Source organism: Sphingomonas mollis (assembly GCF_016427505.1).
Classification (GTDB): domain Bacteria; phylum Pseudomonadota; class Alphaproteobacteria; order Sphingomonadales; family Sphingomonadaceae; genus Sphingomonas; species Sphingomonas mollis.
In genome coordinates, this window is sequence record NZ_JAELXS010000005.1 from 1 (window position 1) to 56,906 (window position 56,906).

The 56,906-nt window shown below is 67.1% G+C and carries 55 protein-coding genes (1 of these 55 running past the window's edge); 20 read left to right on the forward strand and 35 right to left on the reverse strand.

The features are described 5' to 3' along the window. The 4 genes from JAO74_RS09650 to JAO74_RS09665 all read right to left on the reverse strand — a co-directional run. A partial coding sequence (locus JAO74_RS09650) for a HAMP domain-containing protein (RefSeq protein ID WP_233150864.1) occupies positions 1-841 on the reverse strand: 841 nt, incomplete at its 3' end. A 332-nt stretch (positions 842-1,173) separates the two neighbouring features. Continuing rightward, entirely contained in the window at positions 1,174-1,596 is a 423-nt protein-coding gene (locus JAO74_RS09655; protein WP_199037425.1) for a flagellar protein FlgN, read from the reverse strand. Next, positions 1,586-1,888 carry a rod-binding protein gene (locus tag JAO74_RS09660; protein ID WP_332908775.1) on the reverse strand — a complete coding sequence of 101 codons (303 nt, stop codon included), beginning with the start codon at positions 1,886-1,888 and terminating at the stop codon, positions 1,586-1,588. Before JAO74_RS09660 ends, JAO74_RS09655 begins: the two co-directional genes overlap by 11 nt. Then, positions 1,888-2,922, reverse strand: coding sequence for a flagellar basal body P-ring protein FlgI (locus tag JAO74_RS09665; RefSeq protein ID WP_233150897.1), 1,035 nt, complete (start codon positions 2,920-2,922; stop codon positions 1,888-1,890). Before JAO74_RS09665 ends, JAO74_RS09660 begins: the two co-directional genes overlap by 1 nt. Before the next feature lie 158 nt (positions 2,923-3,080). Between JAO74_RS09665 and JAO74_RS09670 the strand changes: the two genes are divergently transcribed. Continuing rightward, positions 3,081-3,506: a flagellar assembly protein FliX gene (locus JAO74_RS09670; protein WP_199037430.1), complete on the forward strand. Its 426-nt coding sequence runs from the start codon at positions 3,081-3,083 to the stop codon at positions 3,504-3,506. A gap of 113 nt (positions 3,507-3,619) precedes the next feature. Here JAO74_RS09670 and flhB read toward each other — a convergent pair whose 3' ends face one another. Genes flhB through flgC form a run of 5 tightly spaced genes read right to left on the reverse strand, consistent with a single transcriptional unit; the run spans position 3,620 to position 6,461 of the window. After that, positions 3,620-4,681, reverse strand: a complete 1,062-nt coding sequence (gene flhB / locus JAO74_RS09675) for a flagellar biosynthesis protein FlhB (protein ID WP_199037432.1) — start codon at positions 4,679-4,681, stop codon at positions 3,620-3,622. A gap of 4 nt (positions 4,682-4,685) precedes the next feature. Continuing rightward, on the reverse strand, positions 4,686-5,438 hold the full coding sequence (locus JAO74_RS09680; protein WP_199037434.1) for a flagellar biosynthetic protein FliR: 753 nt from the start codon (positions 5,436-5,438) through the stop codon (positions 4,686-4,688). A gap of 16 nt (positions 5,439-5,454) precedes the next feature. After that, on the reverse strand, positions 5,455-5,718 hold the full coding sequence (gene fliQ, locus JAO74_RS09685; protein WP_199037436.1) for a flagellar biosynthesis protein FliQ: 264 nt from the start codon (positions 5,716-5,718) through the stop codon (positions 5,455-5,457). Next, positions 5,718-6,041 (reverse strand): flagellar hook-basal body complex protein FliE, encoded by a 324-nt coding sequence (locus JAO74_RS09690; protein ID WP_199037438.1) that lies wholly within the window; start codon positions 6,039-6,041, stop codon positions 5,718-5,720. Before JAO74_RS09690 ends, fliQ begins: the two co-directional genes overlap by 1 nt. A gap of 12 nt (positions 6,042-6,053) precedes the next feature. Continuing rightward, complete coding sequence (gene flgC, locus JAO74_RS09695; RefSeq protein ID WP_199037440.1) at positions 6,054-6,461, reverse strand: flagellar basal body rod protein FlgC; 408 nt, start codon at positions 6,459-6,461, stop codon at positions 6,054-6,056. A 116-nt stretch (positions 6,462-6,577) separates the two neighbouring features. On the opposite strand from flgC, the gene JAO74_RS09700 reads away from it, so the two are divergent. The 3 genes from JAO74_RS09700 to fliP are packed head-to-tail and all read left to right on the forward strand — an operon-like array spanning position 6,578 to position 7,882. Further along, the gene (locus tag JAO74_RS09700) at positions 6,578-6,814 is read left to right on the forward strand and encodes a FliM/FliN family flagellar motor switch protein (RefSeq protein ID WP_199037442.1); all 237 of its coding nucleotides are present in this window, start codon (positions 6,578-6,580) and stop codon (positions 6,812-6,814) included. Then, positions 6,814-7,158 (forward strand): flagellar biosynthetic protein FliO, encoded by a 345-nt coding sequence (locus tag JAO74_RS09705; RefSeq protein WP_199037444.1) that lies wholly within the window; start codon positions 6,814-6,816, stop codon positions 7,156-7,158. The genes JAO74_RS09700 and JAO74_RS09705 overlap by 1 nt, the downstream gene beginning before the upstream one ends. After that, positions 7,151-7,882, forward strand: coding sequence for a flagellar type III secretion system pore protein FliP (gene fliP / locus JAO74_RS09710; RefSeq protein ID WP_199037446.1), 732 nt, complete (start codon positions 7,151-7,153; stop codon positions 7,880-7,882). Before JAO74_RS09705 ends, fliP begins: the two co-directional genes overlap by 8 nt. Positions 7,883-8,049: 167 nt before the next feature. Here the strand turns inward: fliP and JAO74_RS09715 are convergent, their stop codons facing one another. After that, positions 8,050-8,721 (reverse strand): flagellar hook assembly protein FlgD, encoded by a 672-nt coding sequence (locus JAO74_RS09715; protein WP_199037448.1) that lies wholly within the window; start codon positions 8,719-8,721, stop codon positions 8,050-8,052. A 12-nt stretch (positions 8,722-8,733) separates the two neighbouring features. Further along, positions 8,734-9,345 (reverse strand): flagellar hook-length control protein FliK, encoded by a 612-nt coding sequence (locus JAO74_RS09720; protein ID WP_199037450.1) that lies wholly within the window; start codon positions 9,343-9,345, stop codon positions 8,734-8,736. On the opposite strand from JAO74_RS09720, the gene JAO74_RS09725 reads away from it, so the two are divergent. Then, complete coding sequence (locus JAO74_RS09725; RefSeq protein WP_233150865.1) at positions 9,338-10,615, forward strand: hypothetical protein; 1,278 nt, start codon at positions 9,338-9,340, stop codon at positions 10,613-10,615. The genes JAO74_RS09720 and JAO74_RS09725 overlap by 8 nt on opposite strands. A 273-nt stretch (positions 10,616-10,888) precedes the next feature. Here JAO74_RS09725 and flhA read toward each other — a convergent pair whose 3' ends face one another. The 6 genes from flhA to JAO74_RS09755 form a co-directional block, all read right to left on the reverse strand. Continuing rightward, complete coding sequence (flhA, locus tag JAO74_RS09730) at positions 10,889-12,967, reverse strand: flagellar biosynthesis protein FlhA (protein WP_199037454.1); 2,079 nt, start codon at positions 12,965-12,967, stop codon at positions 10,889-10,891. Between the two features lie 9 nt (positions 12,968-12,976). Further along, positions 12,977-14,284 carry a sigma-54-dependent transcriptional regulator gene (locus JAO74_RS09735; RefSeq protein ID WP_199037456.1) on the reverse strand — a complete coding sequence of 436 codons (1,308 nt, stop codon included), beginning with the start codon at positions 14,282-14,284 and terminating at the stop codon, positions 12,977-12,979. Continuing rightward, positions 14,284-14,631, reverse strand: a complete 348-nt coding sequence (gene fliN / locus JAO74_RS09740; protein ID WP_199037458.1) for a flagellar motor switch protein FliN — start codon at positions 14,629-14,631, stop codon at positions 14,284-14,286. The genes JAO74_RS09735 and fliN overlap by 1 nt, the downstream gene beginning before the upstream one ends. Positions 14,632-14,645: 14 nt before the next feature. Beyond that, entirely contained in the window at positions 14,646-16,235 is a 1,590-nt protein-coding gene (fliF, locus tag JAO74_RS09745; protein WP_233150866.1) for a flagellar basal-body MS-ring/collar protein FliF, read from the reverse strand. A gap of 111 nt (positions 16,236-16,346) precedes the next feature. Continuing rightward, a complete protein-coding gene (locus JAO74_RS09750; RefSeq protein ID WP_199037463.1) occupies positions 16,347-17,039 on the reverse strand; it encodes a FliH/SctL family protein in 693 nt (230 codons plus the stop codon). Between the two features lie 10 nt (positions 17,040-17,049). Then, positions 17,050-18,069, reverse strand: coding sequence for a flagellar motor switch protein FliG (locus tag JAO74_RS09755; protein WP_416194300.1), 1,020 nt, complete (start codon positions 18,067-18,069; stop codon positions 17,050-17,052). 106 nt (positions 18,070-18,175) lie between these two features. Between JAO74_RS09755 and JAO74_RS09760 the strand changes: the two genes are divergently transcribed. Beyond that, the gene (locus tag JAO74_RS09760) at positions 18,176-20,920 is read left to right on the forward strand and encodes an NHL repeat-containing protein (RefSeq protein ID WP_233150867.1); all 2,745 of its coding nucleotides are present in this window, start codon (positions 18,176-18,178) and stop codon (positions 20,918-20,920) included. A 4-nt stretch (positions 20,921-20,924) separates the two neighbouring features. Next, positions 20,925-21,359 (forward strand): flagellar biosynthesis protein FlgB, encoded by a 435-nt coding sequence (locus JAO74_RS09765; RefSeq protein ID WP_199037467.1) that lies wholly within the window; start codon positions 20,925-20,927, stop codon positions 21,357-21,359. 30 nt (positions 21,360-21,389) lie between these two features. Here the strand turns inward: JAO74_RS09765 and JAO74_RS09770 are convergent, their stop codons facing one another. The 7 genes from JAO74_RS09770 to JAO74_RS09800 form a co-directional block, all read right to left on the reverse strand. Next, positions 21,390-22,601 (reverse strand): helix-turn-helix domain-containing protein, encoded by a 1,212-nt coding sequence (locus JAO74_RS09770; RefSeq protein ID WP_233150868.1) that lies wholly within the window; start codon positions 22,599-22,601, stop codon positions 21,390-21,392. Between the two features lie 90 nt (positions 22,602-22,691). Next, complete coding sequence (locus tag JAO74_RS09775) at positions 22,692-23,198, reverse strand: hypothetical protein (RefSeq protein WP_199037470.1); 507 nt, start codon at positions 23,196-23,198, stop codon at positions 22,692-22,694. 113 nt (positions 23,199-23,311) lie between these two features. Then, positions 23,312-24,208: a sigma-70 family RNA polymerase sigma factor gene (locus tag JAO74_RS09780; protein WP_199037472.1), complete on the reverse strand. Its 897-nt coding sequence runs from the start codon at positions 24,206-24,208 to the stop codon at positions 23,312-23,314. 92 nt (positions 24,209-24,300) lie between these two features. After that, positions 24,301-25,266, reverse strand: coding sequence for a peptidoglycan-binding protein (locus JAO74_RS09785; RefSeq protein WP_199037474.1), 966 nt, complete (start codon positions 25,264-25,266; stop codon positions 24,301-24,303). Beyond that, positions 25,263-25,703, reverse strand: a complete 441-nt coding sequence (locus tag JAO74_RS09790) for a hypothetical protein (protein WP_199037476.1) — start codon at positions 25,701-25,703, stop codon at positions 25,263-25,265. Before JAO74_RS09790 ends, JAO74_RS09785 begins: the two co-directional genes overlap by 4 nt. Next, complete coding sequence (gene fliI, locus JAO74_RS09795) at positions 25,700-27,043, reverse strand: flagellar protein export ATPase FliI (RefSeq protein ID WP_199037921.1); 1,344 nt, start codon at positions 27,041-27,043, stop codon at positions 25,700-25,702. Before fliI ends, JAO74_RS09790 begins: the two co-directional genes overlap by 4 nt. Further along, entirely contained in the window at positions 27,043-27,447 is a 405-nt protein-coding gene (locus tag JAO74_RS09800; protein ID WP_199037478.1) for a flagellar biosynthesis repressor FlbT, read from the reverse strand. Before JAO74_RS09800 ends, fliI begins: the two co-directional genes overlap by 1 nt. Positions 27,448-27,633: 186 nt before the next feature. On the opposite strand from JAO74_RS09800, the gene JAO74_RS09805 reads away from it, so the two are divergent. Genes JAO74_RS09805 through JAO74_RS09815 form a run of 3 tightly spaced genes read left to right on the forward strand, consistent with a single transcriptional unit; the run spans position 27,634 to position 31,997 of the window. After that, positions 27,634-28,950, forward strand: a complete 1,317-nt coding sequence (locus tag JAO74_RS09805; protein ID WP_199037480.1) for a flagellar hook protein FlgE — start codon at positions 27,634-27,636, stop codon at positions 28,948-28,950. Positions 28,951-28,973: 23 nt separating this feature from the next. Beyond that, positions 28,974-31,076: a flagellar hook-associated protein FlgK gene (gene flgK, locus JAO74_RS09810; RefSeq protein WP_199037482.1), complete on the forward strand. Its 2,103-nt coding sequence runs from the start codon at positions 28,974-28,976 to the stop codon at positions 31,074-31,076. 12 nt (positions 31,077-31,088) lie between these two features. After that, the gene (locus JAO74_RS09815) at positions 31,089-31,997 is read left to right on the forward strand and encodes a flagellin (protein WP_199037484.1); all 909 of its coding nucleotides are present in this window, start codon (positions 31,089-31,091) and stop codon (positions 31,995-31,997) included. A gap of 4 nt (positions 31,998-32,001) precedes the next feature. On the opposite strand, the gene JAO74_RS09820 is transcribed toward JAO74_RS09815, so the two are convergent. The 7 genes from JAO74_RS09820 to rpmI form a co-directional block, all read right to left on the reverse strand. Beyond that, complete coding sequence (locus JAO74_RS09820; protein WP_199037485.1) at positions 32,002-33,525, reverse strand: peptide chain release factor 3; 1,524 nt, start codon at positions 33,523-33,525, stop codon at positions 32,002-32,004. A 143-nt stretch (positions 33,526-33,668) separates the two neighbouring features. After that, the gene (locus JAO74_RS09825; RefSeq protein WP_199037487.1) at positions 33,669-34,544 is read right to left on the reverse strand and encodes an aldose 1-epimerase family protein; all 876 of its coding nucleotides are present in this window, start codon (positions 34,542-34,544) and stop codon (positions 33,669-33,671) included. Then, positions 34,537-36,987 carry a phenylalanine--tRNA ligase subunit beta gene (gene pheT / locus JAO74_RS09830; protein WP_199037489.1) on the reverse strand — a complete coding sequence of 817 codons (2,451 nt, stop codon included), beginning with the start codon at positions 36,985-36,987 and terminating at the stop codon, positions 34,537-34,539. Before pheT ends, JAO74_RS09825 begins: the two co-directional genes overlap by 8 nt. After that, positions 36,984-38,069: a phenylalanine--tRNA ligase subunit alpha gene (pheS, locus tag JAO74_RS09835; protein WP_199037923.1), complete on the reverse strand. Its 1,086-nt coding sequence runs from the start codon at positions 38,067-38,069 to the stop codon at positions 36,984-36,986. Before pheS ends, pheT begins: the two co-directional genes overlap by 4 nt. Before the next feature lie 22 nt (positions 38,070-38,091). After that, positions 38,092-38,421: a GIY-YIG nuclease family protein gene (locus JAO74_RS09840; protein ID WP_199037491.1), complete on the reverse strand. Its 330-nt coding sequence runs from the start codon at positions 38,419-38,421 to the stop codon at positions 38,092-38,094. A gap of 257 nt (positions 38,422-38,678) precedes the next feature. Then, positions 38,679-39,044 carry a 50S ribosomal protein L20 gene (rplT, locus tag JAO74_RS09845; protein ID WP_056524185.1) on the reverse strand — a complete coding sequence of 122 codons (366 nt, stop codon included), beginning with the start codon at positions 39,042-39,044 and terminating at the stop codon, positions 38,679-38,681. Between the two features lie 18 nt (positions 39,045-39,062). Beyond that, on the reverse strand, positions 39,063-39,266 hold the full coding sequence (gene rpmI / locus JAO74_RS09850) for a 50S ribosomal protein L35 (RefSeq protein WP_056524182.1): 204 nt from the start codon (positions 39,264-39,266) through the stop codon (positions 39,063-39,065). Positions 39,267-39,424: 158 nt separating this feature from the next. Here rpmI and JAO74_RS09855 point away from each other — a divergent pair, with 158 nt between their 5' ends. Together JAO74_RS09855 and JAO74_RS09860 are read left to right on the forward strand one after the other, a co-directional pair. Next, positions 39,425-41,542: an AsmA family protein gene (locus JAO74_RS09855; protein ID WP_199037925.1), complete on the forward strand. Its 2,118-nt coding sequence runs from the start codon at positions 39,425-39,427 to the stop codon at positions 41,540-41,542. A gap of 187 nt (positions 41,543-41,729) precedes the next feature. Continuing rightward, positions 41,730-42,479 carry a hypothetical protein gene (locus JAO74_RS09860; RefSeq protein ID WP_199037493.1) on the forward strand — a complete coding sequence of 250 codons (750 nt, stop codon included), beginning with the start codon at positions 41,730-41,732 and terminating at the stop codon, positions 42,477-42,479. Positions 42,480-42,503: 24 nt separating this feature from the next. On the opposite strand, the gene JAO74_RS09865 is transcribed toward JAO74_RS09860, so the two are convergent. Next, entirely contained in the window at positions 42,504-43,334 is an 831-nt protein-coding gene (locus tag JAO74_RS09865; protein WP_199037495.1) for an inositol monophosphatase family protein, read from the reverse strand. Between the two features lie 69 nt (positions 43,335-43,403). Here JAO74_RS09865 and JAO74_RS09870 point away from each other — a divergent pair, with 69 nt between their 5' ends. Together JAO74_RS09870 and JAO74_RS09875 are read left to right on the forward strand one after the other, a co-directional pair. Continuing rightward, positions 43,404-43,940 (forward strand): peroxiredoxin, encoded by a 537-nt coding sequence (locus JAO74_RS09870; protein ID WP_199037497.1) that lies wholly within the window; start codon positions 43,404-43,406, stop codon positions 43,938-43,940. Between the two features lie 175 nt (positions 43,941-44,115). Continuing rightward, on the forward strand, positions 44,116-45,060 hold the full coding sequence (locus tag JAO74_RS09875; protein WP_233150869.1) for a GGDEF domain-containing protein: 945 nt from the start codon (positions 44,116-44,118) through the stop codon (positions 45,058-45,060). 474 nt (positions 45,061-45,534) lie between these two features. Here the strand turns inward: JAO74_RS09875 and JAO74_RS09880 are convergent, their stop codons facing one another. Continuing rightward, positions 45,535-46,161, reverse strand: a complete 627-nt coding sequence (locus JAO74_RS09880) for a YbhB/YbcL family Raf kinase inhibitor-like protein (RefSeq protein WP_199037501.1) — start codon at positions 46,159-46,161, stop codon at positions 45,535-45,537. A 20-nt stretch (positions 46,162-46,181) separates the two neighbouring features. Continuing rightward, positions 46,182-46,688 (reverse strand): hypothetical protein, encoded by a 507-nt coding sequence (locus JAO74_RS09885; RefSeq protein WP_199037503.1) that lies wholly within the window; start codon positions 46,686-46,688, stop codon positions 46,182-46,184. 66 nt (positions 46,689-46,754) lie between these two features. Here JAO74_RS09885 and JAO74_RS09890 point away from each other — a divergent pair, with 66 nt between their 5' ends. The 6 genes from JAO74_RS09890 to JAO74_RS09915 all read left to right on the forward strand — a co-directional run bounded on the left by JAO74_RS09890 (position 46,755) and on the right by JAO74_RS09915 (position 55,887). Further along, positions 46,755-47,192: a DUF1810 domain-containing protein gene (locus JAO74_RS09890; protein ID WP_199037927.1), complete on the forward strand. Its 438-nt coding sequence runs from the start codon at positions 46,755-46,757 to the stop codon at positions 47,190-47,192. Positions 47,193-47,527: 335 nt separating this feature from the next. Continuing rightward, positions 47,528-48,463 carry a hypothetical protein gene (locus JAO74_RS09895; RefSeq protein WP_199037505.1) on the forward strand — a complete coding sequence of 312 codons (936 nt, stop codon included), beginning with the start codon at positions 47,528-47,530 and terminating at the stop codon, positions 48,461-48,463. 67 nt (positions 48,464-48,530) lie between these two features. Then, positions 48,531-48,989: a DUF11 domain-containing protein gene (locus JAO74_RS09900; protein ID WP_199037507.1), complete on the forward strand. Its 459-nt coding sequence runs from the start codon at positions 48,531-48,533 to the stop codon at positions 48,987-48,989. 41 nt (positions 48,990-49,030) lie between these two features. Further along, complete coding sequence (locus tag JAO74_RS09905) at positions 49,031-50,173, forward strand: hypothetical protein (RefSeq protein WP_233150870.1); 1,143 nt, start codon at positions 49,031-49,033, stop codon at positions 50,171-50,173. Positions 50,174-50,237: 64 nt separating this feature from the next. Then, entirely contained in the window at positions 50,238-55,217 is a 4,980-nt protein-coding gene (locus JAO74_RS09910; RefSeq protein ID WP_199037509.1) for a DUF11 domain-containing protein, read from the forward strand. 1 nt (position 55,218) lies between these two features. Continuing rightward, positions 55,219-55,887 (forward strand): PilZ domain-containing protein, encoded by a 669-nt coding sequence (locus tag JAO74_RS09915; protein WP_199037511.1) that lies wholly within the window; start codon positions 55,219-55,221, stop codon positions 55,885-55,887. Between the two features lie 118 nt (positions 55,888-56,005). Here the strand turns inward: JAO74_RS09915 and ppc are convergent, their stop codons facing one another. Continuing rightward, positions 56,006-56,906: the final stretch of a phosphoenolpyruvate carboxylase gene (gene ppc, locus JAO74_RS09920; RefSeq protein WP_199037513.1), read on the reverse strand. 1,769 nt of this gene lie beyond the right edge of the window; 901 of the gene's 2,670 nt are visible here — the last part of the coding sequence; its start codon lies beyond the right edge, outside the window; it ends in the stop codon at positions 56,006-56,008.

A 56,906-nucleotide genomic window follows, 5' to 3' on the forward strand; every position in this document is an offset into this window, starting at 1 on the left:
ACGCCTGCGCGATCTCGCCCGATCCCGTCCGGATCGTCGTCGCACTCTCCGACACCGCGCCGATCAGGTCGCGCAGCTTGCCCAGCGCCTCGTTGAAGTTCGACTTCAGCCCGGCATATTCGGGCGGGAACTCCTGTGCGATCGTCACCGTCAGATCGCCGTCCGACAGGTCGGACAGATGGCCCGACACCGTATCGACCACCATCTTCTGTTCGGCATCGGCGCGCGCCTTCGCCGCATCGGCCGTCTCCTTGGCGATCCCGTTCTCCCGGAACACCGCCACCGCCTTCGCCATCTGGCCCACCTCGTCGCCGCGGTCCTGGCCGAATACGGCTTCCCGGTAATCGCCGGACGCGAAGCCACCCATCTGGGTTTGCAGGCGAGCAAGGGGGCCGGTGATACTGGCGCGCACAACAAAAATCGCGAGTGCAATACCGCCCAAAAGACCAATAATAGCAACGGTATAGAGGTTTATAACTGTGAATTTTGCTTGATCGGAAAGCTTCGTGGACAGCTTCAGGCCATCCTCCTGACGCTTGATAATCATCGCACGAAGTTTAGGGGAGAAGGATCGATCGATCCTGTCACCTTCCGCCAGTGATTGGCGAGCCTGTTCCACTTTTCCGGATTTGCTGTAACCAATCGCCCGATCTACGATCGAGTTCAAGCGCGCCAGTATCGGTGCAACTTCGGCAGTTTCGGGACCATTCGGTTCGCGATCACGTAATTCTGCCAGTTTTGCCAACGCCTCCTCATAGTCCTTTTTCACCTGCGCTTCTGCAGATTGTCCGATAGAGGAATTTGACCCATAATTAATGGCCATATAACTGTTATACAGCATGCCAGTCATTCGTTGATGGATACGTGACAAAGTCGTCGTATCTGCATCGTTTATACTGGATAATTTGCTGTATATAGAATTTGAGCTACTTATTTGTGCAGAAGCGTTCCACACAACGAAAAGTGTAATCATTCCCAGCATGATAAACAGGGATACGATTTTCGTAGCAATATTGGTTGATGACAGTATTTTCAACGCAATGCCCTTTACAGAATTAGCCGGGATAATTGATCCTGGATGTCACTCGGCTTTTTGAACGTTAATAATTATTTTCTGGAATATGAGGCGTACACCAGACCCGGAACCGAATGCTGTTCCGCGGTGTTCGCCGATCAGAACTGGCCGTTCACCGAGATCGGCGCGGGGTTCTCATTCAGCCGTAACGTGCCGCGCACGCCGTACACGGTGCTGCGTGCACCAGTCAGCCGCTGCGCCTCGGCGGCGATCGCGCCCATCAGGTCGTCGCACAGCCGGATACGGCGATCGAGCAGATTGGCGTTGATCGACAGGCGCCGGAGCAGCGTTTCGATCAGCGCCGTCACCTTGCCCCGGTCATCGGGGTCGAGCGTGGCGAGCCAGTCCGGGTCCTCGCGCGCCAGTCGCGCGGTCTCCGCCTCAACCTGCCCCGCCAGCCGCGACTTGGCGGCGACGATGCCCGGCAGATCGGGATGGTTGATCGGCATCGTCAGCCGGTCGTTCTCCTCGTCCACCAGTTTGGCGAGCGAGGCGATGGCGTCGACCAGATCAATCCACATGCGCCGCACCTCCCTGCAACCGAACGATTTCCTTCATCACGATCGAGGCAAGGCCGATGCCCCGGCCCGATGCGATCGTCGTGCCCAGCTGTTCGGCCAGTACGCCGCGGAACATCTCCTCGCCGTGGCCGCCGCCGAAATTGCCATCGACCTCGGCGGTATCCATCATCAGCTTGGTCATCTGGCCGACGAACACCGCCTCGAACGACTTCGCCGTTTCGGCGGGCGTCTTGCCAGCAGGGCGAGAGGGAACGGGCGGCGCGGTGGACGCGGCCGTCGGAACGATATCCATCATTGCACCTCGATCGCGGCCTGGAGCGCGCCCGCGCTCTTCACTGCCTGAAGGATCGTAATCAGGTCGCGCGGCGACACGCCCAGCGTGTTCAGCCCGCTGACCAAAGACTTCAGCGAAGCCCCGCCGCCGACCAGCGCCAGCGACGCACCGCCGCCATCGTCCACCGCCACACGCGTTCGCGGCAGCACGGCGGTCTGCCCACCCGACAGGGGCGCGGGTTGCGAGGCGACGGGCGTTTCGGACACGCTGATCGTCAGCCCGCCCTGCGCGATCGCGACCGGACTGATCCGCACATCGGCACTCATCACGACGGTGCCCGAAGCCTCGTTGATGACGATCCGCGCGGGCTGATCGACCTCGACCGCCAGATTCTCGACCTCGCCCATCAGATCGACGACATCGCCGCGATAGGCGCCGCCGGGTGCGATCTCTACGGTGCCGGGGTCAAGCACCTTGGCGGAACCGGCGAAGCGGCCGTTGATCGCGCCGGCGATGCTGCGCGCGGTGGCGAAATCGGGATTCTTCAGCGCCAGTTTCAGACTGGTCGAGGATCGCAGCGCAAACGGAACCTCGCGCTCGACGATCGCGCCGCCAGCGATCCGGGCAGAGGTGGACACGCCGCGCGTCACGCTGGCCCCCGCGCCGCGCGCCGCGAAACCCGCGATCGCCACCGGCCCCTGCGCCACCGCATAGATCTCACCGTCCAGCGCACGCAGCGACGAAACCAGCAATGTGCCGCCCTGCAGACTGGTGGAATCGCCCAGCGCCGACACCTGCACGTCGATGGTGGAGCCGCGCCGCGCGAACGCCGGCATCGTCGCCGTGACAGAGACGGCGGCGACGTTGGCCGGCTTCATCTTGGCATCGCGGACATTGACGCCCATCCGCTCCAGCATCGCCTGCAGCGACTCTTCGGTAAAGGGCGAGTTGTTGGTGCGGTCGCCAGTGCCGGGCAAGCCGACGACCAGGCCGTATCCGACCAACTGGTTGGTGCGGACATTCTCAATATCGACGATGTCCTTGACGCGCATCGACGCGGCGGCGGGTACGGCGACCAGCAGCAGGGCGAAAAGGCCGATGCCCGATCGCGCCAGACGTCGGGCGCGCGATCGGCGGGCCGGGGGGGTGAGCCTTTGCATAGTCAGCCTTATAGGATAGACAGGGCTGCACCCGGTCGGAGGACGGCGAATTGCGCATCGACAATGTCGCCTCCGTTCTGCGTCAGACCCTGCTGGCGGCGACCGCGGGCAAGGCGAGCGCCGGGGTGTTCGACGGACCGGCCGCACCAGCGCCGCCCACCGCCGCGGCCGCACCGACCAATCTGGTCACCGCCAACCCCGTTTCCTCCGTCCAGATGCTGATCGCGCTGGCCGCCACAGATCCGGTCGTCGAGCGGCGGCGCAAGCTGGCGGCCGAAACCGATCGCGGCCTGTCGATGCTGGAACGCCTGCACCGCGACCTGGCGACGGGCGAGCCTTCGCCGGAGAGGCTGCGCGAGATGGCGGCGTGGGTGGAGGGCTTCACACCGCCGGACGATCCGGCCCTGGGCGAGGTCGCGCGCGAGATCGAACTGCGCGTGCGGGTGGAACTGGCGAAGCACGACCTGACGGCGTGATGCACAAACCCCTTCGTCATTGCGAGCGCAGCGAAGCAACCCAGTGTTCCGCGTGAAGCCCTGGGTTGCTTCGCTGCGCTCGCAATGACGGATCAGGCCGAAGTCATCTTACTCTACCGCTGCCGCTTCGCCAGCTTCATGACGTAGCTGATGACCTCCGCCACCGCCGCATAATGTTCCGGCGGCACCGGGCGGTCGATCTCGACCGTCGCGTGGAGCGCGCGGGCGAGCGGACGGTTCTCGATGATCGGCACCCCGGCGGCGGTCGCGACCTCGCGGATCTTCAGGGCCATCGTATCGACGCCCTTGGCCACCACCACCGGCGCGCCCATCTTGCCGTGATCGTATTTCAGCGCGACGGCATAATGGGTGGGGTTGGTGATGATGACGCTGGCGGTCGGCACCGCCGCCATCATCCGCCGGCGCGATCGCTGCGCGGCGATCTGGCGGATCTTGGCCTTGATCTTGGGATTGCCGTCGCTTTCCTTATGTTCGTCCTTCACCTCCTGCAGCGTCATGCGCATCTTCGACAGCCAACTGCGCCGCTGATAGATCAGGTCAGCGCCCGCGATCGCCGCGACGGGGATCGCCACCGCCTTCACCAGCGTCACCACCAGCCCGCCGGCCGCCGCGCCGACATCGGCCGGATCGGCGCCGACCAGCGTATCCAGCCCCACCGCATGCGGCCACAACACCCAAGTCGCGACCGCGATGACGACGCCGCATTTGGCCAACGTCTTGCTGAGTTCGACCAGCGCGCGCACCGAAAACAAGCGCTTGAACCCGGCGACGGGCGATACCTTGCTCCATTTCGGCGCGACCCGCGACCAGACGATCGCCGGCCGGCCCTGCACCAGCCCGCTGAACACCGCGAACGCCATCAACATGCCGAACAGCGGCGCGAAGGTCAGGCCGATCTGGGTGAAAAGGCCGGTAGCGAACCCCTGCGCGCCGTCCCCGACGAAGCGGTAATCGTCGGCATTGCTCCACAACAGCACCAGCAGGCGCGCGAGCCGGGCAAAGGCATGCACCCCAATCCCGCCCAGTACCGCCAGCATCGCCACGAACCCGATCGCGTGCCGCATTTCCGGCGACATCGCGATGTCACCCTTCTTGCGGGCATCGTCCAGCCGTTTGCCGGTCGGGTCCTGTGTCTTCTGGTCCTTGTCCGCCACGGCGTCAGCCCCAGCCAGCCTGGACCCAGCTCGCCATCGATCCGGCGAACGCGGTCATCATCGCGCCGGCCAGCGTCGCGAACAGGGCGATACCGAACACCAGGTTCAGCGGCTGCATGACGAAGAATACCTGGATCGCCGGAGCGAGACGCGCCGACAGGCCGAGCGCGGTGTTGAACACGATGCCATAGACGATCATCGGCGCCGCCAGACTGACCGCCAGCGCCAGCGATCGCCCGGCGGTGGCAAAGGCGAGCGTGGCGAAATCCCCCGCCGCCGGCAGCCCGCCGACCGGAAAAGTCGTATAGGACCGCACGATCGCCGCGATCCACAGGTGATGGACCAGCAACGCCATGCACACCACCGATGCCGCGACGCTGACAAACTTGGACAGCGCCATCGCCTGCCCGCCCTGCTGAGAATCCGACAACAGGGCGCTGGTCAGGCCGATCTGGAGGCTGATGATCGACCCCGCCGTCGCCATCGCGAAGAACATGATCCGCACCAGCATGCCGAGGCCAAGGCCCGTCAGCAGTTCGACGACGACGATGCCCGGCAGCATCGCGGTGTCGCGTGCGAACGGCATGACATAGGGCGACAACAGCCCCCACAGCCCCAGCGTCATCGCGAACGCGATCATCATGCGGATGCGACCCGGAATCGCATCCTCCGAAAACACCGGCAGCACCATCAGCACCGCCCCGACCCGCGCGAACAGCAACAGGAAGGCGGTCGCCTCGACCGGTATTCCCGCCATGCCCTCCATGAATCGATCAGCCGTGGATGATGTGGTCGGAGACGACGCGGGTGAAATCGCTGAGCGCATGGCCGATCATCGGCAGCGTCAGCAGCATCACGATGCCCATCGCGACGAGTTTGGGCAGGAAGGTCAACGTCTGTTCCTGCACCTGTGTCAGCGCCTGAAACAGGCTGACCGCCATGCCGACGACCAGTGCCGTCAGCAGCAACGGCCCGCAGATTGTCAGCACGACGACCAGCGTGGCCTTGGCGATGTCGATCGTGTCGCCGGGCGTCATCAGATCTGCATCCGCATGATGTCGGAATAGGCGGCGACCATCCGGTCGCGCACCGCGACGACGGTATCCAGCGCGGTTTCCGCCGCGCCCATCGCGGTCACGACGTCGATCAGGTCGCCCTTGCCGGCCACCTGTTTGGCGCTGGCCGCCTCGGCCGCGCGCATCGAGGTGGCGGCGTTGCCGACCATCGATTCGACCATGCCGCCGAACCCGCCGCCCGTCGTGGACGGTTTCGCCGCGTCACCGGCCGCGCCCGCGACTGACTTGCCGACGCCCAGCGCCCGGCCATAGGCGGAGGTGGCGTCCAATGCTCCGATAGACATGTCGGTTATTCCTTATTTCAACAGATCGATGGTGCGCATCGTCAGCGTCTTGGCCGCTTCGATGGCGTTCAGATTGGCTTCGTAGGATCGTTGCGCCGCCTTCATGTCGGCAGCCTCGACCAGTGAATTGACGTTGGGGCGCAGGACGTATCCGGCGGCGTCGGCCCCCGGATTGCCCGGCTGGTACGTACGCTGGAACGTGGTCTTGTCGCCGTCGATCGACTGCACCTTGACCGTTTCCGCGCCGCTTGCGCGGTCGACATCGGCGCGGAAGCTGGCGACCTTGCGGCGATACGGATCGCCCCCCGCCGTAGCTGCGGTGGAATCCGCATTGGCGAGGTTTTCCGCGATGATCCGCATCCGCAGCGACTGCGCCCGCAGTCCGGACGCCGACACCTTCACCGCCGTATTCAGGTCCATGTCGGTCTCCCGGCGCCACGATCGGCGCTGACACCGGAATGATAGGCAAGTTTTTCCGCCCCCGGTCGGGACCCGGCAATTCTTTCCTACAAAGGCTTCATAAGGAGCCTGCCCGCATGTCCGTTCTGGAAGACATCACCATCGATCTCTCGGTCGTTCTGGGATCGACCCATGTCCCCATCCGCCAGATCCTGCGCATGGGACGCGGCGCGATGATTCCGCTGGATTGCGGACATGACGACCCGACCCTGGTCTATGTGAACGGCAAGCTGGTCGCCAAGGGCCGCGTCCTCGTCAACGAGGATCAGATGTCGATCGAGGTGACCGAAGTCGTGCGCGGGCTGCGCGGCTGATGGAACTCGTGTCGCTGATGCGCACCATGGGATCGCTCGCCACAGTGTTGGGGTTGCTGGCCGGCGCGCTGTGGATCGTGCGTCGTTACGACATCCAGCTGCCCGGCCGCGCCGTGACGAAGCCCGGCCGGTCGGGCCGCCGCGTCGAGCTGATCGAACGCATCCAGCTCGACCAGAAGCGCTCCGTCGTGCTGATCCGCCGCGACGATCGCGAGCATCTGTTCGTGCTCCACCCCGACCGCGCGACCGTGCTGGAAACCCGTATCCTGCGCGCCGAGGAGCGGCAGGCGTTTCAGGACATGGTGCTGTGCCCGTCGCTCGACGGAGACTGGTACAATGCGTAACGCGCTTCGCATCGCGCTGGCCGCGACCCTGTTGTTCGCACCCACCGCCGCAATGGCGCAAAGCGCATCGGTGACGTTCGGAGAGGGCACGCTGTCCGCCCGTGCGATCCAGCTGGTGTTGATGCTGACGGTGCTGAGCCTGGCGCCCGGCATCCTGATGACGATCACCTCGTTCACGCGCATCGTCGTCGCCCTGTCGCTGCTCCGCACGGGGCTGGGCGCGCAGGGCGTGCCGCCCAACCCGGTCATCATCTCGCTCGCGCTGTTCCTGTCGCTGTTCGTGATGGCCCCAACCTTCGAACAGGCATGGAATAGCGGCGTGCAGCCCTATACCAACGGCAAGATCAAAGAGGCTCAGGCGTTCGAACGGACCGCCGAACCCTTTCGTCAGTTCATGCTGGGCCAGGTCCGCGACGACGACCTCGCGCTGTTCACGCGGCTCTCGAACAAGCCGCCGGTGGCGCGCGACCAGATCGGGCTGCCGATCCTGATGCCGGCCTTCATGATCTCCGAACTGCGGCGTTCGTTCGAGATCGGGTTCCTGCTGCTGCTGCCGTTCCTCGTCATAGACCTCGCTGTCGCGGCGGTGCTGATGGCGATGGGCATGATGATGCTGCCGCCACCGACGATCTCGTTGCCGTGCAAGATCATCTTCTTCGTGCTGGTCGACGGATGGGCACTGGTGGCGGGATCGCTCGTGAAGAGTTTCGGCACGGGGGGGTGAGTTTCTCACGCCTTTGCCCCCGCCCCGCCTCCAAAAACTTATTTTTTTCCCGGCGGAGGCCGGGGCCCAGTTGGGTGAAGGGCTTATATATCTCAAGACGGCCTGCCCAACTGGACCCCGGCCTTCGCCGGGGAACTGCGCTGGATCGCTCAGTCCTCCAGGAATAGTTACCCCGCCGTGTCGGCCAGCCTCACCAGCTTGGCCAGCGGCACCTCGATCCCGTTGATTCCCAGCGTCACGGCCCCCGATACCGACTCCACCGTCGCGACCTTGCCCGTGGCCGCGATGGTCAGCGGCACGTTGACCCCCGACGAATCGCTGCCGGTGGCGCTCAGGGTATAAGCACCGGCGGCCGCCTTGCTGCCATCGGCCAACGCACCATCCCATGTCAGCCGCCCCTTGGCGCCGTCACCCGACACGGTCTGCTTCGACACGACCTTGCCCGATGAATTCGTGATCGACATCTCGATCGAGGCGACGTCGCGACTGCCGGTGTACGACCATTGCGCCGGCGTCGCCGCAGTCAGCCCCGACACCGCTGAATCGACCACCGCCTCGCGACCGATCAGCGACGATGCCTGCGCCAGATTCTGCGTCGACAGCTGGCTCAGGATATCGCTCAGCGCGGTTGTCTGCTTGATGGTCTGTTCGACTTGCGAGAACTGCGCGAGCTGCGAGGTGTATTCGGTGGAATCCATCGGCTTCAGCGGGTCCTGATTCTGCATCTGCGTCGTCAGCAGCTTCAGGAACATCGTGTAGTCGGACGTATTCTTGCTCAGCGCCGCGGCGGCGGTCGCCGCCGCCGTGGTAGGCGCGGCAACGGAGGTGGTCGTGGTCATGGCTGCTACTCCTCAGGCCATCAGATCGACCCGGCCCTGCGTGCGCAGCGGCCGGTAAACGGGTTCGGGATTGTCGTCGGTGGCCTGCGCGATGGTGCGGGTGCCGGCGGCCGATTGCTGCCGCCAGCGTTGTCCCCCCTGCCCGCTGCCGTCGGCGCTGCCCTGACGCGTGTCGAAACGGAAACTCTGCGCGTCGGATCGGATGCCCGCCTCCGCCAGCGACCGGCCGAGATCGGCGCTGTCACGGCGCAACAGGTCGAGCGCGGCGGGGCTTTCCGCCGCCACCACCGCCCGGATCGTGCCGCTGTCGTCGAACGAGAGCGTCACCTCGATCCGCCCGAATTCGACCGGATCGAGCCGCACGGTCATCGCCTCTCCCCCGCCGGTGGCGGCATGGCGCGCGATCGCGACGCCCATCTCCTGTCCCATCCGGCCCGGCTGCGCCGCGACGCGCGGCTCCGCCGGTGGCGCTGGCGCGGCAGCTGTGGGAGCAGGTGCGGCGGTCTTTTCCGTATGGGTGACGAGGTTGGCGAACGAAGCGGGTTGCGCATTGACGGGACCGGTTTCGGTCATCCGCCCCTCTTCGCGCATGGCGTTGCCGACGTGCGGCGCAGACGTGGCCATATCCGGTGCCGTCGTCGTGCCGCTATCGACGGCAAGCAAGGATGCGGCGTCCGTCTGCGATGGAGGGACGATATCCGGATGTGCGCTCGGGGCCGCCGCGGCTACCGGTTTCCCGGCTGCCGTAGTTGCCATCTTGATTGGCGCAACGACCATCTCTGCCGGCAGCGGGACGGCACCGGACGACCACCTCTTCACCGGTTTGTGGTCGGCACTGTCGGATCGATCATCGACCGATGGCATAGGGCCGTCTCGTTCCCCGGTGATGACCGGCCTTCCTGAAGGCCCGGATGGCATTGCCGCTGGCACCGTAGCAGGCGAAGGCATCGCCAGCGGATCGACACTGATCGCGACCAGCCTGTCCGGCGCTATTTCCTCGGCCTCAGCACGCCTTGAATTACCCTTCGCGCTAGCTGCCCGCGCCGGCGCTAGCGCCGTTTCGTTCGGCGCGACCGGTGCCGGATCGGCGGGGGAAGCCGTCACGGTATCGAACGTCGGTGCGACGGTCGATCCGGTCAGCCGGTCGGTGGCAACCACCGGCCGCTCCACCTTGCCCACAGACGCGGGCGGCAGAGGCGCCTCGCTTCCATCAGTCGTTGGCGTGGCAGTGGTGGTCTCGGCTTTCGCTGGCGTCGATGCCGGCGGATCGAACGTAGCTATCTCCGGCAACAGTGCTTCGACCACAGGCGCCGTGCGTGCTGGAATGAGAGCCTTAAGCGTATCGCTGGCGATCGGCATGGAGGGCTCATGCATCACCGGCACCGGTCGGCCAGCCGGCTCAAGGGATGGCGGGGCAGCGATGAGCGATCCGTCCGTCACGACAGTGGGAGGTAACGGGGCCGCTTTGATCGGCATGTTCACCATCATGAACGGCACCGTCGTCATTGACGACGGCCGCTCGATCACTGGTATGCGCCGTTCGGTCTTCTCGGTGGCTGGCGGAACATCAGTGAGCGATCGGTCCGTCACGACGGTGGGTAACGGGGCTGATCTGATCGACGTACCGACCATCGTGAACGGCACCGTCGTCATTGATGATTGCGGGTCGATCACCGGCATGCCTTGGCCAGCCGGCTTAATAGTTGACGGGGCAGCGGCAAGCGACGCGTCCTTCATGAGGACGGCGGGCGATGGCACGGATGTAGCCGGGATAATATCTACGGTCGGCGGCGATAGCGCGATCGGTTGGCCGGTGGATGGCATCGTGCCACCGGGCGTCACCGGCACGCTCGTCCCTGACCAGGACAGCGCGGACGGCAGGGTCGATGCCTGAAAGGGCAATGATCCCGTCCCCATCAGCGTACCGATCGGCAGCGTGGCGATGCCCGGCATCGTCCGGGAGATCAGCGGCGTCATCGGTGCGACGGGCATATCGGCGCTCGCCGACAGCACCTGTCCGAATGCGACGCCGGACGTCACGGCATGATCGCCCGTGGCGGGCGCACCGGCGAACAGCCCGGCAAGGGTATCGGCCGCAGCGGTCGTGATCATCGCATTCTCCCTCGCGGCGGCACCTGGCCATTCGTCATTATAGGCGACGCGCGGCTCACCCGATCACGCCCAGCGAACGGATACGGGCGCGGGTGTGGACCTCGTTCTGCGACAGGACGACGGTGGCGGGCCGTACCCGTTCGATGATCGATCGCACGAAAGGGCGGATCGATGGATTGGTCAGCAGGCAGGGGATCTCGCCCTCGTTCGCCAGCCGGTCGAACGTCTCGCGCACCATGCCCAGGAACGCGTGGAGGTGCGACGGCGCCATCGCCAGCTGCCGGTCCTCGCCCTGCCCGACGATGCTGGTCGCGAACGCCTCGTCCCATTCGCCCGACAGCGTCACGATCGGGATCGCGCCGTCGCGCATCTGTTGCGCCGAAATCTGGCGCGCCAGCCGGCCGCGGACATGTTCGGTGATCTGGGTGATGTTCGACGTCACCGGCGCCGCTTCGGCGATTCCCTCAAGGATGGTGGGCACGTCGCGGATCGACACGCCCTCGGCCAGCAGGTTCTGGAGCACGCGCTGCACGCCCGACACGCTAATCTTCGACGGCACGATATCGGCGACCAGCTTCTCGGATTCGGTATGCACTTCGTTCAACAGCTTTTGCGTCTCGGTATAGCTCAGCAGGTCGGCGATGTTGTCCTTCACCAGTTCGGTCAGGTGGGTGGTGATGATGGTGCCGCAATCGACCACGGTCAGCCCGCGCATGCCCGCCTCGTCGCGCAGCGACCGGTCGATCCACAGCGCCGGCAGGCCGAACACCGGTTCGCGCGTGTGTTCGCCGGGCAACGCGGGGGCGTCGCCGCCGGGGTTGATGACCAGCAGCCGGTCGAGCCGGATCTCGCCACGCGCGGCCTCCGTCTCCTTGATGTGGACGACATATTCGTTGGGCTTCAGCCCCATATTGTCGATGATCCTGACCGACGGCAAGACGAAACCGTAATCGACCGCCATCTGCCGGCGCAGCGCGCGGACCTGATCGTCGAGCCGTGGTTCGGCCTCGGAATCGTTGATGATCGGCAGCAGACCGTAACCGATCTCGACCCGGATCGCATCGATCTGGAGCGTGCGCGAAATCGGTTCCTCGGCCACCGGCTCCGCTGCGGCGGCCTGGGCGATGGCGACGCGTTCCTGCACAACGCGGGCATTGGCATCCTTGTTCAGCTTCCACGCCGCCCAGCCGGTGGCGCCCGCGAACAACGCGAACGGCACGAACGGCAGGCCGGGAATGATCGCGAGACCACCCATCAACACCGACACCATGCCGAACGCCTTGGGATAACGGCCCAGCTGTTCGCCCAGCGCCTCGCCCGTCTTGCCCGCCGCGCCGCCCTTGGTCACCAGCAGGCCGGCGGCGATCGACACGATCAGCGCCGGGATCTGGCTGACCAGACCGTCGCCGACCGTCAGCAGCGTATAGGTGTGGAACGCCTCGCCCACCGGCACGCCGTGGACGACGACGCCCATGATGAGGCCGACGAACACGTTGATCGCGGTAATCATCAGCGCGGCGACGGCGTCGCCCTTCACGAACTTGGACGCACCGTCCATCGAACCATAGAAGCCGCTTTCCGCTTCCACTTCCGACCGGCGTTCGCGCGCCTGCTTCTCGTCGATCGTACCGGCGTTCAGGTCGGCGTCGATCGCCATCTGCTTGCCCGGCATCGCATCGAGGCTGAAGCGCGCCGCGACCTCGGCGATGCGGCCCGCGCCCTTGGTGATGACGACGAAGTTGATGACGATCAGGATCGCAAAGATCGTGAGACCGATGACGGTATCGCCACCGATCAGGAACTCGCCGAACGCGCCGATCACCCCGCCGGCCGCGTCCGGCCCCTCATGCCCATGCGCCAGGATCAGCCGCGTGGACGCGAGGTTCAGGCCGAGTCGCAGCATCGTCGAGATCAGCAGGATCGTCGGGAAGGCCGACAGCTGCAACGGCTTCTCGATGAACAGCGCAGTCATCAGGATCATGACCGACAGCGTGATCGACAACGCCAGCCCCAGGTCGAGCAGCCAGCCCGGCATCGGCAGGATCAGCATCGCGATGATCGACACGACGCCGATCGCCAGCGCGATGTCGCGGCTGGCACCGATGCGCTGCAGGGCCGGCAGGAAATTACCCATGATCTACCTTCAGGCGGCCGGCGCGACGGGGATGCCCGCCTCGACGAAGATGCGCAGCTTGTTGCGCATGGTGCGGACCGAAATGCCCAGGATGCCCGAGGCGGAGGTGCGGTTGCCGCGGCACCGTTCCAGCGTCCGCAGGATCAGCGCGCGCTCCACGTCCTCGACCGTGCGGCCGACCAGACCGTCGACACCGGCTTCCTGGGGGCGGGCGATGGCAAGCATGCGGGTGCCGTCGACCAGTACCAGATCCTCCCGCCCGATCGCCGGGCCGCGCGCCAGGATGACGGCGCGGCGCATCACGTCCTCCAGCTCGCGGACGTTGCCGGGCCACGGATAATCACCTAGCAGCGCGACCGCGGCGGCATCGACCGGGCGCACCGCCCCGCCCTCGATCCGCGCGGTCCGTTCGGCCAGATGCGGCGCGAGCAGCGCGATATCGCCGGCCCGGTCGCGCAGCGGTGGCAGGTCGATACGGGCGGTGGACTGGCGCGCGGCCAGATCGGCGCGGAAGTCGCCGGTCGGCACCAGCGTGGCGAGATCACAAGCGCTGGATACGATCAGCCGGAACCCGGCGCGATCGTCCATCAGCGCCAGCATCAGCCGGCCTTGCGTTTCAGGCGCCAGCCGGTCGATGTCGCGGACGAACAGCGTGCCGCCGCGGGCCTCGTCCAGCTTGCCCAGCCGGCCGGTGGGAACACCTGCCAAATCGCCCGGCCGATGGCCGAACAGTTCGGCCTCCACCATCACGCTGGCGGTGCCGTTGCATTCTACCGCAAGAAACGGACCCGACCGCCCGGAGGCCACGTGGATCGCCCGTGCCAGCAGCGCGCGTCCGGTCCCCGTTTCGCCGACGATCGAGACCGGCAACGATCCTGGCGCGATGGCGCCGGCATAATCGATCGCCTTCAGGAAGGCGGGATGGTTTCCCACCACCCGCGTCGCCGGCGGCGTGGCGGCGATCGCGAGGGCGGCGGCGATCATCATGCGGTCGGAAGGCAACGGGACGTAGTCGCGCGCACCGCCCCGGATCGCCGCCACCGCCCGCTCCGCCGGCGCATCGATGCCGCACGCGATCACCGGCACGACGAACCGCTCCCGGCGCAACTGCGCGACGAAGCCAGCGACGTCGGCCATCACGTCGATCATCACCAGCCCGACACTGGCGCCGCGCAGGATATTAAGCGCGGCGTCCGGCTGGTCGGCCATGATCACCTCGGCCCCCGCCTCGCGCGCCATCGTCGCGGCAAGGCGCAGTTCGCCACCGGGCATGCCGATCAACAGCAATCTCGTCTCGGCCGTGATGTCCACGTGCATCAGCGCTCCGGCTGGACGATTTCGGTGAGCGTCACGCCCAGCGAATCGTCGATCATCACCACTTCGCCGCGCGCGATCAGGCGATCGTTGACGAAGATGTCGACCGGCTCGCCCACCCGGCGATCCAGTTCGACGACCATGCCGGCCTTCAGCCGCAGCAGTTCGCCGATCGGCATCCGCGACCGGCCCAGCACCGCCTGCACCTTCACCGGCACGTCGAACACCGCTTCCAACCCGGTCAGGGCATGGGTGTCGGCGCCGATCGCGTCACCGCCGAACTCCTCCAGCAGCGCGCCGACATCGGCGGTCGGGACCGTAGGTTGCAGTGCGGGCGAAAGATCGGTCATGTTCATCGTCTCCATCATGCATTCATCCATTGGCGGATCACGGCGGCCGATTCATTCGGTGCGGTGGTGATCGCGTCGCCGACGCGTTGCAGCGCGCTCAGCCTCACCCGGCCATCGACCTGGGCCAGCGCGATCTCGTCATCCAGGCCGTGCAGGCTCGACAGCTGGCGCACGCCGCCGTCTCCTTCCGGACCGGTCAGCGTCGCGGCACCCGCCTCGCCACCGGCATTGCCCGCCGCGCCGGCCGGTGCCGGCAACGCCTCGCCACCGGGGCCGGTCAGTGCTTCGGTGGCAGAGGCCGGGTTCGGCCGGATCATGCGGATCGCCACCAGCCCGACCGCCGCGATCAGCGCCAGCTTCAGGAAGCCCAGGATCTGGTCGGTCGGCAGCTTCGACAGCATCGACGGCTCGTCACCGGTGTCTGTCGCGGCGAACGCCATGCTTTCGATGACGACGCTGTCGCCGCGCGCAGTATCGATGCCGACCGCATTCTCGACCAGCCGGGTCAGCCGCTGGATCTGCGGCTGGGGCAGCCCCTTGGCACCGCCATCCACCATCACCGCGACGGTCAGCCGCTTGATCCGGCCGGGACCGCGCGTGACGATGCTGTGCGTCTTGCTGTTGTCGTAGGACGTGTCCTCAGACGTTTCCTCGCGTCCTTCGGTCCGGCTGCTGCCGGGCGTCGCGGGCTGGCCCTGCGCCTCGGGCAATTGCTGGGCGACACTGGACCCTTGTGGTCCCGGCTGATTGTCGCTCGACTGGTTCTTGCTGCCGACCGACACCTGATGCGAGATGACCTGCTTGTCGGGATCGAAGACGTCGGATTCCTCGTGAGTCTGGTCGCGGTCGATATCGGCGGACACTTCGGCGCGGACCTTGCCCTCGCCGACGATCGGCTGGAGCAGCGCCTCGACCTCGTCGCGCAACTTGCTCTCGACCTGTGTCTGCCGCTCGTCGGCGCCGCTCGCACCCATCGTCGATGCATCGCCGGCCCGCGCCAGCAGCGCGCCGGTCTGGTCGACGACCGAAATCGATTCAGGCGACAGTTCGGGAACGGAGGAGGCGACGAGATAGCGGATCGACTGGACGGATTCGGCGGGCAAACGACCCTTGGTCTTCACCGTCACCGCCGCGCTCGCCTTGCTCTGCGTCGTCGCGAACAGGGCGCGTTCGGGCATGACGAGATGGACCCGCGCGCTGGAGACGTTCTGGAGGGTGCCGATCGATTTCGACAACTCGCCCTCGATCGCGCGCGTCTCGTTCATCTTGGCGCGACTGGCGGAGACGCCGAACGGCTCCTCGGCATCGAGCACCTCGTACCCGATCTTGCCGCCCAGCTTCTCGCCGGCCATGCTCATGCGCAGTTCGGCCAGCCTGTCCTCGGGCGCCATGATCGACGTGCCGTCGGCCGACAGCTGGAACGGCACGTTCTGCGCCTTCAGCTTTTCGGTGATCGTCTGCGCGGCGGCGGGATCGAGATCGGTGTAGAGGAAGCCCATCGACGCATTGCCGCCGCGCGTCGCCACCAGGGCGAGCACGCCCAGCATCACCGCCGCGACCACCCCCATCACGATCAACCGCTGGCGGCCGATCTGCGCCAACATTGTGCGGACCTGGTCCAAGCCTTGCTCCAAACGACACGGCAACCAGTGCCATGTTCATTATAGAAGGAGCGAAGGGGCGGCAGTTCCTGCCGGGCGGAAAAACTTGCCGGGTCAGTCCGCGACGGCGGCACCGACCGGCGGCAACAGCGCGGCCAGCGCTTCACGCACCGCGACGCCGCGCGCGGCGGCGTCGAGCACGACCCCGCCCTGATCCCAATGGATATGCGCATCGCCCGGCTGCAACACCGGATCGGCGATCACGACGATGGCGAGCCGACGCCGGTCGCCGGCCTGACGCACCGCCACCAGCCGCTCCATCTCCTCGACCAAGGCCGGCGCCACCGAAACCTGGATTTCCTGTCCGCGCGCCACCTGGCGCAGCACGCGGCCGACCGCTTCGTCGATCGCGGCGCCGGGCATCTCCGCCAGCGACCGGGCGGCGAGCAACTCGGCCGCCGCATGCGCCACCGCCGCCGCCTCGCGCGCCAGATCGTCCTCCACGTCGCCCAGCCGTGCGTCCATCCCCTCGACCGCGGCGTGCAGGCCATCGGCGGCGATCAATAACGCGGCCTCCCGCTCGGTCCGCGCATGGCTCAGCCCGGCATCGAAGCCGTCCGCCCGCGCACGCGACAGTTCCTCGTTGAAGCCGTGCCGCGCCAGCGCCAGCTCCGCCTTCAGCGCGGCGACGCGCAGCGGCAGGTCGATATCGTCCACCGCATCGGCGCCGACCGGCGGCGCGGAAGCGGCGATCGCCTCGAACACCTGATCGAACGCGAACGGGCGGATGTGGAAGGAAGTGTCCATCGCGCTATCCTCAGACGATCATCGCATCGTCGCTCTTGGGATCGGCGAGCAGGATTTCGCCGCGGTCGGCCAGCGACTTGGCCAGCCGGACCAGCGAACTCTGCGCCTCCTCGCAATCGCGTGCGCGCACCGGGCCCATGCCGGCCATATCCTCGCGCATCAGCTTGGCGGAGCGTTCGGTCATCGTGCTCATGAACAGCTGGCGGATCATCTCCGGCGCACCCTTCAGCGCCAGCGCCATCTCGCGCTTGTCCGCCTGACGCGCGATCGCCGACACCGCCGACGGCAACAGGCTGCCCAGATCCTCGAATGTGAACATCAGCGCACGGATCTTCTCGGCCGATTCCGGCGCATGTTCATCCAGCGACCCCAGCATCGACTGTTCGGTCGACCGGTCCATCGCGTTGAACACCTCGGCCATCGCCTCGTGCGGATCGCGGCGTTGCGCCCGCGACAGGTTGCTCATGAATTCGTTGCGCAATGTCTGTTCGACCTGCAGCAGCACATCCTTCTGCACCGTCTCCATTCGCAGCATCCGCTGGACGACGTCGATCGCGATATCCTCGGGCAACTGGCCCAGTACGCGGGCGGCATGATCCGCCTTCAGCTTCGACAGGATGACCGCGACGGTCTGCGGATATTCGTTCTTCAGATACCCGGCCAGCACCGCCTCGCTGACGTTGGACAGCTTGTCCCACATCGTCCGGCCGGCGGGGCCACGGATATCCTCCATGATCTCACGCACCCGGTCGTTCGGCAGGATGCCGTCGAGCAGCCGCTCGGTCGTCTCGAACGACCCGTGCAGCGCGCTCATCGCCGACACTTCGCCGGAAAACGCGACCAGCAGATGCTCCGCCACCGGCGACGGCACCCGCCCCAGCAGCGCGATCGCGGCCGACAGTTCCTTGATCTCCTCGACCGACAGATGCTCCCAGATCGGGGCGCCATGCTCCTTGCCCAGTACCAGCATCAGGGCGGCGGCGCGCTCCATGCCGCCATAGCGCTTCAGCTCGGGGGGCTCGGCCAGCATCATCGTCGATATCGCTCCATTCCGGGGGCCGCGAGTGGCCCGGCAGATCGTCGTTCATCCTATTATAGGAATTAGGTGGCATCCCGGACGCCGAAGGACACATTCGATGATGAGTGGAAATTCGAACGGGCTGATCGGCCTGAGCATCCTGAGCGGCACGGACAGCTTCACCGCGTTCGCGACGCCGACGATCGAATCGCGGGCGCAGCGCCAGGCGAAGGCCGCCTTCACCACCAAGGAAACCGTCGCGCCGTGGAAGGCGACACCGTCGACGCTGCCGGTCTCCAGCCAGATTTCGACGATCAAGGGCATGAAGACGATCATCGACAAGGCGACGACCGGCACCGCCACCCCCCTGCCCGACGATATCCAGACCAGTTTCACCACCTACAAGGCGCTCGACCGCCTGCGCCTGCTGGCGGAAAGCGCCTCGAAGGACACCACCAGTTCCGCCGAACGGCCGCTGCTGGAAAAGAGCTTTGCCAAGGGGCTGGCCGACCTCGAAACCTTCCTCGCCTCCGCCCCGTCGGACCAGGTCGACATCGCCTTCGCCAAGACCGCGCGACAGGCGCAGACCGTGGGCATCAAATCCGCCTCGTCGATGTCCGCCGCGACGGTGCCGGGCAAGGGCGTGCGCGATACGCGGACGGGTGCGCTCAGCGGGATGACCGGCAATGAGAAGCTGCGGATCACCCTGTCGCAACCCGGCGCCGCGCCCGACATCATCACCGTCGATCTGTCCACCACCCCGCAGCCGCCGACGCTCGACAGTGTCGCCGATGCGCTCAACACCGCGATCGGCGCGGTTTCCCGTCGCGATGCGAACGGCCAGCCGGTACTGGATGCGGACGGCAAGCAGGTGCCACGCTGGTCGGCGGTCAAGTTCGTGCCGAGCAAATATGGCGACAAATGGGGCATGGGCCTGAACCGCGCAGGCTTCGAGTCCGTCGCGATCGATCAGGTCGGCGGCGCCGATGCGCTGATGGTGGCGGGTGGCGTGACGCCGGCCAAGGGCAAGACCGACACGAGGATCACCCGCTTCGACGATCCCGCCGGAACGATGACGCGGCGGACGCTGGACAGCATCACCGCGATCGATCGTCCCGCCACCGACCGTCAAAAGGTCGCCGCCGATGCCGATCCGAAGGGCAAGGTCAAGGCGACCACCGTCTTTGCCGACACGCGCGCCAACGCCATCGCCACCGATGCGCAGGGGTTCAGCTATGTCGTCGGCACCAGCGCCGGCGATGTCGGCGCCAACCGGTCGGACGGCAATAACGACCTGTTGCTGAGCAAGGTCGACAGCGAGGGCAAGGTCGTGTGGAAACGCACGCTGGGCGCCGCCGGCAGCGCCGATGGCGCATCGGTGACGATCGCGCCCGATGGCGGCATCGTCGTCGCCGGCACGATCACCGGCAGTCTGGATGGCACGAAAAGCGATGGCGACATGCTCGTCGCGCGCTTCGATGCGAATGGCGACGAGACTTTTTCCACGGCAGTCCGATCGGTGGGAGCGGAATCCGCCAGCGCGGTCGCGGTCGGGCCGGATGGTGCGATCTATGTCGGCGGCAGATCGTCGACCGGCGGTGGCGACGCCTATCTCGCCCGGCTTAGTGCGACCGGGAAGCTGGTCGAGCGGCGCACGATCGACAGCGGCGGCACCGATCAGGTGAAGGCGCTGGCGATCGGCGCGGACGGGCAACTGCTCGCGCTGACCAGCGAGAAGGGCAAGGCGACGCTGCGCCGGATCGACAAGGCCGCGCTCGCCACCGATCTCGGTTCGATCGATCTCGGCCGCGCCGATGCCCGTGCGCTGGCGGTAGCGGCGGACGGCAGCATCGCGGTGGCCGGGGCGACCGACGCGGCGCTGTCCGGCAACCAGACCAATAATATGAGCGGTGGCCGCGACGGTTTCGTCACGCGCATCGACGCCGGCCTGTCGGGATCGCGGACCACCTATCTGGGATCGTCGGGCGAGGATCAGGCGGACAGCGTCGCCTTTCTGGATAACCAGATTTATGTCGGCGGTCGCACCACCGGCACGATGGGCGCGGCAAAGACCGGCACCGTCGACGCCTTCGTCGCACGCATCGATGCCGGCACCGGCGCGGTAGGATCGACCAGCCAGTACGGGACGGTCGATACCGTGGCGGAGGGGGTTCGCCTGTCCGCGGTCGATGGCGGCGGCAGCATGCTGGGTGCGCTCGGCCTTCACCGCGGCACGCTGACACCGACTGATTCAGTGAAGCTGGAGGCGCAGACCAGTCTGCGCGCCGGTGACGAATTCTCGATCCGGATCAACGGCGGCGCGCTGCGCAAGGTGACGATCGGTGAGAAGGATACGCTGTCGACGCTGACCGACCGTGTCCGCCAGCTGGTTGGATCGCGCGTCGCCACCGTCACGTCGCCGCTCAAGGACGACGGTCGCAGCCTGCGCATCGACGTGAAGGCGGGCAACGAAATCCAGCTGATCGCCGGCAGCGGCGATCGCGACGCGCTGGCCAAACTCGGTCTCGGCGCGCGCCGCATCTCCGCCCCCGCCACTCGCGCCGATGATGCCCCGACGGTCAGACCCGGCGGCACTTTCCAGCTCGACCTGACATCGGCGCTGCGCATCGACACCAAGGCGGAGGCAGCCAATTCGCTCGCGCGTGTAAATCAGGCGATCTCCTTCACCCAATCGGCGTATCGCTCGCTATATTGGGACGATACCAAGGCCGCGCTGGCCGACACGCCCGCCAAAGCGGGCAAGAAGGGTGGATCGACCGTGATCGAGAAAGCGCAACTGGCCAATTATCAGGCCGCGCTCACCCGTTTGTCGGGCGGCAGCGGCTCCTATACGGGATTCTGACGACATGGCGGACGGCGTTCCCTCGATCCTGGCCGGCATCACGCGCGAGATGAAGCATCTGGCCGAACGCCAGCGCGTCATCGCCCAGAACATCGCCCAGTCGGAAACCCCCGGTTACAAGGCGCGCGAGGTCGAGGCGCTAGACTTCGCACAGTTGCTGGCGCAACAGGGCGCCGGCGGCGGCACCACCCGCATCGCCCGCCCACAGGTGCAGATCACCGGTGCGATGGCGGCGCTCGGCGCCCGGCCGACCAGCGGCGGTTCGATCGTCCTCGACCACGACGTCGCCGAAACCAAGCCCGACGGCAACAACGTGACGCTGGAAGACCAGTTGCTGAAGATGGGTCAGGTGCAGGCCGATTTCACCGCGATGACCAACCTCTATCGCAAGCAGCAATCCCTGTTGAAGACCGCGCTCGGTCGCGGTGGCGGTGGCTGACCTTCACCACCGCAGGCGTGACCGGTCCGGCTAGAGGAACACCGCCGCGACCACCGCGGCGACATCCGCCGGCGGCAATGCATCGAGCGCGATCTCGCGCGGTGGATGGACGCTGTGTCCGGTCAACAGGCCGTCGCGACCGACGCTGACCGCCAGCAATCGATGCCCCTCGCCGTCGCGCACCAGCGCCAGTCCGCCCGCCTGCGGAAAACGATCGGGATCGACGACCACCGTCGCCTGCCCCGGCATGCCCGGACCCAATGTCGCGCGGCCGATGCGGACACCGTAAGCGCGCGATCCGGCTTGAGCCGGCGCTTCGACCCGCGCACCGGTCGGCGTCAACGCGATCAGGCCATCGGCCATCGGTATACCCAGCACGGGGACGAAGCGGCGTGCCTGTCCCGGTGGCAGCGGTAGCGATGCCGGCGGCGCCCCCGGCACGCGCGGTTCGATCGGTGCGAAGGTACGCGGCCCCTGCCCCGTCGGAGTGGCGATCGTCAGTTGCGACAGTTCGCGGCGCAGTGCCGTCACCCGCTGTCGCGTGCGCGTTTCGCGCGCGGCGGCGCCGGGGATGGCGGTCAGGAACCGGGCAAGCTCGCCATTCTGGAAACGGTCTGTCACCAGCGCCCGCAGCGCCGCTTCGTCGGACACGCCGAATAAACGGCACAGCGCCATGATGGTCGGCCCGTTCCACCGCCCAAGACCCTTTTGCGCATTCTCGATCCGCGAAAGGATGACCGGTGCGATACCGAATTCGGCGTCGATCACCGGCGCCGTCAGCCGCGCATCGGCGTCGCGCCGCGCCCGCACCGCCGCCGCCAGCAGCAGCGCGAACCGCGCCTCGGCCTCATCGTCGAGCGCCGCGCCCTCGGCAAAGGGCGCGAACCATGCCGCGATGTCGAACCCGTCCGCCTCGACATCGACCAGCAGATCGCCGGCATCGACGCCCAACCGGGCGGCGATCGCGGCGAGTTCGTCGGCGCGGGCGAACACCTCGCCCCGCTCGATCTTCGATAACCGGATATAGGGGATGCCGGGCATGCCGCCGGCAAAGGCCAGCAACTTGGGATGGCCCGCGCGCAATCGCTGTTCGCGAACCGCATTGGGGAACACGATGTTGCGATACGGATCGACGGCGATCCCGCCGTCACGCCGTTCGATCAAGGCGACGGACGCGGGTCTCCGGCCACGGCCGCGCGCCCGTTCGGGCACCAGCCCGCCACTATCTTCCCGTCGCGTCATGACCCTCCGTCGCCCGACTTATGCCTAGCCGGACTCCTCAAGTCATCCCATATGAACGATAGCATTAACAAAGGTTGAGGTTTGGCGCGATCAGTGAACCGTAGGGTTTACCTCCGCCGTCAGCAGGCTCCACACCCCGTCCGATGCAAAGGGGACGACGATGGTCGCCAGCAGCGGCATCCGCACCAGCCAGTCGATGCCGGGCGTCGGTGCCTCGCCGATCAGCGCCACGCCGGTGCCATCGGTGATGGCGCACAGCCCCCGCGCAGCCACCTCGCTCCAGCGCCAGGCGATCAAACGGTCGTGCATCGCATCCGCCGCCAGACACAGCGCATCGAGCGCGGGCGACATCATCGGTGATTCGCAAGCGGTGCGGATACGGCGCGCGCAGGGTTGCAGGCGATCGTCCCACATCACGATCGGATAGGCACCCGCCCACCCGTCACTGGGCAGCGACAGCGCCAACAGCGGCGACTCACGGGTCGCCAACAGGCCATCGGCCAGCAGCGCGATGTCGCGGGCGGCGCGCAGGAACGGCCGGTCCGCCATCGGCAGCAACGCACAGGCCGGGATATCCGCGATGGTGGTCGTCATCATGTCAGCGCGCCTCTTGCCGTTCTCCTGTATCTTAGGACGACGAGGCAGGGCGCGGTTCGGGTTCGTCAAGTATTTATCAACACCTTCGTATTCGTCGATTCGGCTGATCCCGATCAGCCGGCGACGGTCGCTTCCTCGGCGGTGGCGGCACGGCGCCAGCGCGAGGTCGCCGGATTCGCCAGCGCTTCGGAAAAGCGCGGCGTGCGGCTGGCGAGATCGGCCATCGCTGCCGTCGCCCGCTTGGCCACCTGGCGCAGGCGCTCGCGCGCCGCCTCGTCCACCTGACCGCTGTCGACGTCGCCATCATCGGTCAGGCGGCGCATGATCGCCTCGCGGTGCAGCGCCACCTTCTCCTCGATCGCGGCGGCTTCGGCCGGATCGACTGGGTAAAGCGAGGCCTTCAGGCGCGGTACCGACGGATCGGCGGGACGCTCGGTCGCCCTGGTGCGGGCGCGGCGCTTCATCTGCTCGGTGCCGACGACGCGCAAGTGATCGACATATTCCTCGACCAGCTTCGACCGCGTGACCGCCGCCATATAGGCCGATGCCCCCGACTCGGTCAGTTCCAGCGCGCCCTCGTCGACGATCATCGATTCCAGGGATGTCTCCTCACCGTCCACGCCGATCCCGCCGGCGTGCAGCGAAACGGTGGTGGCGGCGACCTTCTTGGCCGACTGACGCTGGTCGGTCATCAACCGGAAACGCAGCGCCTGCAATTCGCCGCGCAGCTGCCAGTTCACGAAGGTCGTGAACTGCGCCTTGGCCGGGTCATAGGCCTGGATCGCGCGGTGGACGCCGATCGCGCAGCACTGCTCGGCATCGTCCCAATGGGCGACCAGACCATACTGACGGATGAAGTGACGGATGCGGGGAGCGATCAGCTTCAGGATCGCGGCAAAGGCCCGGTCCGATTCCACACGCTGGCGATTGGTCTGGCTGGCGCCCTCGGCAGGCGCAGCGGCGATCACGACGGCGACGGCGGCTTCCAGCGCGGCGGTGGTCTTGGACATCGAACTTTTCCCCACTCGGCGGACCGTTCCGCCTGACAAGGACAATTTGGGCTCGAATGGTTAATATCCCGTATATATCCTTTACTATCCTATCATCCGGCAGCTGCGGCGAAGCGCTCCGGACGGACCTTGTGGTCGAGATAACCGAGCAGCCAGCTGCGATGCGCGGCGCTCGCGCCACCCGCCGCCTCGATCCGCCGCTCGCTGCCCGCTGCGCCGATCTGCGCGCCCAGCAGAACGCGGGCGCGTGATTCGCCCAGCCCCCCGCGCAGGAAGCGGACGGCATCGCCCAGCCCCAGATGATGTCCCAGATAGGCGAGTTTCGCCGTGCCATTCGCGCCATCGCTACCGGCGACACTGCCGCCGACACCGGCGCGGCGCAGGCCATCGAGATTGCGGCGCGCATAATCGGCGATCCCATTGATCGCCGTCGCCGGATCGTATCGCAGCGCCAGCAACGCGGTGCGCGCACCCGGCAACACCGCGCCGTTGTTGCCCAGCCACCCCCTGGCCCGCGCCATCTGATTAAGCGATGTGCCTTCGGTTTCGGCCATGCCCTGCCATGTGCCGCCCAGAAACTGTCCCAGTCCCGCCGCACTCGATCGCGGGTTGCGCGAGAATGCCTGCCAGCTGCCGTCCGCGCCCTTCCCCGCCTCCGCATCGACGATCGCCGCCAGTGCCGCCGCCGGAATTCCGGTACGCGTTGCCGCCGCATCAATCAGTGGGGCATAGCGCGCGTTGGGACCAAGCCCCGCGACCTGCCCGGCGGCAGCCTCTTCGACCGGCTCGGCGGTAGCAGTGGCGGGTGGCGTCGCCACCGGTATCGGCGCGGCGTCGCCCGCCTCTTCGGTCTTCAGCAATGCCAGCAACGTATCGAGCGTGGATCGATCCGCCGACCCGCCACCCAAGATACCGGACGAAGGCGTGGCGGCGTCATCGCCGCCATTGCCCAACGCCGCCTGCCACAACCGGCGCGACATCGCCGATTGCGCTTCGCCATAGATCACCCGCGCCCGCTCGGCCGGCGGCAGCGCGCGCAGCGACATCCGGTCGATCATGACAGGGGCTGGACGATCGTCATCGCCGGTCGACGGCGGATGCGGCGCGCGGCCACCATGTCGTCGAGCGCCGACTGCTCGGCCGCCACGGCGGCGTGCTCCGCCTCGATACGATAACGCGTGGCGGCGGATTCGATCGCCTTGCGCGATCCATAACATTCCACCGCCTTGGCGCGCAGAGCCTCCAGCCGCCCCTGCGCCGTCACCCGTGCCGTGCCCAGTTGCGACCGCTGGTCACGGGCGCGGGCGAAATAGCGCTCCGCCACCATCCGCGTGTCGGCGGCGGCAACCACCGCCTCCCGCGCCAATGCCGCATCGATCGCGACCAACGCCTGTTCGACGCGCTGCAACTCGTCCAGCGCCTTGCCGATGTCGGTGCGTACCGCATCCAGCTCGCGCTCGGCGACGCGCAGCGGCGCATCGTACGGGGTCTTCACGCCGCGACGCCGATCGGGTCGACGGGTTGCAGCATTTCGGTCAGCGTCTCGAACGTCGCCGCCGCATAGCCGCGATCGCCCTTGCCCTGCGTCAGCATCGTCTCGATCGCCGGTGCCAGCCGGATCGCCTCATCCACCTCGGCGCTGGAACCGGGCTTGTAAGCGCCCAGCCGTACCATCTCCTCCATGTCGCCATGCGTCGACAGGATGCGCCGCGCGGCCAGGCGGATCGCGTTCTCGTCCGCCGAATGACAATGCGGCAGCGTGCGCGACACCGATTTCAGGATATCGATCGCCGGATAACGGCCGCGCTCGGCGATCTTGCGGGTGATGACGACATGGCCGTCCAGGATGCCACGCACCGCATCCGCCACCGGCTCGTTATGATCGTCGCCATCGACCAGCACGGTGAACAGCCCGGTGATCGATCCCTGCCCGACCTTGCCCGGTCCTGCCCGCTCCAGCAGGCGGGGCAGCTCGGCGAAGACGGTCGGGGTATAGCCCTTGGTCGCAGGCGGTTCGCCCGACGCCAGACCGATCTCGCGCTGCGCCATCGCGAAGCGGGTGACCGAATCCATCAGGCACAGCACGTTCAGGCCCTGATCGCGGAAATGCTCGGCGATCGCCATCGTCGTCCATGCCGCCTGCCGCCGCATCAGCGCCGGCTCGTCCGACGTCGCGACCACGACGACGCTGCGCGCCAGCCCCTCCGGCCCCAGATCGTCCTCGACGAATTCCTGTACTTCGCGCCCGCGCTCGCCGATCAGGCCGATCACCGCGACATCGCATTTGGTCCAGCGCGCCAGCATCGACAGCAGCACCGACTTGCCGACGCCCGAACCCGCGAACAGGCCCAGCCGCTGGCCACGACACAGCGGCGCGAACACGTCGAGCGCGCGCACCCCCGTCTCGACCCGCTCGCCGACTCGCGCCCGCGTGGCGGCCAGCGGCGGATTGGCACGGATGGGTCGCGCCACCCGGCCCGACGCCATCGGCCCGCGACCATCGACCGCCCGGCCCAGCCCATCGATCATTCGCCCCAGCCACGCCTCGCACGGACGCAGCGTGAACTGCCCCGCCGCCAGCACGGCACGGTCGCCCGCGGCCAGCCCCTGCGGCTCGCTGAACGGCAGGCACTGCGCCAGTCCGGCATCGAGACCGGTCACTTCAGCCTCCAGCACGCCTTTTCCGGCGGCGATGCGGATGCGCGATCCGATCTGCGCGGCGCCCGCCAGACCATCGACCTCGATCAGCGCACCGCGGGCGGCGACGACGGTGCCATAGCGTTCCTCGACCGGCGTATCGCGCAGCGTGGCGGTGGCGGCGCGGAAGATCTCCATCATGCGGCCTCTCCCGTCAGGCGGGCAAAGACAGCGCTTTCGTGCGCCATCAGCGTGCGGCACAAACCCAGTCCGCGATAATAATCGCCCCGCGCCACGAACTGCGCGAAATCCAGACAGGCGGTACGCGCCTCGGCCGTTTCGAACGCGCCGAGCAGATCGCCCAGCAGCGCCACGATCCGGTCCTGATGCTCCGCGCGGGCGCCCTCGTCGACATACGCCATCATGCACGCCAGATAGAGCCGGCGGGCGGGTGTGGTGGCATCGGCGGGCGACATCACCTCACGGCCGCGCAGGATCGCGACCTGGTTCTCGATCACGAACTCGGTCCGGCCACGGGCCTGCAACACCGCACCGTTGATAATCATCTTCTCGCCATCGCGAAGGGAAATGCGCAAGCTCATCGGACCCCAATCCTTAACGTGTCTGCACCGATTATAGGATATGGGTGCCTCCACAGGTCGCGAACCCCGGCAAGTTTTGCCGCCCGTCAGCTTTCGCGCGCATCCCGACCGAAGCCCGGTGCCGCGCCCTATAATGAGGCCAAACCGGCATGTGTGTCCGGTCCCGCTTGTCGAGGGAGATGTTCGTTGAGCCTTTATTCCGCCCTGTTCTCCGGCGTGTCCGGCCTGTCCGCCGAATCAGCGGCCATGGCCGCGGTCGGCGACAACATCGCCAACATCAACACCGTCGGGTACAAGAATGTCGACGCGCAGTTCAGCACGATGGTGGCCGATGGCCGCGCCGGGGCGACCTATGTCGCCGGTGGCGTCAATTCGGTGGCCCGCTCGCTGATCTCGAAATCCGGCCAGTTGCAGGCGGCGACCAACGCCACCGATCTGGGCATCGACGGCGCCGGCTTCTTCGTGACCCGCACCGGCAAGGGTGAGAATTCAGCGATGTCGCTGACCCGCGCCGGATCGTTCGCCACCGACAAGGAAGGCTTCCTGCGCAACTCCGCCGGGCTCTATCTGCAGGGATGGCGGCTCGACGCGCAGGGCGAATACAACAATACCGGCTCGATCGACGCGCTGGAACCGATCCGGATGAGTGACCTGACCGGCACCGCGGCGGCGACCGCCAAGATGTCGATGCGCGCCAACCTGAAATCGACCACCACCGCCTATGCCCCCGCCACGCCGGCCGATGCCTATGCGGTCGGTAAGCTGGCATCGGGCACGATCACGCCCAGCTTCTCGCGCTCGTTCGACGTGTATGACACGCAGGGTGGCGCCCACAGCGTCAAGATGAGCTTCCTGAAATCCGGATCGAACACCTGGGAAGCGGAAATCTATGCGCAGCCCGCGACGGACGTGGCCGCCGCCGGTGGCCTGCTGAAATCCGGCACCGTCAAGTTCAATCCCGATGGCAGCTTGGACAAGGCGGGCAGCACCGCCGCCTTCTTCACGCCCATGACCCCCGGCTGGACCAACGGCGCCGGATCGCAGCCGATCACGCTCGGTCTGGGCAGCGACGACGGCCTCGACGGCCTGACCCAGTTCGCGACGGACTCGTCGGTCATCAACTCATCCGTCGATGGCGGCAAGCTGGGCAACGTGTCGTCGATCCAGGTATCGAACACGGGCAAGGTCAGCGCCGTATTCGACGACGGCACCACCCGCGCCGTCTTCCAGCTGCCGATCGCCACCGTCCCCAATCCGGACGGGCTGACGCGCGTGTCGGGCAACGCCTTCACCGTATCCGACCAGTCGGGTGCCTATGCGATCAACGCCCCCGGTTCGCTGGGCGCGGGCAATGTCCAGGCGTTCAAGCTGGAGGCATCGACCGCCGATCTGGCGCAGGAATTCACCAACATGATCCGGTTCCAGCGCGCCTACAGCGCCGCGTCCAAGATCATCACGACGGTGGATGACATGCTCCAGGAAGTCAGCAACCTGAAGCGCTGACGGACCGATAGGAAGCATCTGCGATGTCGCTCAGCGAAATTCTATCGTCGGCCCTGTCCGGCCTGGGCGCGGCCCAGGCCAGTATGCGCACGGTGTCGAACAACATCGCCAACGTCTCGACGCCCGGTTACGCGCGCGAAAAGACGACCCTGCAGACCGATGTCGCCGGCGGCCGAATCACCGGCGTCACCGTCGGCGAACCGAACCGCATCGCCGACCAGTTTCTGGAAGCCACCGTCTATGCCCGCGCCGGCGAGGCGGGCCGGGCGGAGGTGGCATCGACCTATCTCGACCGGTTGCAGGCGATGCTGGGCACCACCGGCTCCGATTCGGGCCTGCCCACGCGGCTCGACGCGATCTCGTCCGCCGCGATCAAGATGACGGGCTCGGCCGGCGGCGCGCAGACGAACGCGGCCTTCATCGGCAACGTGCAGGACGCGATCGGATCGGTGCAACAGCTCAGCCGCGATGTCTCCGGCTTGCGCAGCGATGTCGAGGGCGAGGTCGGCGAGACCGTCACCCGCGTCAATTCGCTGCTCAGCCAGATCTACGACCTGAACGACACCGTCGCCCGTGCCGAAGGGCTGGGCCGCAGTTCCGCCGGTGCCGCCGACCAGCGCAATGCCGCGATCGAGGAACTTGGCGGCCTGATGGGCATCGTCGCCCGGCAACAGGCCGATGGCCGGATGACCGTCGACACCACGTCGGGCGTCCAGTTGATCGACCGGCGGTTGCGCCAGCTATCCTATCCGTCGAACGGCGCGGGCGCGGCGCAGGCGCTGTATCCGCCGATCGAGGTGCGCTTCGCCGAAAGCGACCGAACGCTGGGCGCGGCTACCGGCGAGCGGATCGACGCCGCCGCCAGCGGCAAGCTGGGCGGCCTGATCGCGCTGCGCGATGCCGAACTGCCGGCCTTCTCCACCAGACTCGACACGCTCTACAGTGGTCTCGCCCGTTCGCTCAACGCCGCGTCGAACCAGGGAACGGCGGTGCCCGCGCCCAACAGCCTGCAGGGCAGCACGACGCCGCTGGCGACTACCGACCGGCTGGGCTTCACCGGCGCCGCCACCTTTGCCGTCACCGCCGCCGACGGTACGCTGATCGCCAAAACGAAGGTCGATTTCACCGCGCTCGGCACCGGGGCCACCGTCGCCGACGCCCTGACCGCGATCAACACCGGGCTGGGCGGTGCCGCGACCGCCAGCTTCACGGGCGGCAAGCTGTCGATCACCGCCGCCGCCAGCGCCAATGGCGTCGTCGTCGCGCAGGACCCGACCACGCCCAGCAGCCGGGCCGGCACCGGCTTTTCGCAATTCTTCGGCCTGAACGACGTCGTCCGCAGCGAGGGCGCGATGCTCACGCCAACCGGCTTCACCGCCGCCGATCCGCATGGCCTGTCGGTCGGCCAGACCACCGATTTCGCCCTGCGCGACACGTCGGGGCGCGTGGTAGCCAGCTATCCGCTGACCATCACCGGATCGACCGGGTCCAGCTTCGGCGCGCTGGTCACCGAACTGAACGCCAGCCCGCTGGCCGCGTTCGGTAATTTCTCGCTCGATTCGCAAGGACGGATCGGCTTCGCGACGACGACGGCCGCCGCCGGCAACACGCTGTCGGTGCTGTCCGACACCACCAGCCGCGGCGCCACCGGGCTGAGCCTCGGTACGATCACCGGCCTCAGCGGCGGTACGGATGCGCTGAAGGCGGGTGAGGTGCGGCGCGACATCGCCGCCGACGTCACCCGCCTGCCCCTCGCCCGGTTGCAGAACGTGGCGGTCGGGCAAAAGGCGCTGGGCGTCGGCGACCGCACCGGCGCGACCAGCTTCGTCGATGCGTTTTCCACCAACATCGATCTGGGGCGGACCTCCGGCGTCACTACCATGTCGCGCTATGCCAACAGCGTGCTGGGCGACACCGGCACCACCGCCGCCCGCGCCGCCGACAAGATGACCGAGACCGCCGCCCGCCGCGACGATGCGGTCGCCCGCCGCGATAACTTCTCCGGCGTCAGCATCGATGAGGAACTGTCGCAGATGGTCGTGTTGCAGAACAGCTATTCGGCCGCCGCTCGCGTGATGAGCGCCGCGACGTCGATGTACGACACCCTCCTCCAGCTTGCGCGATAAGGAACCGTCCCGATGATCCGCGTCGCCACCATTCCCCTTCAGCGCACCTTGTCAGGCGCGATCCAGCAGGCGCAGCAGAGACTGGCCGCCACCCAGTTACAGCTGACGTCTGGCAAGAAGGCCAACGATCTCGCCGCTCTGGGGACCGAGGCCGGTCGCACCCTGTCCGCCCGCACGCTACGTTCGACGCAGGAGGCGCAATCCTCTTCCGCCAGGGCGCTCGGCACCACGCTGTCGCTCTACGACGCCAACATCACCACGATCGACGAATCGTCGGCGACGCTGCGGCAAAAGATCATGACCGCGATCGGCACCGGCCAGACGCAGGGATTGCAGGGATCGATCGCCGGCGCCTTCGACCAGTTCCGCGCCGCGCTCAACGCCGGCGACGGCAGCGGGCCGCTATTCGCCGGCGCCCAGACCGACAAGATCCCGTTCAAGCCGCAGACGCTGGCCGACACCGTCGGTGCCACCGCCGCCACCGCCTTCACCAACGACGGCGTTCGCGCCACCGCCCGGCTGTCCGACGGCGTCGACGTGACGTACGGCGTCGGCGCGAGCGAACTGGGCACCGGCATGCTCGCTGCCTTCCGCACGCTGGCAGAGGCTGGAACGATCGGAGAAACACCCACCGCCGCCCAGCTGGACGCGCTGAAGACCGCGATGGGCCAGATCGATGCCGCCCTGCCCACCGTCCGCGCGCTCAACGCCGAGAACGGCCGCAAACAGGCAGAGACCGAATCGCTGGGCACCCGCGCCGACGAACGCGCGAACCTGCTCAGCGAGTTGATCTCGACTAACGAGGATGCCGATTACGGCCAGATCGCCAGTGACCTTTCGCAACAACAGACCGTATTGCGTGCCAGCTATTCGGTCTTCACTCAGCTATCGAGCCTCAGCCTGACACAATATCTGAAGTGACCGGTCAGCGCTCGCGCGTGGCGGCGAATTTCACCTTGGGATAACGGTCGGCGACATAGCCGACCTCCCACGACGATTTGGCGAGGAAGACGGGATTGCCGTCTCGGTCCTTCGCCATCGCCGACCGGTTCAGATCGGTGAAGTTCTTCAGGTCGCCCGCCTCTTCCGCACTAACCCAGCGGGCGGTGTCGAACGGTGCCGGCTCCAACCCGGCCGCGACCTTGTATTCCGCATCCAGCCGGCTGAGCAGCACTTCCAGCTGCAACTGGCCGACCACGCCGATGATCCAGTTCGACCCGATCTCCGGATAGAACACCTGCGTCACGCCCTCTTCGGCCATGTCGTCCAGCGCCTTGCGCAGCTGTTTCGTCTTGGTCGGGTCCTTCAGCACGACGCGGCGCAGGATTTCCGGCGCGAAGTTCGGCAGGCCGGTGAAGCGCACGTCCGCCTTCTCGCTCAGCGTATCGCCGACACGCAGCGTGCCGTGGTTGGGAATGCCGATGATGTCGCCGGGATACGCCTCGTCCGCGACTTCACGGGCCTGCGCGAAGAACAGGATCGGCGAATGCACCGCGATGGCCTTGCCGCTGCCCGACGGGGTCAGCTTCATGCCGCGTTTGAAGACGCCCGAGCACAGCCGCATGAACGCGATCCGGTCGCGATGGTTGGGGTCCATGTTCGCCTGAACCTTGAACACGAAGCCGGTGACTTCCGGGTTCTCCGGCGCGACGGGGGCGGGATCGGCCGGCTGCGGGCGCGGCGGCGGGGCGTGTTCGGCCAGCGCACCGATCAGGTCGGCGACGCCGAAGTCCTTCAATGCCGATCCGAAATAGACCGGCGTCAGGTCGCCTGCGCGATACCGGTCGCCGTCGAATTCGGCATAGCCCGCCTGCGCCAGTTCCACCTCGTCGGCGAAGCGTTCGGGCAGCGCGCGGTCGTCGGTCGTCCCCTGAAAGGTGCGGCTGTCGCCTTCGGGGCGGCTGATCCGGCCGGTGGCGAGGTTCTTCACGCCCTCGAACTCGCCGCCCATGCCGATCGGCCAACTCATCGGACACACGTCCAGCTGGAGCATGTCGGCGATCTCGTCGAGCAGCTCGAACACCGGCCGGCCCTCGCGATCGACCTTGTTGACGAAAGTGATGATCGGCACGTTGCGCAGGCGACAGACCTCGAACAGCTTGCGCGTCTGCGGCTCGATGCCCTTGGCCGCGTCGATCACCATGACCGCCGAATCGACCGCGGTCAGCGTGCGATAGGTGTCCTCCGAAAAGTCCTCATGCCCCGGCGTGTCGAGCAGGTTGAAGGTGATGCCGTCCTTCTCGAACGTCATGACCGACGACGTGACCGAGATGCCGCGCTGCTGTTCGATCTTCATCCAGTCCGACCGCGCGCGCCGGTTCTGCCCACGTGCCTTCACCTCGCCGGCCAGATGGATGGCGCCGCCGACATAGAGCAGCTTTTCCGTCAGCGTGGTCTTGCCGGCGTCGGGGTGGGAGATGATCGCGAAGGTGCGGCGGGGGGAGATCATGGTCGAAAACTACCGTTCGTCCTGAGTAGCCATTGAGCTTGTCGAAATGGCGCATCGAAGGATTGGAGAGAGCGCGCAGGTGCTTCGATACGGGCCTTCGACAAGCTCAGGCCCTACTCAGCACGAACGGGGACTGGGCGATGCTATGCCACCAGCGTCACACTCATACCAATCCGCTTCGTCGCGCCCGCCGCGACCGAAAACACCCCCGGCTTGTCACGATATTCGCCGGTAAACCCTTCGGGATCGGCGATGCCGTGCCATGGTTCGACACAGACGAACGCCGCCCCCGGTTTCGTCCAGATACCAAGCGCCGGGGTGTCCGGAAACGCGATCCGCAACCGGGGTCCACTGGCCGCACCATAGGTGACGGCGTCGGACGCCACCGGGTCCCACACCAGCGCATCGTTGATGAACAGATCGTCGCCCAGTTGCAGCGTGCGGCCATCGAGCGGCGACGGGTTGGTCTGCACGGCGATCAGGCCATCGGGCGAGATCGCGCGCAGGCGGCCGGGCTCGTCGGCGTCGAACACGATGCGATGATCGGCGCGCGCCTGCCCGTACGGCAGCGGCCACGCGAAGGCGGGGTGGAAACCGAATTGCGCCAGCATCGGCGTGTCGGCGGGATTGATGACCCGCGCCTCGACCGACAAGGTCGCCCCGTCGATACGGAACGCGATCTCCAGCCGGAACGCATAGGGGTAAGCCACCCGCGTTTCGGTCGTGTCGGTCAGCGCGAAGGTCGCATGATCCGCCCCCTGATCGACCACCGCGAACGCCATGTCGCGCGCGAAGCCGTGCTTGGCCGCCGGGTATTCGGTGCCATCGACGCGGATGACGCTGCCGTTCGTGATGCCGATCACCGGGAACAGGATCGGCGCGTGCTTCGGCCAGAACGCCGGATCGGCGTTGGTCATCAGCTCGGCGCCATCGGCGTCGTGCAGATGCGTCAGTTCCGCCCCGAACGGATTGATCGCCGCCGACAGGCCCTGCCCGCGAATCCAGATCAGATCAGCCACGCAAACTCGCTCCCAGCTTGGCCGCCGCCGCGACGACCTTGTCGGCGATCGCCTTCAGATCGGCCTCGGCGAAGCTCTTGTCGCCCGGTTGCAGGACGATCTCGACCGCGACCGACTTCTCGACTCCATTGTCCGTGGCACGCTCGAACACGTCGAACACGCGGGCGGCGACGATCGCCACCTTGTCCGCGCCCCGGATCGCGCGGATCAGCGCATCGCCGGTCAACGCCGCCGGCACGAGGAACGCGAAATCGCGCCGCACCGCCTGCAACACCGGCGGCGCATAGGCGGCGCGCATAAAGCCTGCCTGCCGCTTGCCCGGCACCGCATCCAGATACACCTCCGCCGCCGCGACCGCGCCGTCGAGGTCGAACGCCTTGACCAGGCTGGGGTGCAGCATCCCGAACCGCGCCAGGATCGTCTTCGGCCCCAGCCGCAGCGTGCCGGATTGACCGGGATGCCATGCCTCGCCGGCCTCCCCCATCACCTGCAGGTTGTCGACCGGCGCACCGGCGGCAGCGAGCAGCGCCAGCGCCTCCGCCTTGGCGTCATAGGCGTCGAACGACACCGCCTTGCCCTCTCGCCAGCCCCGCGCCCGGCGGTCGCCGGCCAGCACCAGACCCAGCGTCGCGCGCTCGCCCTCGGCCAGATAGCGCCGCCCGATCTCGAACAGCCGGACGCTGCCGGCACCCCGACGCAAATTGCGCTCGGCGGCGGACAGGATGCCGGGCAGCAACGAGGGGCGCATCACCTTCAGCTCCTCGCTGATCGGATTGGCGAGCGTGAAGGCACCGCCGCCGAACGACGCCGCCTGCGCCTCCGGCAGGAAGCTCCACGTCACCGCCTCGTCCAGTCCGCGCGCCGCCGCGGCGCGACGGACACGGCGTTCCAGCTTCTGCTCGGGCGTCGCGGTCGGCCGGGCGACGCCGGGGATACGCGGCAGCGGCACGGGGGCGACCTTGTCGATCCCCTCGATCCGGATGACTTCCTCGACCAGATCGGCAGGGCCATCGATATCGCGCCGCCACGTCGGCACCCGCACCGGCCACGCACCCTCGATCGTCGAGAACAGCAGGTCGCTATAGTCGTCCGGCTGGCATATCGCCCCGACCGAAAAGCCCAGCGACAACAGAATGCGCGCCTGCCGCTCCGGCGCGACCGACAGGCCGCCCAGCGTGCGGCACAGGTCGGGATCATACGTCACGATCCGTGGTTCCAGCGGCGGCTCGCCCGCCCGCGTGATCGCGCCCGGCGTGCCGCCGCAATGCGCGACCACCAGATGCGTCGCGATCGCCAGCCCGTCGTCGAGGAACGCCGGATCGACGCCCCGTTCGAACCGCTGGCGCGCATCGCTGGTCAGCGTCAGCTTCTGGCCGGTGCGGGCGATGTGATCGGGATCGAAGAACGCGCATTCGATCAGCACGTCGGTCGTCGTGTCCGACACGCCCGAATGCTCGCCACCCATGATGCCGCCGATGTCGTGCACGGCCGCATCGTCGGCGATCACCGTCATCGTGGCGTCCAGCGCATAGGTCTTGCCGTTCAGCGCCAGCACCTGCTCCCCGTCCCGCGCCTTGCGCGCGACGAGGGCGCCGGACAGCTTGGCGCGATCATAGACGTGCAGCGGCCGGCCGAGATCGACCGAAACGAAATTGGTGATATCGACCAGTACCGAAATCGGCTTCTGTCCGATCGCGGTCAGCCGCCGCCGCATCCATTCCGGCGCGGCACCGTTCGTCACACCCGATACCGCCTGCGCGTAGAAGGCGGGGCAGCCGGCGGGGTCGTCGGTGCGCACGTCCGGTGCCGGACCGTCGCCCTCGACGGGCGCCAGCGTCGTCATCCGATATGCCTCGGCCAGCGGCTTCAGCGTCCCCAGCCCCGCCGCCGCCAGATCGCGCGCGATGCCGCGCACGCCCATGCAATCCTGCCGGTTGGGGGTGATCGCCACGTCGATGACCGGATCGATCAGCCCGGCAAAATCGGCATAGCTGGTGCCGACCGGCGCATCATCGGCCAGTTCGATGATGCCGTCATGACCCTCACCGATCTGAAGCTCGCGCGCCGAACACATCATGCCGTTCGATTCGACGCCGCGGATCGCCGCGACCTTCAGCGTGATATCGGCGCCCGGCACATAGGTACCCGGCCCGCCGAACACGCCGACCAGCCCGGCGCGCGCATTGGGCGCACCGCACACGACCTGCAACGGCGCACCGCCGTTCACCTCCGGCCCGGCGTCGACCGATAGCACCTGCAACTTGTCCGCCTGAGGATGCGGTGCCGCCGACAGGACGCGCGCGACGCGGAACGGGGCCAGCGCCTCGCCCGGATTGTGGACGCCCTCCACCTCCAGCCCGATGCGGGTCAGCGCCTCGACGATGGTGTCGAGCGCGGCGGTGGTGTCGAGATGCTCGCGGAGCCAACCCAGCGTGAACTTCATGCGCCCACTCCCCCGGACAATGTGGGTACGTCGAGGCTGGAGAAGCCGTAATGCTTCAGCCAACGGATATCGCCGTCGAAGAAGGCGCGCAGATCGTCCATCCCGTATTTCAGCATCGCCAGCCGGTCGATTCCGCAGCCGAAGGCGAAGCCCTGCCACTCGGCCGGGTCCAGGCCGCACGCCTCGATCACCTTCGGATGGACCATGCCACTGCCCAGCACCTCCATCCAGCCGCCGTCGGCCGCATCACCGGACCCGCCGATCACGCGCTTGCCCTTGATGACGGTGTAGCCGACGTCGATCTCAGCCGATGGTTCGGTGAAGGGGAAATAGCTGGGACGCAGGCGCAGGACGATGTCGTCGCGCTCGAAGAACGCCTTCAGGAACGTCTCCAGCGTCCATTTCAGATGGCCGAGCGTGATGCCCTTGTCGATCACCAGCCCCTCGACCTGATGGAACATCGGCGTGTGCGTGGCATCCGAATCGGAGCGATAGGTGCGGCCCGGCGCGATGATGCGGATCGGCGGCTTCTGGTCCAGCATCGTGCGGATCTGCACCGGCGATGTGTGGGTGCGCAGCACGCGCGGCGTGGTCCGCTCGTCGCCATCCTCGCTGCCCGCCAGATAGAAGGTATCGTGCATCGCCCGCGCCGGATGCGTTTCGGGAATGTTGAGTGCGGTGAAATTGTGCCAGTCGGTCTCGATCTCCGGCCCGGTCGCCACGGCGAAGCCCAGATCGGCGAAGATTTCCGCCAACTCGTCCATCACCTGGCTGACCGGGTGGATCGTGCCCGCCATCGGCACCTCGGCCGGCAGCGTCATGTCGAGCGTCTCGCTGGCGAGCCGCGCATCGAGCGCCGCCGTCTCCAGCGCCGCCTTGCGCGCGCCGATCGCCGCCGTCACCGCCTCACGCAGGGCGTGGATGCGCGGACCCTCTGCCTGCCGCTGATCCGGTGTCATGCCGCCCAGCGTCTTCAGCAATTGCGTGACGCGCCCCTGCTTGCCCAGCGCATCGACACGCACGGCGTCGAGCGCATCGAGGCCGGGTGCCGCGGCGACGGCCGCCAGCAGGTGGTCGCGCATATGGTCGAGGTCGTCCGTCACTTCATACTCCTGCGGATGCCGTCGCCATGCGGGGCAGTCCAAAACCGATCGCGAGATCGTCCCATTGTTCGTTGCGCGCCTCGATCAGGTCGATCTTCCAGGCCCGCCGCCATTCCTTCATCCGCTTTTCCCGAAGGATCGCGGCATCCATCGTGTCGTGCATCTCGTACCAGACGAGTTGCCTGACGCCGTACCGCTGCGTGAAGCCGGGGATCAACCCCTCGCGATGCTGAACGATGCGGGCAAGCAGATTCGAGGTGACCCCGATGTAGAGCGTACCGTGGCGGCGACTGGCAAGGATGTACACGCACGGCTGGAAAGTTTCGCGCACGGTCGTCCTCGTGTCCTGTGAGCGGGCTGTGCATACCAAGGCCGCCCGCCCCTGTCCGTCATCCCGGCGAACGCCGGGACCCATGGCCGCGGTGAACGTGGTGCGGGAACGCGCCCTTACCAATGTTCCGTATCCATGGGTCCCGGCGTTCGCCGGGATGACGGAAGGGATGGTAATGACGGGGACAACTCCCCAAACCGAAACGGGGCGCCGGTGTTGCCACCGACGCCCCGCCCGAAACCACTACGTCAGGTCGCTTATGCGGCCTGGGGCAGCGCCGCCTTCGCCTGCGCGATGATCGCGCTGAAGGTGACCGCCTCGTGCATGGCGATGTCGGCCAAGACCTTCCGGTCCAGTTCGACGCCCGCCAGCTTCAGACCGTGCATGAACTGCGAATAGGTCAGGCCCTCGGCCCGGACGCCGGCGTTGATGCGCTGGATCCACAGGCCACGGAACGTACGCTTCTTAACCTTGCGGTCGCGATATGCGTACTGGCCGGCCTTTTCGACGGCCTGACGGGCGATGCGGATGGTGTTCTTGCGACGGCCATAATAGCCCTTCGCCTGAACCAGAATACGCTTGTGCTTGGCGCGGGTGGTAACACCCCGTTTTACGCGTGCCATCTATCTATATCCTTCCGCTCAACCGAGACCGTACGGCGCCCAGGCCTTCACCGTCGCGGTGTCGGCTTTCGACAGCAGCTTCGTGCCGCGGTTCTGGCGGATGTACTTGCCGTTGTGGTGCGCCAGGCGGTGGCGCTTGCCGGCGACGCCGTGCTTCAGCAGGCCGGTGGCAGTGAGCTTGAAGCGTTTCTTGACGCCGCTCTTCGTCTTCAGCTTGGGCATTTTGGTCCTTTCGGTTGGCGAAGCTGGGACAGCCGCGGCAGCCCTTGATGGCCGGGCAGTCCTGTAGCGCTTCGCTCGTGAAGCGCGGCCCTTAGCCGCCCCGTCCGCGAATGGCAACCGATGCGGAACCGAAACCGTCGCCGGAGCGTCGGGGCGCGATGGATAGCACAGCGCCGCGTACCGACGACCCCACGCCGGATGCGCGTCCGTCCCGTCGGCGCCGGCTGATCCGCAACATCGCGCTGGGCATCGTCGTCGCGATCCTGGCGGTCTGGCTGGTCCTATTCATCACCAAGGGACGGTTCCTGAAGCGGCCGTTCGAAAGCATCGTCGGCGGCCTGATGCATCGCACCGTCGACGTGGGCGGCGATTTCCAGCTTTATTTCGCGCCCCTGCGGATCAAATTTTATGCCGAGGGGATAACGATCTCGAACCCCGGCTGGGCCACCCGCCCCGCCCTGTTCACCGCCGACCGGATCGAGGCGCGAATCGCGCCGCTGTCGCTGTTATTCGGCAAGCGGCACATCTATTGGCTCGATCTGGTCAATGGCGCGGTCGATCTGGAATGGAACCGGCCGCACAGCACCAACAGCTGGACGTTCAGCGACAAGAAGGGCGGCGAGCCGCTCGCCTTCCCCCGCATCGACGTCGCCACCGTTACCGGCACACAGGTCCGCTATCTCGACCCCCGGATGCGCCTGCTCGCCAATGTCGCGGTGGACGATATCAGGTCGCAGGACGCCCGTATCGGCAAGGCGGTGGGCTTGAAGGGCGATGGCCGCCTGCGCGACACGCCGTTCACCGTCACCGCGCGGCTGCTGTCGCCGGATGCCACCGCCAATCGTGGTCGCAACGAACTGGTCGCGCGGATGCGGGCGGCGGGCAACACCATCGACGTGGCGGGCACGCTGCCCTCGATCGCCGATATCGAAAACGTGCCGCTGCGCACACTGGCGCGGGGTCGTGACATGTCGACGCTGCTCGGCATCATCGGCGTCGCCATTCCACAGACCCGCACCTATCGCATCCATGCGCAGCTGGTGAAGGCGGGCGAGGAATATCGCTTCACACGGATGGCCGGCACGTTCGGCAACAGCGATCTCGCCGGCCGGCTGACGATCACCAACGGCGATCGCATCCATCTCGATTCGCAGCTCGCCACCCGGCGGCTGGACATCATCGATGCCGCCCCGTTCATCGGCTACAACCCCGATATCGTCGCGGAGAAGGGCGCGGTCGCCGCCGCCGCCGCGACCGGTGCCGCGCCGCAGCGACTGCTGCCCGATGCGCCGTTGCCGATCCAGACGATGCAGTTGTTCGATGCCGATCTGAAATGGACGGTCGGGATCGTCCGGTCGCGCAACCTGCCGATCTCGAACATCGACCTGACGCTCGATCTCGATCGCGGCAAGCTGACGCTGTCGCCGCTGACGTTCGCGATGGCGCGCGGCAATGTCGCCTCCGACATGATCTTCGACACGCGCCAGCGGCCAAGCGCGGTGACGTACGATATCCGCCTCGCCCCCACGCCGATGGGACGGTTGCTGGCCGGTTACGGCCTCGCCGAATCGGGGACCAGCGGCACGATCAAGGGGCGCATCCAGTTGAAGGGTCGCGGCGATTCGATCCACGACTCGCTGTCCACCTCGGCCGGGCGCATCGCCTTCGTGATGCCGCAGGGGACGTTGTGGACGCGCAACGTCCAGCTGGCCGAACTGGATCTCGGTACGTTCGCGCAGAAGATGTTCGAGGACAAGCTGAAGAAGCCGGTGCAGGTGAATTGCGGGCTGATCGGCTTCACCGTCCGCAATGGCGTCGCCGCCGCCGATCCGATCCTGATCGACACGTCGAAGAACGTCATTGTCGGCCGTGGCGGATTCAGTTTCCGGAACGAGGCGGTCGATCTGGCCTTCCGCGCCGATGGCAAGAAATTCTCGTTCCTGTCCGGTCAGTCACCCGTCGGGCTGGGCGGTTATTTCGCGAAGCCGACGCTGAACGTCATCAGCGGTGAATTGCTGAGCCGTGCGGGTGCCGGACTGGGGCTGGCGCTGGTGGCCACGCCGATCGCCGGAGTGCTGGCGTTCGTGGATGTGGGCGATGCCAAGGCGACCGCCTGTGGCCCGGTCCTCGCAGGCGCCACCGCGATACAGCAGCGCACGACCGAGGGTAAACCCCGCGACGATGTCGGGCGCGGCACCACCGCCACATCCGAAGACGGCAAGGCGAGCAAGGGCCAACAGAAGAATCAGCGGAAGAAATTTCTCGGAATTTTCTGACCGATCCGTCCAACGACGCACCGGTTGCCATCCGCGCCCCGGCGATCCATCACGCACGACGATCCAAACGACATCCCTGCTGTTGCGATATCCGTCGTAGCGGTTCGGTCTTACCTTTATCAATAGGTTGGTGACAGTCTATCAGTTCATTTCTGTAGTGAATCGGGTTATGGGATGACAGGCTGTCATGGATCGATCTTCGACGACTAAACCGGCTTCATCGCCCATCAGACGGGCCGAGCGCAGCCCGTCCTTCCCCTATATCGGCCTGACCAGGGCGGTCGAGCGGCTGACCGAATTTCATCGGCAGGCGGAACGCCACGACATCTCCGTCGCCGATGCGGCGACTCTCGCTTGGGGACTGACGCCCAGAAGCAGCGCCGCGTTGCAGACGGTGGCCGCGCTGCTGGCCTATGGGCTGATCGACAGCCGCGGGGCGGGCGATCGCCGGACGGTGCGGATATCCGATCTCGGCCGCCGCGCCATGACGGACCAACTTCCGGGCGAAAGGGAACAGGCATTGGCGGTCGCGGCGCTGAAGCCCCGGCTCATCACTGAGTTCCGCGATCGCTGGGGGCCGGAGCGCCCGGCCAATGCCGTCGCTACCGATTTGCTGACCGCGCATGGCCTGACTACCGATGGTGCACGGGCGTTCCTGCGCGTTTATGACGACACCGTCGCCTATGCGCTGGTCACCAGTCCCAGAACCATCGACGAACCGGCGTATCCCGATACGCCCCCGTTCGACGCATCGACCATCGACACACGGCCCGGGGAAGAGACGAACCGCTTCACGATCGACGAGGGGGTGGTGACGATCGTCTTTCCGGCGGTGATGACGCCCGACAGCGTCGACGAGCTGGAACAGTTCCTGAACCTGTTCATCAAACGGGCAAGACGTCGCGCCGTTGCCCATGCCGACCGGGCGCCTGACTGACGTCCACCAGGCCGGCCGAACGCGTCAGTGGCTTCCCGGACCGTGGGCGTCATGCGAATGCGGCACCGATCGGATCGCCTCCAGCACGTCGTCGGTCCGCGCGGGATCGCCGATCGCCAGCACATGGCCGATGCTCGACGCGGTCAGCGGGTCGCCGTCCCAGTCGCACATCCGCCCGCCTGCTCCCTCGACCACCGGCACCAGCGCCGCGAAGTCATAGAGTTGCAGCCCCGATTCGGCGACGATATCCAGATGGCCCGACGCCAGCAGGCCGTAATTGTAACAGTCCCCGCCATAGATCGGTCCCTGTCGCGGCGCGCCGCCGCTGACCGCCGCGACCAGCGCCATGAAATGCGGCACGTCACCCTCGGCGAACAGGTGCGGGCTGGTCGTCGCCACCGTCGCACCCTCCAGCGCGGCGCAGGACCGGGTGCGGACCGGCACGCCGTTGAACAGCGTCGGCCGCCCCGCCACGCCGATCCAGCGTTCGCGCTGCACCGGCTGGTCGATGATCCCCAGCACCGGCCAGCCATCCTCGACCAGCGCGATCAGCGTGCCGAAGATGGCGCGGCCGGCGGTGAAGCTGCGCGTGCCGTCGATCGGGTCCAGCACCCATTGCCGGCCGGTCACGCCCTCCCTGATGCCATATTCCTCGCCGTGGATGCCGTCGCCGGACCGCTCCGCCTCGATCAGCCGGCGCATCGCCGCCTCCGCCTCGCGGTCGGCCAGCGTGACGGGGGAGCGATCCTCCTTCAGTTCCAGCCCATGGGGCTGGCGGAAATACGGGCGGATCACCGCGCCCGCCGCATCGGCGAGGGCATGGGCGAGATCGATATCGGATTGCGTGACGGGCATCGCCAATGCCTATCGCGCCTCTCCGCGCCGCGCTACACCGCTGATAACATCTGGAAGAGGATCATGAATATGCGCAACCTCCTGCTCGTCGCCGCTGCCGCCATCGCCCTGTCGGCCGTCCCCGCCACCGCCGCGCTGAAACTGGGTGCCAAGGCGCCCGATTTCGCCACCCGCGGCGCCATCGCGGGCAAGGTGATGCCGATCAACCTGAAGGATCAGTTGAAAAAGGGCCCCGTCGTCCTCTACTTCTTCCCTGCCGCCTTCACCGGTGGCTGCAACGCCGAAGCGCATGCCTTTGCCGAGGCGATCCCCCAGTTCAAGGCGGCCGGCGCGACCGTGATCGGCATGTCCGCCGACAATGTCGAAACGCTCGCCCGCTTCTCGTCCGAAAAGTGCGCCGGTCAGTTCGCCGTCGCCAGCGCCGGCCCGGCGGTGGTGAAGGGGTACGACGTGGCGCTGGGCAAGGAAGTACAGGGCCGCAACGTCACGTCGCGCACCAGCTACGTCATCGGTCGGGACGGCCGTGTGGCATTCGTCCATGACGATATGAATCCCGGCGATCACGTTGCCCAGACGCTGGCGGCGGTGAAGAAGCTGCACGGCTGATCGGGCAAAGATCGACCCGATCTGGTTATAATTACCCATCGCTAATGTTTCTACGCTAGACCTTGCTTCAGGGGTAAGTGGAGACGAAGCGATGGGGGATGCCAGTACTGCCTGGCGGGCACGGGAAGCCGACGGTTTGTTTCATCGAATCGGTGCGTTTCTCGCTGAACATCGATTGAGTCCCGAACCGGCGCATTATGCGTTCGCCTATGCGGTGCTCGTTGCGCCCAACGGGCCGTTGGCGGCACAGGTCGCTCGGCTGACCGATGGTGGCTGCCGGTTGACGCGCGAGGATATGGTGCGCCTGTCGGGCGGGCTGAGCGCCGGCGCCCCCGCGGCCGAATCGGAACGGCGGCAACCGCAACTCGATCAGGCCGAACGGCTGGTGGCCGAAACGCAGGCGCAGGTCGATGATTTCGCCGCGATCGTCCGTACCATGCGCCGCGAAACCAATGGCTTCGGCCGCGACCTCGCCCAGAGCGCCGCCGCGATCAACGAGGCGACGCCGGTGGCGGTCGCCGACCTGTCGCGCATCACCGGCGTGATGATCGCCCGTGCCAAGGATTCGGAGACGAAGCTGGCGCTGGCGACCGACGAAACCGAACGCCTGCGCACCAAGCTGGCCGAGGCGTGCGAAACGGCGCGGCGCGATCCGCTGACCGGCCTCGCCAACCGGCTGGCCTTCGCGGAGGCCTATGCGACGCGCAAGCCCGATCAAGGTCCCTATTGTCTGGCGCTGTGCGACATCGACCATTTCAAGCGGGTCAACGACGTTCATGGCCACGGCGTCGGCGACCGGGTGCTGAAGATGATCGGTCACGCGCTGGTGGAGAATTGCAACGGCCAGCTCGTCACCCGTTATGGCGGCGAGGAATTCGCGATCCTCATCAAGGGTATGAAGCTGACGGATGCCACCAAGATGATCGATCGCGCCCGCAAGACGATCGCGAACCGCCGGCTGCGCAACCGCGACACCGATGCGCCGATCGGTGCCGTCACCTTCTCCGCCGGCATCGTCGCGGTGGGCACGCATGAAAGCGCCGAGGAAGCGACCGATCGCGCCGACAAGCTGTTGTACAACGCCAAATCGCTGGGCCGCGACCGCGTTTGCGCCGGGTAATAGCGGGGGGTCGGTGGAGCGGCGCGGACTGCCGATACCGACCATCGCATTTCATCGTGATATCTGGCGAAATTCGCCGCCGTTGGTGGCGCGATACACCAAGTGTTCAGGGTCGCGCAAAACGCATCCTGCAAAAACAACGGCTTAAGAAACTGGCACGCCATCTGCAATGCAGCTGGCATCGGCCCTGATCGTCAGGCCGATGCCAAGGAGAAATGCCATGTCGTCCACCTTCCAGTCCGCCCAGCGCATCGTCTGCTCCGCCGCCGCCGCGCTCCTGTTCGCCAGCATCGCGATCTGCGCTGCCGCTCCCGTCTTTCCCGTCGCCTGATCCGCGACGGGCACTTCACCGGATACAGACCCATGAAACAGAGCATCATCCTCGGCCTCGTCGCCTTCTTCTCGACGGTGGCCACGATCATGAGCACCGCGCCGGTCGCGCTGATCTGATCGTCCCGGCGGGCGACGGACCGCTCAGGCCGTCGCCCCCGCCGCCTCACCCACCAGACCGACAGGCGCCTCCTCGCTGCGCGAATAGGTCCCGATCAACAGCCCGGCGGCGAGCACATGCCCGGCCATTGCCGCGACCAGTGCCGACCGCCCCGGATCGGCCCCGACATCCGACGTATCCGCATCCAGCGCGAACAGCTGAAACGCATAACGATGTTCGCCATGCCCGGTCGGCGGATCGGGTGGCAGCCACCCCTCGCGCCGGTACGAATTGCGGCCGACGTCCTTTTCTTCGCCATCGCCTGCGCCATCCGCGGCGATCGCACCTTCCGGCAGGTCACCCGCCGTGCCGGGCAATCCCCAGACGACCGCGTGCACCAGCGGCTGCGGCGTCGGCGAATCGGCGTCTTCGACCAACAGGGCTAGCCGTGCCGTCCCCGCCGGCGGATCGCGCCACATCAACGGCGGCGAGACACCCGCGCCATCGGCAGTGAACCGTTCGGGCAGGCGACCGCCATCCGCGAACGCCATGCTCGACAGGTCGAACCGCTCGAACGTGCCGAGCGGCTCCTGCGCGATCGCCAGCTTGTCGATGCCCGCGCGGACGTCGCGCAGGGCATGGCCCAGCCATTGGGGAACATGTTCGAGCATCGGGAATCTCCTTTTGCGGGTCAGGCGGATGGGCACGCGCCGGGTTTGCGCGTCGTGCCGCTGCGCGTCGTCCAGCGGCTGGCATCGCCCATCGTCTCTGCCTGGTGGTAACAGACGGCGGCCTGATCGGCGTTGCCATCGATGGCGGTGTAGATGGTCCAGTTATGGTCGCCGCAATTATGCTGTTCGCATCCATAGGCCGCGATCCGCCGTCCGGTCTGGAAGATCGGCGTGCGGGTCGCGTCGGGACCGATCATCATGCGGCGGACCTTTTCGTCCGGCACCGCCTCGATCAGCGCATTGGCCACCTCGGTCCGGTCGAAGAACGACACGCCGGCCACCGCGTCGCGCGGATAATGGCCGACATAGGCCGTCAGCGGGCTGGCATGTTCCTGACCGGGCAGCGGTGCGGGCGCCTGCGTTACCGGCGGCACGAAGGAATTGGCCGCCATCGCATTCTCATCGTCACGCTTGCCGCACCCCTCGATCGACAGGGCGGTCAGAACGATGATCGCTTCACGCCACATGACGGTCTCCGATCGATCCCGATGATCGACAATGAAAGGAACGCCCGCCGCCCCGGTCGGTTGCCGATGAGTACGCATGAAGGAGCAGCAGCGGTGGCCCATGATCTGTCCCGGTACGTCGACGCGCAGGCATCGACCTATGCCACCGCCCTTTCCGAACTACGTGGGGGCGCGAAGCGGACGCACTGGATGTGGTGGATTTTCCCGCAGATCGCGGGACTGGGCCGCAGCGACACCGCGCGTCATTATGCCATCGCATCGGCCGACGAGGCACGCCTCTATCTGGCACATCCGGTACTGGGACCGCGACTGGTCGAGGCGACGATCGCGGTGACCGGGGCACCGGGAACCGCGGAAGATATCATGGGCGGGATCGATGCGGTGAAGCTGCGGTCGTCGATGACGCTGTTCGAGAAGGTGGCGACCGATCCCCGACCGTTCCGCGCTGCACTCGATCGCTTCTTCGATGGCGACCGGGATACAGTGACACTGGCGCTATTATAGGAATATGGTCACCACGTGCGTACGACCGTCACGTGGTGTGACGATGTAACCACTCATTTCCCCATAGGTTGCGCACTGATACGATAAATGCGGTGAGTCGAGCGAGTGATGCCGTGACCAGTGGCAACGCCCAGAAAAATAGACCCATTTTTCGCAGAATGGGCTGATAGCCGCTTTCGGATTACCGCCGTTTCGGCCCGAAATCGATCGCTTAGCGACATAATAACTGCCGCTTTGGGTTAGTATAGTTTGATTAAGCAGGACTGCCCATCCTCGCCCTCGATCAACACGGGGACGAGATGGTGGGCTGTCATGCCATTATAGCAGGGAAGACGATGATCGGGCGCGCCTGCCCGATCGTCCTCGCCCTGCTGTGCATGGCACAGAGCGCCCCGGCATCGGGGCAGACGCGGGCCGGCACCGCGATCGTGAACACCGCCAGCATCTCCTACACGCTGGACGGCACCGATTATCAGGCACCGTCGAACAGCGTCACCATCGTCGTGGCCGAACGGCTGGACGTCGGCCTCGCCCCGCAGGGCAGCGTCCCCGTCGTCGACGAAACGCCGGGCACGGTGCCGCTGGTCCTGACCAATCTGGGCAGCGGGCAGGAATCCTTCACGATCGACGTCAGCGCCAGCGTCACGACGATCGCGCTGGACGGCGTGGCGATCGACCGGAACGGCGATGGTCGGTTCGATGCGGCGACCGACACGATGCTGACCGGGCCGACACCGGTGATGCAGCCGGGCGAGTCGCTGCCGTTGCTGGCGATCGTCGCCGCGACCCCCGGCATGACGGCGGCGGGCGGCGATCTGCACGTCACCGCCACCGCGATCACCGGGTCCGGCCCGACGACCGAGACCTTCCCCGGTGCGGGCGACGGCGGCGGCGATGCGGTGGTCGGCGACACCGGCGCGACGGCGAGCGCCGATATCCCGTTCCTGGGACCGAACGCGGCGGGGCCGACGCTGTCGAAGTCGCAGGCGGTCGTCGCTCCCGACGGATCGGCGCAACCGGTCAGCGGCGCCGTCGTCACCTATACGCTGGTCGCGCGCTTCCCCGATGCGACACGCACCGCACGGATCGACGATCCGGTGCCGGCCGGCACGACCTATCTGCCCGGCAGCCTGAGCCTGGACGGCGCGGTCCTGTCGGATGCCGCGGATGGTGACGCCGGCAGCGCCGGCCCGCGCACCATCTCGGTCGTGCTGGGCGACACCGCACCCGGCGCGATGCGGACCGTCAGCTTCAAAGTGCGGCTGCCATGACCGTGCGCCGCGCCGACCACCGATTCCATCCCCGATTCGATCCATCGTTGCCGAACAAGGAACCGTCATGACGCCCCTCTTCCTCCTTCCCCTCGCAGCGGCGGTGGCCGCGACGCCGGCCCCGCTCTCGCTGGAGACGAAGGTGCTCGCCGAAACGCGCGTCGCCGCCGCGGACGGCACGACCCGGATCGCGCTGGTCGCGCCGCGCCGTATCGTGCCGGGCGATCAGGTCGTCGTGCAGGTCGTCTATCGCAACGCCGGCCGCCAGCCGATCGACGGGCTGGTGATCGCCAACCCGTTGCCGCAGGGCCTCGCCTATCGCGACGCCGGCGCCGCGTCGGCCGCGCCCGAACTGTCGGTCGACGGACGGACGTTCGGCACCCTCGCCACCCTTCGCGTGCCCGTGGCCGCCGGCGGCACCCGTCCGGCCGGCGTCGGCGACGTCACCCATGTCCGCTGGCGCGTACCGAATCCGGTCGCCGCCGGATCGAGCGGCCAGTTCGCCTTCCGGGCCATCGTCCGATGACCGGCAATACCAGAAACATTATAACGGAGGAGCACCTACCCATGTCTGCACGAAAGATGCGTCGCATCTTGTGGTCCACGACGGCAACGCTGGGGGCGATGATGGCCGGGATGGTCACGGCCCAGGCGCATGCCCAGGCGCTGCCGCCCGCGGGCACCGCCGCCGGCACCACGGTGTCGAACACCGCGCAGGCCAGCTATACGGTGAACGGTCAGGCGCAGAGCACCGCGTCGACGACCGCGACGTTCGTGGTCGATCGCAAGGTGAACCTGACGGTCGTCGCCACCGATGCGACGGCGACGTCGGTCAATCACGGCCAGACCGGCGCGGTCACGCGCTTCACCGTGACCAACAACACCAACGGGACGCAGGATTTCCTGTTGTCGCTCAGCCAGCTCGTCCCGGTCGGCATCCTGACCGGCACAGACAATTTCGACCTGTCGAACATCCGCATCTTCGTCGATGGCAACAACAACGGCGTGTACGATCCCGCCACCGACACCGCGACCTATATCGACGAACTGGCGCAGGATACGTCGCGCGTCGTGTTCATCGTCGGCGACATTCCGTCCAACAACGCACTGGCGACCAGCGCACAGGTCGGCCTGGAAGCCACCGTCGCGACCGGTGGCGCGCCCAATACGCAGGGCACCGCGCTGATCCCGACCCCGCTGAACACACTGAACCAGGACAACGAGATCGACGTCGTGTTCGCGGACAACGACAATGACGGCCTGCTGGGCTTCGACGCCCTGCGCAACGGTCGCGGCTGGGCGTACCAGACCTATGACGTCACGACGCGCAACGTGAACCTGACGGTCACGAAAAGTGCGACCGTGCTGTCCGATGGCGTCAGCACCCTGAACCCGAAGGCGCTGCCCGGCGCGGTCGTGCAATATTGCCTGACCGTGCAGAACGCGACGCTGCTGACCGCGGCCAACAACGTGAACCTGACCGACATATTGCCGACGACGACGACCTATGTCCCCGGATCGCTGGTCGTCGGATCGGTCGGCACGGCGGGCGTCTGCCTGATCGGTGGTGTCCCCGTGGCGGACGATGGATCGACGACCGGCACCTATGGCGGATCGTACAATGCCACGACCCGCACGGTCACGGCGACAATCCCGGTGGTCGGCGGTGGATCGTCGGTGGCGGCAAGTTTCCGCGTGACGATCAACTAAACGACCCCCTTACAAGGAGATATCCTGCCCCGGCGCGCGGCGCGCGCCGGGAATGGCCCCCTGCATGCCCACGCCCCGCCTCTTCACGCGCCTCGGCGCCCTGTTGCTCGGTCTCGCCGCGATAGCGGCCGGGGCGCAGACGACGCGTGTCGAGAATACCGCCACCCTCAGCTTCACGACCGATGCCGGCGTGCAGACGGTGGCGTCGAACACCGTCACGCTGGATGCCGCCCGCAAGAAACGGCCGACGACGCTCGGCTTCTACCTGCCGCCGCCGGGATATGAACTGACGGGCATGAAGTGCGAGACGACGCCCCGCCGCGTCTTCACGCCCGCGCCGATCGATGCCGCCACCTTTGCCGGCTCGAAGAAGATCGCCTCGGCCGATATCTATGCCGACGTCATCCTGGTGCTGGACGATCAGGGCGACAACCTGGACCCCACCACCCGCGAAACCCAGTACATCACCGCGACGATCGGCAAAATCACGGTCCGGCTGCCATTGCTTGAAACCGCGCCGGACAGCGGCATCTTCGCCGGTGGCGTGCCCGCGACCGCCACCGGCAAGCACCCCGATCTGGTTCCGTGCGACGCCCGCGGCCAGCGCGGCGAGCGGCTGACGCTGTCGTTCGGCGAGAACGACAACAGCTTTTCCTCCAGCTATTCGCTGCTGATCGATCCGGCCGGTTTCGTGTTCGATTCCGCCAATGGCCGCATGGTCGATGGCGCGATCGTCTCGCTGGTCGATGCCAACGGCAATCCGGCGATGGTGTACGGCGACGATGGCGTCAGCCTGTACCCGTCCACCGTCACCAGCGGCGAAACCGTCACCGATGCCAGCGGCCGCGTCTATCCGGGGCGGCCCGGCCGCTATCGCTTCCCGCTGACCCTGCCGGGCGTGTATTTCCTGAAGATCCAGCCGCCGGGCGACTATACCGCGCCCTCGGTCGTCCCGCTGGCGACGTTGCAGACGCTGAAGGACCCCAGCGGCGGGCCGTTCATCCTGAACGACGCCAGTTTCCTGCGCTCGCTGACGCTGTCGACGCCCGATCCCTTCTATGCCGATATCCCGCTCGACCGGCCGGGCGATGCGCAGTTGCTGCTGACCAAGACGGCCTCCGTCCGCGATGCCGCGCCGGGCGATATCGTCCAGTACCGGCTGCAACTGGCCAATCGCGGCACCACCGGCGCGCGCGGCCTGCATGTGACCGACTACCTGCCCGAGGGGCTTCGATACCGGCGCGGTTCCGCGCGCGGCGGTGACGAACCCGTCGTGTCGGCCGATGGCCGGACGCTCGATTTCACCATCGATACATTAGCGCCCTCGGCGACGACGCAACTCACCTATGTCGTGACGATCGCGCCCGGTGCCCCCACCGGCGAGGCGCTGAACCGCGCGCGCGTGGCGGGCGACGGCGTGTTCAGTAACGAGGCCGCCGCCTCGGTCCGGTTGCGGCCGCTGTTGTTCACCGACGCGCTGACCGTCATCGGCCGCGTGACGGAGGGGAATTGCGGCGATCCGGTCGACAAGCGCAAGGGCGTGGCGGGCGTGCGCCTGATGCTGGAGGACGGCACCTTCGTCGTCACCGACCGCGACGGCCTGTACCATTTCGAGGGCGTGCCGGCCGGTCGCCACGTCGTCCAGCTCGACACCGCCAGCATTCCCGACAGCCATGAAGCGGTCGCGTGCGACAACGACACGCGCCAGGCCGGCAGCGCGATCTCGCGCTTCGTGGAGGGTCAGGGCGGGCTGATGAAGCGCGTCGATTTCCAGCTGAAGCCCACCGGCCGCGCCACCCGCGCCATCGATACGCTGCCGATCGTCGCCGATGACGATGCGGTCGCCGCGGGCCTGCGCGACTGGACGGTCGGGCTGACCGCCGGCACCGACTGGCTGTTCCCGGCGCTCGATCATAATCCCCGCGCGCCGGTGCAGCGCGTGGTGGTGAAGCACGGGCTGGACGAACGCGTCGCGCTGACCGTCAACGGCGAACGCACCGATCCGCTGGCGTTCGACGGCACCGACAAGGGCGCGGCGGCGGCCGTATCCCGCTGGTCTGGCCTGCCGCTTCGCGCCGGTGACAACCTGCTCGCCGCGACGATCCTGGCGCCCGACGGCCGGATCGTGAAGACGCTGGAACGCACCGTTCATTATGCGGGCGCCGGCGTACGCGCCACGATCGATCCGGCGCGCAGCCGGCTGATCGCCGATGGCCTGACCCGGCCGCTGATCGCGGTACGCGTCACCGACAAGGACGGCCGCCCGGTGCGGGCCGGCGCCAGCGTGCCCTTCCGCATCGACCAGCCCTATCGCGCCGCGACCGAGGCTACGCTGGAACAGAACCGGCAACTGGCCGGGCGCGACCGCACGGAGATCACCGCGCAGGTCGTCGGCGACGACGGCTATGCCTTTCTCGCCCTGCAACCGACCACGCAGGCGGGGGCGGTCCATGCCGTCGTGACGCTGACCGACGACCGGCAGGCGCGGACCAGCGATATCCGCACCTGGCTCGCCGCGCCCGCCCGCGACTGGATGGTCATGGGCTTCGGCGCCGGATCGATCGGGTACGACACGCTGAAGACGCGGGCCAGCGCCCTGCCCCGCGCCGACCGCGGCAAGATGGTCAGCGACGGCCAGCTCGCGCTCTATGCCAAGGGGCGGATCAAGGGGTCGTGGCTGCTGACCCTCGCCTATGACAGCGACCGTCGCTACGACCCCGATCGCGGCCTGCTCGGCACGATCGATCCCGATCGCTATTACACCGTCTATGGCGACGGCACCGTGCAGGGGTACGACGCCGCCACCCGGCGCAAGCTGTACCTGCGGCTGGAACGGCGCGAATTCTATGCGCTGTTCGGCGATTTCGAAACCGGCTTCACCGACACGCAGCTGACCCGGTACAGCCGCACCCTGAACGGCGTGAAGGCCGCCTATGAGGGCCGCAACCTGCGCGCCACCGGCTTCGCGGCCGAGGTCGATACCCGCTATGCGCGCGACGAGATTCAGGGCAACGGCCTGTCCGGCCCGTATCGGCTCAGCCAGCGCGGCATCGTTCCCAATACCGACAAGCTGCGGCTGGAAACCCGCGACCGCTTCCGCTCCGAACGGATCGTCGAGACACGCCAGCTGACCCGGCACATCGATTACGACATCGACCTGTCGCTCGGCACCATCCGGTTCCGCGAACCGATCCTCAGCCGCGATGCCGGGCTGAACCCGAACTTCATCGTCGCCGAATACGAAGTCGACAGCGGCCGCCTGAACCAGCTCGCCGCCGCCGCCCGCGTCGCCGGTCGCACCGCCAATGGCCGGATCGAGGTCGGCGCCAGCGTGATCCGCGACGAGACCGCCGACGCCGCCACCATTGCCGGCGCCGACGTGAAGGCGAAGATCGGTCGCGGCACCGAATTGCGCGGCGAAGTCGCCGGTGGTGGTCGTGGGGGCTTGGGCGACGGCATCGCCTATCTGGCCGAGGCGGAGCATCATGGCCCCGGCCTCGACCTGCTCCTCTATGCTCGCCAACAGGACGAGAATTTCGGCGTCGGCCAGCAGAATCTGGTCGAGGCTGGCACGCGCAAGCTGGGCCTCGACACCCGTATCCGCCTGACCGAGCGGCTCAGCCTGACCGGCACCGGCTGGTATCAGCAGCAGTTGATCGGCGCGGGCGAGCGGATCGCGGGTGAGGCGAAGCTGGAATATCGGCGCGCCACCGGCACCGTGTTCGGCGGCGTGCAGGTCGCGGCCGATCGTGGTCTCGACGGCCGCGACCGCAACAGCCTGCTCCTGACGCTGGGCGGTACGCAGGCGATCGGCGACCGGCTGACGCTGTCCGGGCAGACGCAGGTGGCGCCCGGCGGCGACAAGGCGAGCGTCGATTTCCCGATCCGCCACCAGTTGACGGCCGCCTGGCGCGTAAAGCCCGGCATCCGCCTGCTCGCCGGGTACGAAATCGCGCAAGGCAGCGACTTCACCGCCAATACCGCGCAGGTCGGCTTCGACATCGCGCCATGGCGCGGCGGCAAGTTGATGAGCACGCTGAACCAGCAGGCGATCGGCGAGAACGGCGCGCGCACCTATGCGCAATACGGCCTCAGCCAGTCGTTGCCGCTGGGCAGGCACTGGACGGTCGATGCCACCGTCGATGCGTCGAACACCGTGAAGGGCAGCATCCCCGTCGGCGGCGTCGTCAATGCGTTCCAGCCGGTGGCATCGGGCGGCTTCCTGTCCACGACGCAGGTGAACGGCGATTACATCGCGCTGACGCTGGGGGCGACCTATCGCGCGGCGCGGTGGTCGTGGAACGGACGGATCGAACGGCGCGATGCCGACGCGGAAAAGCGCTGGGGGATCACCAGCAACGTCCTGCGGTCACTGGGCGAAGGCAGCACGATCGCCTCTGGCCTGCGCGCCTATCGCCTGACCGACCGGCGCGGTGCCACCGCCGAATCGGCGACCGCCGATGTCGCGCTGGCGCTGCGCCCGCTCGACAGCCGCTGGTCGATACTGGAACGACTGGTGTTCCGTCACGAGCGCGCCGACACCGGCTTCACCGACGCCAACGGTCTGGGCGTCCCCGCCTATGGCAATGGCGCGCAGGTCACGACGCGGGCGGTGAACAACATGGCGGTGAATTACCGCACCGGGCCGGAGGGCGCCGGCCATGGCACCGAGGCGACGCTGTACTACGGCGCCAAATATGTCCGCGGCCGCTTCGCCGACGACGTTTATACCGGCTTCATCGACGCGACCGGGTTCGAACTTCGACAGGATGTCGGCCAGCGGTTCGATATCGGCGTGCAGGCGTCGATCCAGCACGCATGGTCGGGCCGCGACGCCTGGGCGTGGAGCGGCGGTCCCTCGGTCGGCGTCTCGCCCGCCGGCAATGTCTGGCTGACCGCCGGGTACAATGTCGCCGGCTATCGCGACCGCGATTTCGAGGCCGACCGGTATTCGCGCCAGGGCCCGTATGTGACGGTGCGGGTCAAGTTCGACCAGCAGACGCTGCGCGATGCCGCCCGCCGGTTGACGGCGATCGGCCGATGACATGCCGCCCCCTTCCCTCGCCACCACGCGCCACCGCCCGGCGCGGGAGAACATCCTTATGCTGATGAACACGCAGGCCCTTGCCGGCGACCCGACCGATGGAGAACCGGCGGCGCCGGATCGGCGCGCGGGCAAGCGCCATCAATCCGTCCTGCTGATCGGCAAGGTCCGGCGCGGGCCGACGACGACCGTCTGTCTGGTCCACGATATTTCCCGCAACGGCCTGATGGGCCGTTTCCCCACCCCGCCATCGGTCGAGGAACAACTGGTGATCGAGGTGCGCGGCCTGCCACCGATCGTCGCCACCGTCCGCTGGGTGATGGGCCGCAAGGCCGGGTTGCAGTTCGCCGAGCCGCAACCGGTCGAACATGTGTTCCGCCTGACGCTGGAGGACGGTCTCGTCGCCCGCCCGCCACGCTTTCCGATCGACGCGCCGGCGATCGTGCGGGTCGATGGCGGCCGCTTCACTGCGCAGATCTTCGACATCTCCGCCGGCGGGGCGAAACTGGCGACCGAGGCGGTCGTAGCGCCGGGTCAGACCGGACAAGTGACGCTGGTCGATACCGGCACGGCGATGTTCGGCCGGATATGCTGGACGCGATCTAAGCTGTTCGGCTTTCGCTTCTGCTCGCCCCTGCCCCTCGACGTGCTGTCGCATATTCTGAGTTAGAGCATCGCAAACCCAACCGTTCGTGCTGAGCGAAGTCGAAGCACCTGTGGCGCGACAGCCTTCGACTTCGCTCAGGCCGAACGGTGAAAGGATGAGGTCAGCGCTGACGATCGACAGATCACCCCGAATTGCGCAACGCGGTGGCGATCGCGTTGATCGACAACAGGATGCCGTCGCCGATCCGCACGTCCTCGTCGCCCGCGCGGTGGCGCTTCATCAATTCGATCTGCAACAGGTTGAGCGGTTCGATATAAGGCAGGCGCAGGCGGATCGAGGTTTCGAGCGCGGGATGCCGCTCCAGCAGGCGCGACTGGCCGGTCGTCTGCAACAGGCCGTCATGCGTCAGCGTCCACGCATCGCGGATGGTGGTGAAGAACGGCCGCAGCGGTTCGTCGACCAGCGCGGCATAGCGCGCGGCGATGCCCATGTCGGACTTCGCCAGCACCATCTCCATATTGGCCAGCGTCGCGGCGAACAGCGGCCAGCCCTCGGCCATCTCGGCCAGCAGCGCCTTGTCCTCGAACCCGGCGATCGCCTGACCGACGCCGTACCAGCCGGGCAGCATCACCCGCGCCTGCGCCCATGAAAAGACCCACGGGATGGCGCGCAGATCCTCGATCCGGTCGGATTTGGTGCGGCTGGCGGGCCGGCTGCCGATCTTCAGGTTCGCGATCTCGGCGATCGGCGTCATCTGGCGAAAGAACGTCCGGAACGAATCGTCGCCGTAGACGAGGTCGCGATACGCATGGAACGCCGCGTCCGACAGCTTGTCCATCGCCCCCGAAAACGCCTGGTTCTCGGCGTTCGACAGCCGCACCGGTTCCAGACTGGCGAGCAGGGTGGCGGACGCCATCGCCTCCAGATTGGTCGCCGCGGTCTCGCACGTGCCGTATTTGGCGGCGATCACCTCGCCCTGTTCGGTGATGCGGATGCGGCCCTGCACGGTGCCGGCGGGCTGCGCCTGGATCGCCGCGAAGGCCGATCCGCCACCGCGCCCCACCGCGCCGCCGCGTCCGTGG

What these genes read in the sequence shown, in the direction of transcription:
- JAO74_RS09655 (WP_199037425.1), bottom strand. Translation starts at nt 1,596, where the DNA reads ATGTGGATTGATCTGGTCGACGCCATCGCCTCGCTCGCCAAACTGGTG.
- JAO74_RS09660 (WP_332908775.1), bottom strand. Translation starts at nt 1,888, where the DNA reads ATGGATATCGTTCCGACGGCCGCGTCCACCGCGCCGCCCGTTCCCTCT.
- JAO74_RS09665 (WP_233150897.1), bottom strand. Translation starts at nt 2,922, where the DNA reads ATGCGCGTCAAGGACATCGTCGATATTGAGAATGTCCGCACCAACCAG.
- JAO74_RS09680 (WP_199037434.1), bottom strand. Translation starts at nt 5,438, where the DNA reads ATGGCGGGAATACCGGTCGAGGCGACCGCCTTCCTGTTGCTGTTCGCG.
- fliQ (WP_199037436.1), bottom strand. Translation starts at nt 5,718, where the DNA reads ATGACGCCCGGCGACACGATCGACATCGCCAAGGCCACGCTGGTCGTC.
- JAO74_RS09690 (WP_199037438.1), bottom strand. Translation starts at nt 6,041, where the DNA reads ATGTCTATCGGAGCATTGGACGCCACCTCCGCCTATGGCCGGGCGCTG.
- flgC (WP_199037440.1), bottom strand. Translation starts at nt 6,461, where the DNA reads ATGGACCTGAATACGGCGGTGAAGGTGTCGGCGTCCGGACTGCGGGCG.
- JAO74_RS09700 (WP_199037442.1), top strand. Translation starts at nt 6,578, where the DNA reads ATGTCCGTTCTGGAAGACATCACCATCGATCTCTCGGTCGTTCTGGGA.
- JAO74_RS09705 (WP_199037444.1), top strand. Translation starts at nt 6,814, where the DNA reads ATGGAACTCGTGTCGCTGATGCGCACCATGGGATCGCTCGCCACAGTG.
- fliP (WP_199037446.1), top strand. Translation starts at nt 7,151, where the DNA reads ATGCGTAACGCGCTTCGCATCGCGCTGGCCGCGACCCTGTTGTTCGCA.
- JAO74_RS09715 (WP_199037448.1), bottom strand. Translation starts at nt 8,721, where the DNA reads ATGACCACGACCACCTCCGTTGCCGCGCCTACCACGGCGGCGGCGACC.
- JAO74_RS09720 (WP_199037450.1), bottom strand. Translation starts at nt 9,345, where the DNA reads ATGGCCACGTCTGCGCCGCACGTCGGCAACGCCATGCGCGAAGAGGGG.
- flhA (WP_199037454.1), bottom strand. Translation starts at nt 12,967, where the DNA reads ATGGGTAATTTCCTGCCGGCCCTGCAGCGCATCGGTGCCAGCCGCGAC.
- JAO74_RS09735 (WP_199037456.1), bottom strand. Translation starts at nt 14,284, where the DNA reads ATGCACGTGGACATCACGGCCGAGACGAGATTGCTGTTGATCGGCATG.
- fliN (WP_199037458.1), bottom strand. Translation starts at nt 14,631, where the DNA reads ATGACCGATCTTTCGCCCGCACTGCAACCTACGGTCCCGACCGCCGAT.
- fliF (WP_233150866.1), bottom strand. Translation starts at nt 16,235, where the DNA reads ATGTTGGCGCAGATCGGCCGCCAGCGGTTGATCGTGATGGGGGTGGTC.
- JAO74_RS09750 (WP_199037463.1), bottom strand. Translation starts at nt 17,039, where the DNA reads ATGGACACTTCCTTCCACATCCGCCCGTTCGCGTTCGATCAGGTGTTC.
- JAO74_RS09755 (WP_416194300.1), bottom strand. Translation starts at nt 18,069, where the DNA reads ATGCTGGCCGAGCCCCCCGAGCTGAAGCGCTATGGCGGCATGGAGCGC.
- JAO74_RS09760 (WP_233150867.1), top strand. Translation starts at nt 18,176, where the DNA reads ATGATGAGTGGAAATTCGAACGGGCTGATCGGCCTGAGCATCCTGAGC.
- JAO74_RS09765 (WP_199037467.1), top strand. Translation starts at nt 20,925, where the DNA reads ATGGCGGACGGCGTTCCCTCGATCCTGGCCGGCATCACGCGCGAGATG.
- JAO74_RS09770 (WP_233150868.1), bottom strand. Translation starts at nt 22,601, where the DNA reads ATGACGCGACGGGAAGATAGTGGCGGGCTGGTGCCCGAACGGGCGCGC.
- JAO74_RS09775 (WP_199037470.1), bottom strand. Translation starts at nt 23,198, where the DNA reads ATGATGACGACCACCATCGCGGATATCCCGGCCTGTGCGTTGCTGCCG.
- JAO74_RS09780 (WP_199037472.1), bottom strand. Translation starts at nt 24,208, where the DNA reads ATGTCCAAGACCACCGCCGCGCTGGAAGCCGCCGTCGCCGTCGTGATC.
- JAO74_RS09785 (WP_199037474.1), bottom strand. Translation starts at nt 25,266, where the DNA reads ATGATCGACCGGATGTCGCTGCGCGCGCTGCCGCCGGCCGAGCGGGCG.
- fliI (WP_199037921.1), bottom strand. Translation starts at nt 27,043, where the DNA reads ATGGAGATCTTCCGCGCCGCCACCGCCACGCTGCGCGATACGCCGGTC.
- JAO74_RS09800 (WP_199037478.1), bottom strand. Translation starts at nt 27,447, where the DNA reads ATGAGCTTGCGCATTTCCCTTCGCGATGGCGAGAAGATGATTATCAAC.
- flgK (WP_199037482.1), top strand. Translation starts at nt 28,974, where the DNA reads ATGTCGCTCAGCGAAATTCTATCGTCGGCCCTGTCCGGCCTGGGCGCG.
- JAO74_RS09815 (WP_199037484.1), top strand. Translation starts at nt 31,089, where the DNA reads ATGATCCGCGTCGCCACCATTCCCCTTCAGCGCACCTTGTCAGGCGCG.
- JAO74_RS09820 (WP_199037485.1), bottom strand. Translation starts at nt 33,525, where the DNA reads ATGATCTCCCCCCGCCGCACCTTCGCGATCATCTCCCACCCCGACGCC.
- pheT (WP_199037489.1), bottom strand. Translation starts at nt 36,987, where the DNA reads ATGAAGTTCACGCTGGGTTGGCTCCGCGAGCATCTCGACACCACCGCC.
- pheS (WP_199037923.1), bottom strand. Translation starts at nt 38,069, where the DNA reads ATGCGCGACCACCTGCTGGCGGCCGTCGCCGCGGCACCCGGCCTCGAT.
- rplT (WP_056524185.1), bottom strand. Translation starts at nt 39,044, where the DNA reads ATGGCACGCGTAAAACGGGGTGTTACCACCCGCGCCAAGCACAAGCGT.
- rpmI (WP_056524182.1), bottom strand. Translation starts at nt 39,266, where the DNA reads ATGCCCAAGCTGAAGACGAAGAGCGGCGTCAAGAAACGCTTCAAGCTC.
- JAO74_RS09855 (WP_199037925.1), top strand. Translation starts at nt 39,425, where the DNA reads ATGGATAGCACAGCGCCGCGTACCGACGACCCCACGCCGGATGCGCGT.
- JAO74_RS09860 (WP_199037493.1), top strand. Translation starts at nt 41,730, where the DNA reads ATGGATCGATCTTCGACGACTAAACCGGCTTCATCGCCCATCAGACGG.
- JAO74_RS09865 (WP_199037495.1), bottom strand. Translation starts at nt 43,334, where the DNA reads ATGCCCGTCACGCAATCCGATATCGATCTCGCCCATGCCCTCGCCGAT.
- JAO74_RS09870 (WP_199037497.1), top strand. Translation starts at nt 43,404, where the DNA reads ATGCGCAACCTCCTGCTCGTCGCCGCTGCCGCCATCGCCCTGTCGGCC.
- JAO74_RS09880 (WP_199037501.1), bottom strand. Translation starts at nt 46,161, where the DNA reads ATGCTCGAACATGTTCCCCAATGGCTGGGCCATGCCCTGCGCGACGTC.
- JAO74_RS09885 (WP_199037503.1), bottom strand. Translation starts at nt 46,688, where the DNA reads ATGTGGCGTGAAGCGATCATCGTTCTGACCGCCCTGTCGATCGAGGGG.
- JAO74_RS09890 (WP_199037927.1), top strand. Translation starts at nt 46,755, where the DNA reads ATGAGTACGCATGAAGGAGCAGCAGCGGTGGCCCATGATCTGTCCCGG.
- JAO74_RS09895 (WP_199037505.1), top strand. Translation starts at nt 47,528, where the DNA reads ATGATCGGGCGCGCCTGCCCGATCGTCCTCGCCCTGCTGTGCATGGCA.
- JAO74_RS09900 (WP_199037507.1), top strand. Translation starts at nt 48,531, where the DNA reads ATGACGCCCCTCTTCCTCCTTCCCCTCGCAGCGGCGGTGGCCGCGACG.
- JAO74_RS09905 (WP_233150870.1), top strand. Translation starts at nt 49,031, where the DNA reads ATGTCTGCACGAAAGATGCGTCGCATCTTGTGGTCCACGACGGCAACG.
- JAO74_RS09910 (WP_199037509.1), top strand. Translation starts at nt 50,238, where the DNA reads ATGCCCACGCCCCGCCTCTTCACGCGCCTCGGCGCCCTGTTGCTCGGT.
- JAO74_RS09915 (WP_199037511.1), top strand. Translation starts at nt 55,219, where the DNA reads ATGCCGCCCCCTTCCCTCGCCACCACGCGCCACCGCCCGGCGCGGGAG.